This window comes from Hwangdonia sp. (genome assembly GCF_048381975.1).
Taxonomy (GTDB): Bacteria; Bacteroidota; Bacteroidia; order Flavobacteriales; family Flavobacteriaceae; genus Hwangdonia; species Hwangdonia seohaensis.
The window spans coordinates 1-57,671 of the sequence record NZ_JBLWYT010000001.1 but is presented as its reverse complement, the minus strand read 5'-3'; the positions used below and the strand labels follow the sequence as shown (position 1 = coordinate 57,671).

General features: G+C 35.5%; 41 protein-coding genes and 1 tRNA gene (1 of these 42 running past the window's edge). 21 read left to right on the top strand and 21 right to left on the bottom strand.

Going from position 1 to position 57,671, the window contains the following annotated elements; translation table 11 throughout:
* From recO to gdhA, 3 genes are all read right to left on the bottom strand, one after another.
* On the bottom strand, window positions 1-478 hold the 5' portion of the coding sequence (recO, locus tag ACN5J7_RS00210) for a DNA repair protein RecO (RefSeq protein WP_418602197.1). It extends 242 nt beyond the left edge of the window; the window shows 478 of its 720 coding nt (coding positions 1-478); its start codon is at window positions 476-478; its stop codon lies off the left edge, out of view.
* Window positions 478-2,817, bottom strand: a complete 2,340-nt coding sequence (locus tag ACN5J7_RS00205) for a two-component regulator propeller domain-containing protein (RefSeq protein WP_418602196.1) — start codon at window positions 2,815-2,817, stop codon at window positions 478-480. Before ACN5J7_RS00205 ends, recO begins: the two co-directional genes overlap by 1 nt.
* Window positions 2,818-2,942: 125 nt before the next feature.
* A complete protein-coding gene (gene gdhA, locus ACN5J7_RS00200; protein ID WP_418602194.1) occupies window positions 2,943-4,286 on the bottom strand; it encodes an NADP-specific glutamate dehydrogenase in 1,344 nt (447 codons plus the stop codon).
* A gap of 200 nt (window positions 4,287-4,486) precedes the next feature.
* On the opposite strand from gdhA, the gene ACN5J7_RS00195 reads away from it, so the two are divergent.
* Window positions 4,487-5,314 (top strand): THC0290_0291 family protein, encoded by an 828-nt coding sequence (locus ACN5J7_RS00195; protein ID WP_311936308.1) that lies wholly within the window; start codon window positions 4,487-4,489, stop codon window positions 5,312-5,314.
* Window positions 5,315-5,396: 82 nt separating this feature from the next.
* Here ACN5J7_RS00195 and ACN5J7_RS00190 read toward each other — a convergent pair whose 3' ends face one another.
* The gene (locus ACN5J7_RS00190) at window positions 5,397-6,587 is read right to left on the bottom strand and encodes a cystathionine gamma-synthase (RefSeq protein ID WP_418602816.1); all 1,191 of its coding nucleotides are present in this window, start codon (window positions 6,585-6,587) and stop codon (window positions 5,397-5,399) included.
* Window positions 6,588-6,732: 145 nt separating this feature from the next.
* Here ACN5J7_RS00190 and ACN5J7_RS00185 point away from each other — a divergent pair, with 145 nt between their 5' ends.
* Window positions 6,733-7,452: a DUF3298 domain-containing protein gene (locus ACN5J7_RS00185; RefSeq protein ID WP_418602192.1), complete on the top strand. Its 720-nt coding sequence runs from the start codon at window positions 6,733-6,735 to the stop codon at window positions 7,450-7,452.
* On the opposite strand, the gene ACN5J7_RS00180 is transcribed toward ACN5J7_RS00185, so the two are convergent.
* Window positions 7,432-7,896, bottom strand: coding sequence for a DinB family protein (locus ACN5J7_RS00180; RefSeq protein WP_418602190.1), 465 nt, complete (start codon window positions 7,894-7,896; stop codon window positions 7,432-7,434). The genes ACN5J7_RS00185 and ACN5J7_RS00180 overlap by 21 nt on opposite strands.
* 109 nt (window positions 7,897-8,005) lie before the next feature.
* Here ACN5J7_RS00180 and ACN5J7_RS00175 point away from each other — a divergent pair, with 109 nt between their 5' ends.
* From ACN5J7_RS00175 to ACN5J7_RS00160, 4 genes are all read left to right on the top strand, one after another.
* Complete coding sequence (locus tag ACN5J7_RS00175; RefSeq protein ID WP_311936302.1) at window positions 8,006-8,356, top strand: arsenate reductase family protein; 351 nt, start codon at window positions 8,006-8,008, stop codon at window positions 8,354-8,356.
* A 175-nt stretch (window positions 8,357-8,531) separates the two neighbouring features.
* Complete coding sequence (locus tag ACN5J7_RS00170) at window positions 8,532-8,864, top strand: YtxH domain-containing protein (protein ID WP_311936300.1); 333 nt, start codon at window positions 8,532-8,534, stop codon at window positions 8,862-8,864.
* A 3-nt stretch (window positions 8,865-8,867) separates the two neighbouring features.
* Window positions 8,868-9,215, top strand: coding sequence for a hypothetical protein (locus ACN5J7_RS00165; RefSeq protein WP_418602187.1), 348 nt, complete (start codon window positions 8,868-8,870; stop codon window positions 9,213-9,215).
* A gap of 2 nt (window positions 9,216-9,217) precedes the next feature.
* On the top strand, window positions 9,218-9,418 hold the full coding sequence (locus ACN5J7_RS00160) for a hypothetical protein (protein WP_311936294.1): 201 nt from the start codon (window positions 9,218-9,220) through the stop codon (window positions 9,416-9,418).
* A gap of 176 nt (window positions 9,419-9,594) precedes the next feature.
* On the opposite strand, the gene ACN5J7_RS00155 is transcribed toward ACN5J7_RS00160, so the two are convergent.
* Both ACN5J7_RS00155 and ACN5J7_RS00150 read right to left on the bottom strand, forming a co-directional pair.
* Complete coding sequence (locus ACN5J7_RS00155; protein ID WP_418602184.1) at window positions 9,595-11,541, bottom strand: RagB/SusD family nutrient uptake outer membrane protein; 1,947 nt, start codon at window positions 11,539-11,541, stop codon at window positions 9,595-9,597.
* A gap of 10 nt (window positions 11,542-11,551) precedes the next feature.
* A complete protein-coding gene (locus ACN5J7_RS00150) occupies window positions 11,552-14,722 on the bottom strand; it encodes a SusC/RagA family TonB-linked outer membrane protein (RefSeq protein WP_418602182.1) in 3,171 nt (1,056 codons plus the stop codon).
* Window positions 14,723-14,951: 229 nt separating this feature from the next.
* On the opposite strand from ACN5J7_RS00150, the gene ACN5J7_RS00145 reads away from it, so the two are divergent.
* Window positions 14,952-17,957 (top strand): ligand-binding sensor domain-containing protein, encoded by a 3,006-nt coding sequence (locus tag ACN5J7_RS00145; protein ID WP_418602180.1) that lies wholly within the window; start codon window positions 14,952-14,954, stop codon window positions 17,955-17,957.
* A 177-nt stretch (window positions 17,958-18,134) separates the two neighbouring features.
* On the opposite strand, the gene ACN5J7_RS00140 is transcribed toward ACN5J7_RS00145, so the two are convergent.
* Both ACN5J7_RS00140 and rseP read right to left on the bottom strand, forming a co-directional pair.
* Window positions 18,135-18,208 (bottom strand) — tRNA-Asn (locus ACN5J7_RS00140).
* A gap of 72 nt (window positions 18,209-18,280) precedes the next feature.
* Window positions 18,281-19,627, bottom strand: a complete 1,347-nt coding sequence (gene rseP / locus ACN5J7_RS00135) for an RIP metalloprotease RseP (protein WP_418602814.1) — start codon at window positions 19,625-19,627, stop codon at window positions 18,281-18,283.
* A 185-nt stretch (window positions 19,628-19,812) separates the two neighbouring features.
* Here rseP and ACN5J7_RS00130 point away from each other — a divergent pair, with 185 nt between their 5' ends.
* A complete protein-coding gene (locus tag ACN5J7_RS00130) occupies window positions 19,813-20,484 on the top strand; it encodes an SCO family protein (RefSeq protein ID WP_418602178.1) in 672 nt (223 codons plus the stop codon).
* A 249-nt stretch (window positions 20,485-20,733) separates the two neighbouring features.
* Here ACN5J7_RS00130 and ACN5J7_RS00125 read toward each other — a convergent pair whose 3' ends face one another.
* The gene (locus ACN5J7_RS00125) at window positions 20,734-21,342 is read right to left on the bottom strand and encodes a superoxide dismutase (RefSeq protein WP_311936282.1); all 609 of its coding nucleotides are present in this window, start codon (window positions 21,340-21,342) and stop codon (window positions 20,734-20,736) included.
* 289 nt (window positions 21,343-21,631) lie between these two features.
* On the opposite strand from ACN5J7_RS00125, the gene ACN5J7_RS00120 reads away from it, so the two are divergent.
* The 5 genes from ACN5J7_RS00120 to ACN5J7_RS00100 all read left to right on the top strand — a co-directional run bounded on the left by ACN5J7_RS00120 (window position 21,632) and on the right by ACN5J7_RS00100 (window position 31,173).
* Window positions 21,632-24,769, top strand: a complete 3,138-nt coding sequence (locus ACN5J7_RS00120; RefSeq protein WP_418602176.1) for a UvrD-helicase domain-containing protein — start codon at window positions 21,632-21,634, stop codon at window positions 24,767-24,769.
* Between the two features lie 22 nt (window positions 24,770-24,791).
* Entirely contained in the window at window positions 24,792-25,985 is a 1,194-nt protein-coding gene (kbl, locus tag ACN5J7_RS00115; protein ID WP_418602174.1) for a glycine C-acetyltransferase, read from the top strand.
* 123 nt (window positions 25,986-26,108) lie between these two features.
* Window positions 26,109-27,470 (top strand): OmpA family protein, encoded by a 1,362-nt coding sequence (locus ACN5J7_RS00110; RefSeq protein WP_418602172.1) that lies wholly within the window; start codon window positions 26,109-26,111, stop codon window positions 27,468-27,470.
* Window positions 27,471-27,564: 94 nt separating this feature from the next.
* A complete protein-coding gene (locus tag ACN5J7_RS00105; protein WP_418602170.1) occupies window positions 27,565-30,324 on the top strand; it encodes a PD-(D/E)XK nuclease family protein in 2,760 nt (919 codons plus the stop codon).
* Complete coding sequence (locus tag ACN5J7_RS00100; protein WP_418602168.1) at window positions 30,325-31,173, top strand: alpha/beta hydrolase family protein; 849 nt, start codon at window positions 30,325-30,327, stop codon at window positions 31,171-31,173.
* Between the two features lie 19 nt (window positions 31,174-31,192).
* Here the strand turns inward: ACN5J7_RS00100 and bglX are convergent, their stop codons facing one another.
* From bglX to ACN5J7_RS00055, 9 genes are all read right to left on the bottom strand, one after another.
* Window positions 31,193-33,511, bottom strand: a complete 2,319-nt coding sequence (bglX, locus tag ACN5J7_RS00095; protein WP_418602166.1) for a beta-glucosidase BglX — start codon at window positions 33,509-33,511, stop codon at window positions 31,193-31,195.
* 14 nt (window positions 33,512-33,525) lie between these two features.
* Window positions 33,526-34,380 (bottom strand): endonuclease/exonuclease/phosphatase family protein, encoded by an 855-nt coding sequence (locus ACN5J7_RS00090; RefSeq protein ID WP_311936268.1) that lies wholly within the window; start codon window positions 34,378-34,380, stop codon window positions 33,526-33,528.
* 6 nt (window positions 34,381-34,386) lie between these two features.
* Entirely contained in the window at window positions 34,387-35,979 is a 1,593-nt protein-coding gene (locus tag ACN5J7_RS00085) for a glycerophosphodiester phosphodiesterase family protein (RefSeq protein ID WP_418602164.1), read from the bottom strand.
* A 143-nt stretch (window positions 35,980-36,122) separates the two neighbouring features.
* Complete coding sequence (locus ACN5J7_RS00080; protein WP_311936265.1) at window positions 36,123-37,724, bottom strand: RagB/SusD family nutrient uptake outer membrane protein; 1,602 nt, start codon at window positions 37,722-37,724, stop codon at window positions 36,123-36,125.
* A 19-nt stretch (window positions 37,725-37,743) separates the two neighbouring features.
* Entirely contained in the window at window positions 37,744-40,827 is a 3,084-nt protein-coding gene (locus tag ACN5J7_RS00075) for a SusC/RagA family TonB-linked outer membrane protein (RefSeq protein WP_418602161.1), read from the bottom strand.
* Window positions 40,828-41,121: 294 nt separating this feature from the next.
* Window positions 41,122-43,890, bottom strand: coding sequence for a triple tyrosine motif-containing protein (locus tag ACN5J7_RS00070; protein WP_418602159.1), 2,769 nt, complete (start codon window positions 43,888-43,890; stop codon window positions 41,122-41,124).
* Window positions 43,891-44,014: 124 nt separating this feature from the next.
* Window positions 44,015-44,743, bottom strand: a complete 729-nt coding sequence (locus ACN5J7_RS00065) for an MIP/aquaporin family protein (protein ID WP_418602157.1) — start codon at window positions 44,741-44,743, stop codon at window positions 44,015-44,017.
* A 15-nt stretch (window positions 44,744-44,758) separates the two neighbouring features.
* Window positions 44,759-46,258: a glycerol kinase GlpK gene (gene glpK / locus ACN5J7_RS00060; protein WP_418602155.1), complete on the bottom strand. Its 1,500-nt coding sequence runs from the start codon at window positions 46,256-46,258 to the stop codon at window positions 44,759-44,761.
* 70 nt (window positions 46,259-46,328) lie between these two features.
* On the bottom strand, window positions 46,329-47,897 hold the full coding sequence (locus ACN5J7_RS00055; RefSeq protein WP_418602153.1) for an FAD-dependent oxidoreductase: 1,569 nt from the start codon (window positions 47,895-47,897) through the stop codon (window positions 46,329-46,331).
* Between the two features lie 152 nt (window positions 47,898-48,049).
* Between ACN5J7_RS00055 and ACN5J7_RS00050 the strand changes: the two genes are divergently transcribed.
* The gene (locus ACN5J7_RS00050; protein WP_418602151.1) at window positions 48,050-48,802 is read left to right on the top strand and encodes a DeoR/GlpR family DNA-binding transcription regulator; all 753 of its coding nucleotides are present in this window, start codon (window positions 48,050-48,052) and stop codon (window positions 48,800-48,802) included.
* Window positions 48,803-48,810: 8 nt separating this feature from the next.
* Here ACN5J7_RS00050 and ACN5J7_RS00045 read toward each other — a convergent pair whose 3' ends face one another.
* On the bottom strand, window positions 48,811-50,283 hold the full coding sequence (locus tag ACN5J7_RS00045) for a sulfatase (protein ID WP_418602150.1): 1,473 nt from the start codon (window positions 50,281-50,283) through the stop codon (window positions 48,811-48,813).
* Window positions 50,284-50,634: 351 nt separating this feature from the next.
* Here ACN5J7_RS00045 and ACN5J7_RS00040 point away from each other — a divergent pair, with 351 nt between their 5' ends.
* The gene (locus ACN5J7_RS00040) at window positions 50,635-51,852 is read left to right on the top strand and encodes a tyrosine-type recombinase/integrase (protein ID WP_418602148.1); all 1,218 of its coding nucleotides are present in this window, start codon (window positions 50,635-50,637) and stop codon (window positions 51,850-51,852) included.
* Between the two features lie 35 nt (window positions 51,853-51,887).
* Here the strand turns inward: ACN5J7_RS00040 and ACN5J7_RS00035 are convergent, their stop codons facing one another.
* The gene (locus ACN5J7_RS00035) at window positions 51,888-52,262 is read right to left on the bottom strand and encodes a hypothetical protein (RefSeq protein WP_418602146.1); all 375 of its coding nucleotides are present in this window, start codon (window positions 52,260-52,262) and stop codon (window positions 51,888-51,890) included.
* Between the two features lie 86 nt (window positions 52,263-52,348).
* Between ACN5J7_RS00035 and ACN5J7_RS00030 the strand changes: the two genes are divergently transcribed.
* The 6 genes from ACN5J7_RS00030 to ACN5J7_RS00005 all read left to right on the top strand — a co-directional run bounded on the left by ACN5J7_RS00030 (window position 52,349) and on the right by ACN5J7_RS00005 (window position 57,420).
* Entirely contained in the window at window positions 52,349-53,479 is a 1,131-nt protein-coding gene (locus ACN5J7_RS00030) for a tyrosine-type recombinase/integrase (protein WP_418602144.1), read from the top strand.
* 677 nt (window positions 53,480-54,156) lie between these two features.
* Window positions 54,157-54,831, top strand: a complete 675-nt coding sequence (locus ACN5J7_RS00025; protein ID WP_418602142.1) for a hypothetical protein — start codon at window positions 54,157-54,159, stop codon at window positions 54,829-54,831.
* 149 nt (window positions 54,832-54,980) lie between these two features.
* Window positions 54,981-56,024 carry a tetratricopeptide repeat protein gene (locus ACN5J7_RS00020; RefSeq protein ID WP_418602140.1) on the top strand — a complete coding sequence of 348 codons (1,044 nt, stop codon included), beginning with the start codon at window positions 54,981-54,983 and terminating at the stop codon, window positions 56,022-56,024.
* A 157-nt stretch (window positions 56,025-56,181) separates the two neighbouring features.
* Complete coding sequence (locus ACN5J7_RS00015; RefSeq protein WP_418602138.1) at window positions 56,182-56,688, top strand: hypothetical protein; 507 nt, start codon at window positions 56,182-56,184, stop codon at window positions 56,686-56,688.
* 148 nt (window positions 56,689-56,836) lie between these two features.
* Window positions 56,837-57,076: a hypothetical protein gene (locus ACN5J7_RS00010; RefSeq protein WP_418602136.1), complete on the top strand. Its 240-nt coding sequence runs from the start codon at window positions 56,837-56,839 to the stop codon at window positions 57,074-57,076.
* Window positions 57,076-57,420 carry a hypothetical protein gene (locus ACN5J7_RS00005; protein ID WP_418602134.1) on the top strand — a complete coding sequence of 115 codons (345 nt, stop codon included), beginning with the start codon at window positions 57,076-57,078 and terminating at the stop codon, window positions 57,418-57,420. The genes ACN5J7_RS00010 and ACN5J7_RS00005 overlap by 1 nt, the downstream gene beginning before the upstream one ends.
* The last annotated feature ends 251 nt before the right edge of the window (window positions 57,421-57,671 follow it).

The window sequence follows — 57,671 nt, the reverse complement described above, 5'->3', positions numbered from 1 at the left end:
AATTATACGAACTATGGATTTCTTCGGGGTAAAAGCCTAAATACTTGGTGAGGTTTAGTAAAAAAAGTAGATGAAAATTTGAGTATTCAGTCTGCGCATCCAACCACAATAGGGTGGTTTCGATATAACTAAATAAGTTGCTGTTTTGTTCTTCTTCTTTTAAAGTATTTGCCAATACTTCAGCCAAAAACAAAGCAATGGAACTTTTATAAACATTGGCGTGTAAACTGGTATACAAATGATGGAGCTTAACCTCTTTTATTCCTTGTAAAGAACGGTTTTCTTTATAATCGATTTGCATTTGCAGTTGTGACAATAGCTGAAAATATGCGATTTTTGAACTCCCCTTTTTGCTTTTAAATACACCTCGTAGCAGAAAACTAACCACACCCAATTGCTCGGTATAGCATTTTACGATTAAATCGTTATCGCGGTACTTTAATTTAGATAAAACAATAGCATTTGTGGAAAGTAGCATTATCTAACAACCATTAATTTTAACACTTTGGTTTCAAACGTATCCAAGTCTGATAGCATAACTAAATATACGCCTGAAGCTACGACGTTGTTGGCAAGGTTTTTTCCGTTCCAATACGCTGTTCCGCCGTCAATTTCGAGGTTGTAACCGCTGTATCGCAGATTGTTTCTTGATTGTGCTTCGGCTACCAAATTCCCTTCGATGTCTGTAATTTTTATATTTACGTTTTCTGAAATATCCTTGATTTTTACTTTTTCATCAACAATATTAAAGGTTGGCCTTACCGGATTTGGATACGCGTAGGCGCTTTCTAAATCGTTTAACGGACTTGAGCCACCCGATTGAAAAGACACCAAGCCTTTATTGGTTGCGATGTAAACAATGCCATTTGAAGGGTCTAATGAAATATCGTTTATGGTATTTGATGGCAATGGCGAATTGGATTTTGTAAAATGAAAAATGGTTTTTTGACCGTCTGCAGAAAAATAAAACAATCCGGAATCGGTAGTTCCAATCCATTTATTGTTGGAGCCATCAACTTCAATGTCAGTAATGTTTTGCTCAAACAACAACTCTTTGGCGATACCACCCTCTTCAATTATTATTTCCTCAGCTCGGATATTTTCTTCGGTAAAGAAATTTGAAGTGTTGTACAACACCCTTAATCCTCTAAAAGTACCAATCCAAAGTTGGTTTTTTTTATCTAATGCCAGCGTTGTAACATAAGGCGTAGGCATATTTTCTTCTTCTTTGCTAATGCTTTTCATTAATGGCGTACTTCCGTTTTCATTAAATCCAATTACACCGTACTGATAACTCGCTATCCATTTGGTGTTATCGTTGCCAATAGCAATATCGCCAAAACCCAAATTAACATCATTTATTACCTCTGAAAGGCTATAAGATTGCCATTGATTATTATTGGGATTAAATGATTTTAAAGCTTTATCAACCCTACTGGTAACCGTCCATAATAACCCATTATTATCAAACTTTGTGGGGCCTACCCTAATGTCTATATAATTGGGGTTGCCAGAAATAATTAACGATTCTAAACCGCTATTGGTTTGGTTGTACAATATTGTTGGTACTTCATCAGTAACTTCCAATAAGCCGCTAAAAAATGAACTTATAAAAACTTGGTTATTATTGTTTGGGTTTATGGTAATGGTATTTAAACATTTGGCATCTAAAACATCTAGATAAGGCGTGTTTATCCAACTATCATCTTTAAAATGACTGATGCCTCTGTTGTTTAATGGGTAAGGATTGTAAAAAACATTATACTCTCCAAAGGTAACCCACAATTCATTTTCACCAGATTGAATTGCAAAAGGGATGTTTAACAATGGGCCTTGGGGATGGATTTCTTCATATTCGGTTGGGTTTGCAACTGGTGTCTTTAAAACACCGAAATCCTTGGTGCCTATATAAATCGAATCCAAATGAAAAGTAGCCGATGTAAATGCGGTACTAAACGTACTATTTACATTAGCCTGAGCAATAGAATTAAAACTACTATCGTACATGTAAACACTGTTTTGTGTAGTAACCAATAGCCTGTCGTTAACTGTTTTTACTTCAACTGGCAAGTCTGGAAACTGAAATACCTCGGTTAAAACATCGTTTACCACACGATACATTCTTCTGTTGGTTCTAAGCGTATATAGGCTATTCTCTACAGATTGAACGGCTAGAAAATCACCATTAGTAACCGTTTGCCAATTTTGATAATCAATTAAATTTGGGCTGGATACCTGTGCTTTTTTCAATCCGTTGCCATCTAAACACGCCGCGTAAATGTAATCATCTAAAATAGCGGTTTGAGTAACTCGGGTTTGACTGCCCAAGGCCCCTATAAAATAGGTGTCGCCAAATTCTAAACGTTCAATATCAAATACCGAAATACCATAATTGGTAGAAACATAAACCACATTGTTGTAAGCGTTGAAATGATTGATCTTTTTGCTGGTTGGCGGAATAGTTGGTTTATCAATAATATCGACAACGGAGAGAATATCGTCATCGTCATCAAAAGCTATTTCTATTAAACCATTATCGTAACCAATAAGCAACAACTCATAAACATCGCTATAATATATGGTTGAAATGGTTTTGCCGGATAATCCGTTAACGGTAGTAAGCGTGCTTAATTCGTTAGTTTGTAAATCCAAACTAAAAATGGCGTTTTCTGAAGCTGCATAAATTTTGTTATTGCCTTTTACAACATCCTTAATGGTATTGTATGAAAAATGCCCTTGCCAGAGTGCCGAGAAATCTTGGGCAAAAAGCAAACATGGCAATACAAACAGTATAAATACAGCAAGTCTTTTAATCATAAAAAATTATAATAAGAGCTAAAGATATTTATAAGAAACGAATTTTACTTTAAAATAATATAATTAAAATTAAAAAAGCCTCCTAAAATCCAGGAAGCTTTTATAGTTTTTAAGAGGGTGCTTTATTAAACCACCCCTTGTGCCAACATAGCATCGGCTACTTTAACAAATCCAGCAATGTTAGCGCCTTTAACGTAATCGATATAGCCATCCTCCTCTTTACCGTATTTAATACAGGAATCGTGAATATTACACATTATTTCTTTTAACTTACTATCAACCTCTTCTCTTGTCCAATTAAATCGCAAAGAGTTTTGTGTCATTTCCAAACCAGAGGTTGCTACACCACCCGCGTTTGAAGCCTTTCCTGGAGCAAATAATATTTTGGCTTTATGAAACGCGGTTATAGCCTCTTTAGTAGATGGCATATTTGCACCTTCGCTAACACAGATACAACCATTGCTTAAAAGCGTGTTGGCATCATCCTCGTTAAGTTCGTTTTGGGTTGCGCAGGGCAATGCGATATCGCAACTTACGTCCCATGGGGTTCTTCCTTTTACAAATTCTGCATTGGGGTATTTTTCAACATATTCATGAATTCTACCTCGCTTTACATTTTTTAATTCCATAACAAAGGCCAACTTTTCAGAATCAATACCATCTGCATCGTAAATATAACCTGAAGAATCGGACATCGTTAACACCTTGGCGCCCAATTGTAAAGATTTTTCAACGGCAAACTGAGCCACATTTCCAGATCCGGAAACCACAACCTGTTTACCTTTAAAATCATCACCTTTGGTATTTAGCATTTTTTCGGCAAAATACACTGTACCGTAGCCTGTTGCTTCTGGTCGTATTAAAGAGCCTCCCCAAGACATCCCTTTACCTGTTAAAACACCTGTAAATTCGTTTCTTAGTTTTTTGTACATCCCAAATAGAAAGCCTATTTCCCTGCCTCCAACACCAATATCTCCAGCTGGGACATCCGTATTTGGGCCAATATGCCTAAATAATTCGCTCATAAAAGCGTGACAAAAACGCATAATTTCATTATCCGATTTTCCTTTAGGGTCAAAATCCGATCCTCCTTTTCCACCACCCATGGGTAGGGTTGTTAAAGAGTTTTTAAACACTTGCTCGAAAGCTAAAAACTTTAAAATACTGGCATTTACAGTTGGGTGAAAACGCAAGCCCCCTTTATAAGGGCCAATAGCAGAATTCATTTGTACGCGATAGCCTCGGTTAACTTTAATTACCCCTTGGTCGTCAACCCAAGACACCCTAAACGAAATTAATCGTTCTGGCTCTACCATTCTGGTAAGTATGTTTTTGTCACGGTATATATCGTGTTCCAGAATATAGGGGATTACTGTTTCGGCCACTTCTTCAACCGCTTGTAAAAATTCTGGTTCGTGGCCATTTCGCTCTTTAACCATGCTTAAAAATGCTTCAATATTGTTTTTCATATACATGAATTATATTACTTAATTGTGGAAAATGTAATTTTAGGGCACAAATATACGTTATCTCTAAAAATTATATCATCTTTTTTTATAATTCGTAATAACCTACTTATGTCGCATTCCACAAAACGCACAAATATTTGTTTGTTAACTGCATTTTTATATATTTGTCCATATAATGCCTCAAAAAACAAAACCTTATTATGCTTAACTTGAAACATTTAGCTTCAGCGTTTTGCTTGTTTGTTATTTCTCAAACTGCATATTCTCAATTAGGCTTTTCCCACGAAATAGGCGTTATTGCTGGTCCGGTAGAATTTAGATCGGATTTTGGCAGTCGTGATGACGTAAAAACAAACTTTGGTAATTCCGGATTTGGTATTGGCATTGTTCATTATATAAACTTTTCATACAGAGCAGATTGTAACTGCTATACAACCGATACGTATTGGAATGATCATTTTAAATTAAGAAATGAGATTTCGTGGAATAAAACCACTTTAAACCATCACGGAAAATGGGTAGACCCTAGCCGTACAACACCTAATGCCGATAAACTTAGAGCACATTCTGGTATTGCACAAAATTTGGATATTGGAACGCAACTTGAGTTTTTCCCACGAAGTATTCGAGATTTCCAAGCGTTTGCCTACAGATTTGCGCCTTTTGCCAGTTTAGGTGTTCATTACACATCTTTTAGCCCTAAAGCGAGTACAACCTATGGCAATACGACCGACCCTAACTATCGAGGGGTTTTTGATCAGGCAAACATCTATTCTAATTGGTTTGACAATTTTGACCCTGCTGTAGACCCATACCCTGTTAACGTAAACGGAGGTAGCACATGGTCTATAGTTAGTAGTGCCGGTGTGCGCTATAAACTTGATAAATTATCAGATTTAATGTTGGATTTTAGATTTCAATATTACTTTAGTGATTGGGTTGATGGTTTAAACCACAAGTTAGAATACAACAAACATAACGACTGGCTTTTATGGTTTAATATTGGTTATGTTTATTATTTAGATTAAAATAGATATTTATTGATATATAAAAACCCCATAATTGAAAGCTCAGTTATGGGGATTGTTTGTTAATCGGGTTCTATAATATTTATCCGAGCGCTTGTTTTAAATCGGCAATTAAATCATCAATATCTTCAATCCCCACACTTAATCGTATTAAAGAATCAACAACACCGGTTTTCTCTCTTTCTTCTTTTGGAATGCTGGCATGCGTCATACTTGCAGGATGCCCCGAAAGCGACTCCACACCACCTAAAGATTCGGCTAAAGTAAAAACCTTTAAATTTTCAACTATTTTTATAACTTCATCAAAATTATTCCCCTTTGAAGTAAACGAAATCATGCCTCCAAAATCTTTCATTTGCGATTTTGCTATGTGATGATTTGGATGGTTCTCAAACCCTGGCCAATACACCTTTTCAACTTTAGGGTGGTTTGCCAAATATTCTGCTACGGCTTTCCCGTTTTCGCAATGGCGCTGCATTCTTACATGTAATGTTTTTATACCTCTTAACACTAAAAAACTATCTTGAGGCCCGCAAATGGCACCACTTGCGTTTTGGATAAAATATAATCTATCTGCCAACTCTTTGTCCTTAACAACCAAAGCGCCCATTACCACATCGCTATGCCCACCAAGGTATTTGGTTGCCGAATGCATTACAATATCTGCACCCAAATCAAGCGGTTGTTGTAAATAAGGCGTGGCAAAAGTGTTGTCTACCGCTAAAAGAATGTTATGTTTTTTGGCTATTGTCGATACGGCTTTTATGTCTATAATAGTCATCATCGGATTGGTTGGTGTTTCAACCCAAATAAGCTTTGTATTGTTATTGATATAAGACTCTATATTTGCCGCATTTTCCATGCCTATAAAATGGAATGTAATGCCAAAATCCTGAAATATTTTAGTAAACAATCTAAACGAACCACCGTACAAATCGTTGGTAGAAACCACTTCGTCTCCAGGTTTTAAAAGTTTAATAACGGCATCAATGGCTGCCAAACCAGACCCAAATGCCAGACCATAATTTCCGTTTTCAATACTTGCAAAAGCATTTTCCAAAGCATTTCTGGTTGGGTTGTGCGATCTTGAATATTCGTAACCTTTATGCCCACCAGGTGTAGTTTGGGCATAGGTTGTTGTTTGGTATATTGGCGGCATTACAGCGCCATAAGCGGGGTCGTGTTCTTGACCGCCGTGAATTACTTTTGTGTTAAATTTCATGTTTGTTGTATTTGTTACAAATGTAAGTTTTAATTCGTTGAAGTAAAAAATATTATTAATTCTCTGTCTGAATTTTTACTTAGATTCCCGCTTTCGCAAGAATGACAATTTCAATTGATACCTCGATAATCTATCGAGGAATTCTTTTGCAATTCAAATGCAATAATTACCTTTAACACGAGTTTATACTATGCTTATGCTAAAAAATAAATACCTTTTAATTGCCTGTGTTTTTTATATGCTTTTCAGCTGTAAAACAGATGTGCCAATTAATTTCACAGAAACTAACTTCACCTCGGAAAACAACCAGATTGTTGAAATTAACATCCCGTTAGCCCATGCCGAAAGTGATGTTGCTAAATCTATAAATGCAGCTATAAAAAACTATGTGATTAAAGCATTACAAATTGGAGAACTAAACAATTCCACTGCAAAATCTGTTGAAGAAAGCATTGAAAACTTTAACCAAGAGTTCACCAATTTTATAAGCGATTTTCCCGAAAGCGCCCAAGAATGGGAAGCCCAAATTGATGGCGAAGTTATTTTTAAGGCACAAGATATTATAAGTGTTTCGTTAACAGCTTATACCAATACCGGCGGCGCTCATGGCAGTTTAAACATTTCATTTTTAAATTTTGATGCGGCAACAGGAAAATTGATTGATAACAACGCATTATTTTCAGACATTGAAGGCTTTAAAACCATTGCAAAAAAACATTTTGAGACCTCAATAAAAGACAAAGACCTGTTGTTAGACCGTGAAATTTTTCAGCTTCCCGAAAATATAGGGTACAGCGACGACGGTATTATTTTACTTTACAACACCTACGAAATTGCACCGTACGCAACTGGCATTATAGAATTTAACATTCCTTTTGATGACGCCAAACCTTACCTAGTTTTTAACCGCTTTTAAAAGTGCCAAAATATAGCCGTAATGAATGCCCTCATGGGTGAGTATAAATTGCAGCGCTTCATCAATATGGTTTAATGTGTTTCCCGTTGTAGAAACGGTATACACATTATAGGTTTTAAAAATACCATTTTTATAATCGGTTTTGGTATTTTCCAGTGCAGTGAACAACAAACCTTTTATCTGGTTTACCTCGTCTTGGGTTACCTCGCTTTCGGGTTTGGTATCTTTCCTGTATTTATCAATCATTTCATCTGAAAGTATCGATGGTAAACCCGATAACTTATACGCCAATAACTGCTCAGAAACCACAATATGGGCTATATTCCAGATAATATTGTTGTTAAAGCCTTTGGGTATTTTATTCAAATCCTTTAAAGAATTATCGTCGATTATTTTAGCTAAAATGGCTCGTGTATTATTTAGAACCTGAAATGTAAATTCCATATGATTTATTTTTTCGATAAATATAGTATTTATGCTATAATTGCCTTTATTTGTTATTGAAATTCTTTAGATTTCCTTTTCTCTACAAAACGAAAAAAATCAATTCATTATGAAAAAAGTATACTATTTAAAAACCTGCAGCACTTGTATTAGAATTTTAAAAGAGTTGAATTTACCCTCAGATTTTGTTTTACAGGATATTAAAACCGAAGACATAACGGTTAAGCAATTAGAGCAAATGAAAGCCCTTTCGGGAAGTTACGAAGCCCTTTTTAGCAAACGCGCTAAACTTTACAAGGAAATGGATTTAAAAAACCAACAGCTTGAAGAGCGCGATTACAAACACTATATTTTAGAGCATTACACCTTTTTAAGCAGGCCGGTAATTATTATTGATGATGCTATTTTTATTGGCAATTCCAAAAAAGTAGTTGAAGCAGCAAAAGCTAAGTTGCTTTAAAAAAACTCTACAAAACGAAAATCGAGCTCCACGTAAAAAATCCTTGAGCAAAAAAACGGATGATTTGGCTTTTTAAACAAGTCAACATTTAAACCTTTTGCGTTAACACAATTGCTTATAATTGCTTATATTTAGTGTAATAACAAGTTAAAGTTTAATTAAAACACAAAATATTATGAGTAATAACGGAAATACAGTATTAGGTATATTAGCAGGAACAGCCATAGGCGCCGTATTAGGCATTCTGTTTGCGCCCGATAAAGGCAGCAATACCAGACAAAGAATAAGCGACGAAGCACAATTGGCCAAACAAAAATTAGCCGATAAAGCGACCGAGCTTAAAGAGCAAGTGGTTTCATCTGCTTCGGCAAAAAAAGCCACAATAGATGAGCAAGTAGATTCTATAATCACAAATGCAAGTTATAAGGCAGACGATGTTATTTCATCTTTAGAGCGCAAATTAAAAGATTTAAAAGAGAAAAATAAGCGGTTACAAAAAACATCATAATACATGAGTTTAAGTGAATCTATAGGCAAAACAAATGCAAAGGCATCTGAAATTGGCGAGAAGTATTTAAAGACTTCTTACGATTACTACAAGCTTAAAATCTTTCAGCAATTATCCATATCCATCAGTATGGTTTTTAAAGCCATTATTATAGGCGGATTATTGCTTATGGGGTTGTGCTTTTTAGGCATTGCCTTGGCATTTTCCATTGGAAAAGCTATGGATAGCTACATGCTAGGTTTTGTTATTGTTGGTGGTGTATTTATCTTGCTATCGGTAATCGCACTGATTACAAGAAAGCACATAAATAATATTACAGTAAAAGCCTTGTCAGAAAAATTTTTCGATTAAAAATGAAAACATATCAAAATATAGAAAGTGTAGAACGCGATTTAAAAATTTTAAACTTAGAACGCCAAATTGCTTTTGAAGAAATTAAAGCTTTAAGAGAAGAATACAAACAAGATTTGAAGCCATTAAATTGGATTCAAAGTGGCCTTAAAATTTTTGGTAAACTTGGAGGCATGATTTTATTGAAAAAGATAATTAAATAACCGCCTTTAAGTTAAAAGAAACTACTTTTATAGTACAAAATAAAAACCATCTAACGTTAGATGGTTTTTTTGGTTGATGCCTAGGCTTAAAGCATTAATGGCTCTCTGAATACAAAAAACCCCGCCATTTATTGAAAAATGACGGGGTTTAAAAACTAAATTCAAAAAAAAACTAATTATTGTGCTGCTGTTCCGGCTTCAATTAACCATCCCGGGTTTTGGTAGATAACCGAATTATTGGCATCACCACCTTCACTTGTAATTAAAAAATGATTAAAGGCAATCGGACTTAAGTAATGCGCAGGATTCCAATTATAACCATTATAGAAATTGTTATTGGCTTGAACTATTTGATAAGGCCTAATATACATGCTATTTGATTCTGGCGATACGTTAGGGCTTGCGTCTGGCTCAGCTCTTAATTGCGAACTGCCATCTGGATTCTCGTACCATGCTTCCATTGGTCCCCAAACTTTGAATCCTTCTATAACATAGTTAGACACTTGGTCCAGAGCTCTCCATCGCTTTAAATCGTCCAAACGCATACCTTCTGCAATAAATTCCGATCTTCGTTCTCTTCTAATATTATAAAGCGTTGGATCTACAAGGCTACCTTGCGAATATTTAGCCCAATCGTTTTCTTGCGATAAATCGGTTGCTGCAACGGTCATGCTATAATCTGCTGGCAGTCCCGCTCTTGTTCTTAATTGACCCCAGTAACTAGCTGAGTTGCCATCTAAACTTCCATTTTTCACGTAATCTGCTTCAATATAGTTTAGGTAAGCTTCAGAGGCTCTAAATACTATTGACCCAGTAACCGTTGGAGTTGAGCCTGCCAACATGTTGGCATCAGGGTAAATTCCTTTTCTAACTGAATAACCGGTAACCGCTCTAATCTCCGAAATTTCAAACAAACCAGGAATTTCTTCAAAGGTTTCGCCATTAATGTACGTGATAACATCACCAGGTTCTTTGGTGAATAAACGCAATCTATCATCTCTATCGTCAAGTACGTCAGCAATATAATCATCGCCATTGTAACCAGATCCGCTAGCATAAATTGGTAAGCCGTTTTTCATTAAATAGCTATCTACATAACCTTTGGTGTACCCCGTATTGGCACCGTTATTTAAATAGTGCATAGTATGGTGCGATATTAGGTCTTCATCATAATCTCTCCACAATAACACTTCGGAATAACCAGACATATCCAAATCACCAAACATGGCATAATACGGATTATCAAACACATCTCTTGCTTCTGTATTGCCGTTGCTTGGCGTTAAATTAACATTGCTTGCAACAGCCGCTGCGGCAGTCATGGCTTCTGTTAAAAAGAAATCTATCTCGCCGTCAATGTTGATACTAAAACCAGACAAATAGTCTTTATTTGCCCCAGGCCAATCTGGGCCACCAGGTACATGAGCAGTTCCTTTATGATAGTTTAACCAAGTACCTTCATACAATGCTACACGCGATTTAAAAAGCTGTGCCACCATAGGGTTTATTCTATTTTTGTTAGGGTCTATGTTTGTTAACATATCAATAGCTTTATCCAAATCGGATAAAATAAAACGGGCTACCTCGTTTCTTGGGCGTCTTTGTGAAGCAATAATCAACTCTTCCTCTACATCAGGTAAAAGGGTTGTAACTATTGGAAAATCGCCAACACTCTTCAATCTATTAAAGTACTCATAAGCTCTTAGAAAGTATATCTCTCCAATATAATGCTTGATGTAGGTTTCGTTTCCACTAATTTCTCCGGCTTCAAATCTTGGGAGAACCACATCCAAAAAGTAATTTAGTGTACGGATTCGATCAAAATTCCAAGCACCGCCACTTGTACCTACTCTGTACTGTCCGGGAACCCATAGATTACTAGCACCAGTACTCGCTTGATTATCGGTATGGTTATCGTACGTAAACGTACCGGCATTCCAACCAGCATGCGAAGGGAAAGAATAATTGGAAATTGCGTATGCTGCTAAATCTGCCTCCGATGTTAAATAGAATTCGGGGGTTACGTCAGATAGGGGAGCACGCTCTAAGAAGTCTTCACTACAGGCGGTAAAACCGACCAAAATTAGACCTAAAATAAAAATCTGTTTATATAATTTTTTCATTTTTTAAAATTTAAAAAGTTAAACTAAGACCAACTGAAAATACTTTGGATAAAGGATAGATTTTACCATTACCCCAATCACCCCCAGTAGTTTCAGGATCAAAAATATCACTCATTTTTGTGAACGTTACCAAGTTCTCTCCCGATAAGTAAATTCTCATTTTTGAAACTTTTACTTTCTCTGTAACGTTTGATGGTATGGTATAACCTAATTGAATGTTTTTTAGTCTTAAATATGCACCGTTTTGTAAAAATCGTGTTTGGGTAGCAAAGTTTTTCCATCCAGAATCAAAAAGCGGTCTTGGATAGTAAGCATCTGTATTTGCTCCAAATGGACTTGTAGTATCTTCGGGCCTAAAATAATCCAAGTGCTGTGTAAAACCTGCAGATTGCCACATGTTTGAATTGGCACCTGAAAAGTAAGGACCTCCAACAGCTACATCGCGTTTACCTACACCTTGGAAAAATGCTCTAAAATCGAAGCCTTTATAGTTTGCATCTAAATCGATACTATAACTATATCTGGCTTGACTATTACCGATTATAGACAAATCGCCATGGTCGTCTAAAGTATTAGAACCATTGTTAATGGCAGGATCATCGTCTAAGTTTTGATACATGATATCGCCAGCAGCCCAGTTAGAGCCCATTCTGTCTTGGTTATGCATGGCCAACCAATCGTTCATTTCGGTATCCGATTTAGCAATGCCGTGTGTGGTGTATCCCCAAATCTCACCAAATTCCCTACCGGTATACCATTGTCCTAAACTACCCGTTTCATTAGGGTAAGAGGTTACAAATTGTCTTGTGTCCGATAAGATAAATTTAGCACCGTATGAGAAGTCGTTAAAAGTATCTCTCCAGCTTATTTCTAAATCGAAACCTTTAGACTCCATGTCGGTATTGTTGATTCTTGGTGGATTAGCGCCTAAAACCTCAGGAAGTTCTGGTGCAGGCCCCACCATATCAAAAGTTGTTCTGTTATAAATTTCAAAAGTCACACCCAATCTGCTATTAAAAGCACGAAGGTCTACAGCTGCGTTCCAAGATGTAACTCTTTCCCAAGTTAATAAAGTACTTACAAGTCCTGGAGGGTATGCTGTGTTTGGTCTTGAACCATTTACTAACCAACCGCCATTGTTTACACCAATGCCCATGCTAGGATAAAATGGGTACCAGTTATTTGTGTTTTGATTTCCTAGTTCACCGTAAGACCCTCTAAGTTTTAAAAAGTTAACATGTTCCGACAACTTACTGTCTTTGTAGAAATTCTCGTTAGAAACATTCCAACCTGCAGAAAAAGAAGGGAAAAATTGCCATCTTTTATCATCTAAGAAACGTGAAGATCCATCATATCTGCCATTAACCTCTAATAAATACCTATCCTTATATGTGTAATTTAATCGACCAAAATAACCTTGTATGGCCCAATGTTGGTATGCACCATATCCTCTGGTATCTCCAGTAGCAGTGTTAATGGTAGGCAAGCTTGGTGTTATTACATCATCTCTATTTACCCCAAGGTTACGTGTTTTAGTTAATTCTGACTGATAACCTGCCATTACCTTAAATTCGTGGTCTTCATTTATAGTTAAGGTATAGTCTGTATAAACGTTAGGGCTGAAATAGTTGGTCTTGTATGCACTTTCGTAAATTCTTGAAGCACCTGGTGACCATAATACATGTTGTAATGCAGCAGCATGCGCAACACCATCTTCATCGTACCTGTAGATTGGTAAAAACTCGTTATGATTAAAAGAATTACTTATTTTATAATTCAGATTAGCATAGATGTTCCAATTTTCTAATGGTGTAAATTGAAGGTTTAATTGCTGAACGAATTCATCATTTTGGTCTTTGTTTCTACCATTTTCCAAATGTGCAATTTCGTTACCATATACATAGTTTCCATTTGGATCTTTTAATGGCACTGTAGGCCATCTTCTAGCGATATTATGAAAAAACAACCCACTTTGGTAAGACGATCTTTCGTAATCTACTCTTGTTAATCTGCTTAAATACGTTAGCTTTATTTTATCAGATATTTTAGAACTTATTTTAGAATTTATGGAATAACGATCATATTGGTCGTTACCATAATTAAGTAGGCCTTCCTGATCTAAAAAATTAGCAGAAAAATAATAATTTACTTTTTCTGTACCGCCATTTAAGCTTAAGTTATGCTCTTGAGAGGCTGCTGCATCTTTATAAAAAATATCGAACCAATTGTTATTAGCAAAACCACCGGTATATGAATTCCAGCTGTTGCCAGCACTATTCCAGTCTGTTTCAGGAATTAAAGTTCCTGCCTGATGATCTCTTATTTTTTGCAATACTTCATCAGAGAATTTTGGAGATTGACCCGCATTAGCAGCGGCTTCATTCCAGTAGGTTGCAAATGATTCTGAATCCAACATGTCTGGTTGTAACAGTGGACTCGTCAATCTGAAGTTATTGTTATAATTAATGGTAATCTTTCCATCTTTTCCAGATTTAGTGGTAATAAGAATAACCCCAAAAGGTGCTCTAGAACCATAAATAGATGAGGAAGCCGCATCCTTTAACACTGATATGCTTTCGATATCTTGTGGGTTTAAGGTATTCATATTTCCTTCCATGCCATCAATTAATATTAATGGAGAACCAGAAGATCCCGAACCGATGGTACCAGAACCTCTAATATTAAAGCTAACCGAGTTGTCAAGTGCACCACCGGCATTGTTTACTGAGAAGTTCATACCTGCTACGGTTCCTTGTAAAGCCGCAGCTACGTTTGTAACCGGCCTGTTTTCCAAGGCATCGCCATCTACGACCGATACCGATCCTGTGAGGTTAACTTTTTTCTTGGTCCCAAATCCTATTACTACAACTTCATCCAGCAAAGCGGCATCCTCCACAAGTACCATTGAAATTTTAGAGTCGTTTGCGGTTACCGTGTGTTCTCTAGTCCTCATACCTATATAAGAAAATACAAGCACATCGCCTGTTTTAACTGTTAAGGTAAAATTTCCATCAAAATCTGTTTGCGCTCCTGTAGTTGTACCTTTAACAACAACGTTTGCCCCAGGAAGAGGCGCATTGTTTTCATCGGTAACAGTCCCACTAATTACTTTTTCTTGTGCCATTAAGCTCATAGTGCTCAATAACAAGAAGAAACTAATAAAAAAGTTGATTTTCTTCATACTTAATAATTGTTTAGTTAATTGTTTTGGTTTGTTCTAATCTTTAGTTTGTCCTACAAACAAAATTTGTTCACAAAATTAAATATGTATAACATTAAAACATGAAAAAATAGGTTACATTTGGGTTACATATCGTTACATTTTGGTTACATAAAAAACCGTATACCCTATATAAACAGTTATTTAAGTATTTTTTACTCAAATTAATTAACAAAATATTAAGTTAACAATGCGCTTATCATTACTCCTATATTTTTTCATCTGTTTTATTTTTAATTCTTTGGTATTAACAGCTCAAAATGTAAGTATACAATTTCAGAGTATTACTTTTGAAGATGGGATTTCTGACAGTAGAATAAACCATGTCATGCAGGATAAAGAAGGGTTTTTATGGTTTGCGACAAGGTTAGGGATAGATAGGTATAATGGTCAAACCATGAAGACCTATCAGTTTTTGCAAGAAAAACAGGCAGAGATTAACACCATGTTACAAAGCCAAAAAGGACATATTATAGTCGCTACAACCAAGGGGTTGTATTTTTTGAATATCGAAAATGACCGTTTTGAGCTATTGAAATCTCAAAACGCCGAGCTCGACACCCATTTGGATACTAATATACACAGCATCATTCAATTAAAAGATGGTCGGTTTTTATGCAGTTCTGCTACTGGAACCATCTTTAGCCTTTCTTTAGAAGAAAGCAAAACCGAATATCACATATTTAATTTCGATAAGGGCTCTAACAATAATTATGCTTCGGCTTTATTTCAAGACGTAAATGGTGTTATTTGGATGGGTACAAGCCAAGGGGCTTTGTGGTTTTATAACGAATCTGAATTCGTGCCTTCTGGTTTTTCCAAATTTAATAACACCACTTATATAAATGAAATTACTGCGGATGCAGACGGAAATCTTTGGATTGCCACCAACGGCAATGGACTCTTTAATTTTAATGCTGATTTAGAACAAGCCAAACATTATAAAAAGACCAATAACAACCATTCTGAAACCATTAACAACAATATGGTCTTAAGTCTTTATGCCGATAAAAATGATAATATATGGATTGGCACCGACGGTGGCGGCCTTAATCTTTACAAAAAAGCAAAAAGCAAGTTCCACCATTTTCAAAGTGATGGTTACAATGAGTTTTCAATTTCAGATAATGCCATTTTAGACATAAGTCCAGGCGAAGATAATGTAATTTGGACAGGTACGGTTCACGGCGGGGTAAGCTATTTTAAAAACAATATTAGTTTGTACAATATTCCACCGTCTAAATTGGGCATGGACCATAAAGACAAACAAGACTCACGGATTTTAGAGGCTAAAAATGGAGAATTTTGGCTTACAGCCGGAAGAAATGGCTTAAGACGATTTAATCCAAAAACGGGTAAGACAACGATTTTTAAAGACGACCCAAGTGACAAAAACGATTTAAGCGGAAATAATATATTGTCGTTATACGAAGATAGCCTGGGTCGCATTTGGATAGGCACCTTGTACGGTGGCTTAAATATTCTAAACCCAAAAACCAACCAGTTTTTAAAGGCTGAAAATTGGTCTGGTTTAAAGGCCATTTTTGCAATAGAAAAAGATGGAAAGGGTAATATATGGGTGGGCAGCAATTCAGGAATTACCGTGTACGATACGCAATTAAACATATTGAATACTTATTCGGTAAATTCCAATATAGGCCTTAGCAGCAATGTTATTACCTGTCTCTATAAAGATGTAAAAGACGATATGTGGGCAGGTACCGCCACTGGACTTAATGTATTTAAGCAAGATAAGTTCACATCCTATTTGCCCATAAAAGAAGACAAGACCTCGCTAAGCGGAAGCCGAATCCTTTCAATCGCCGAGGACGACGACCTCTCTATTCTCGTGGGCACTTACGGTTACGGTTTAAACCGCTATGTTAGAAGCAGTGACAACTTTATAAGGATAGGTAAAGATAATGGTCTGGAAGCAACTTTTATCAGAGGTATTTTTTTAGATGATGAAAAAAATATATGGTGCAGCACCAATTTAGGATTGAGCAAAATCTCCCCCGAGGGAATCGTTCAAAACTTTGATGGTCATGATGGAATTGAACCCTTTAACAATAATAAAGCCGAATTTGGACGTGACGGATATATATATATGGCAGGCACCTTTGGGATTACTTATTTTAAAGCCAAAGAATTAAAAAACAACTATTCAAAAAATCCAAACGTTTTTTTTACAAGCATATCGCTTATTAATGAAAATGGAATAGAGCAAGTGCCTTTTGAAAACCATTTAAAAACCAATCGGCTTACGTTACCTCAAGATAATGTCGTGTTTAACATAGGTTTTGCCACTTCAAATTATTGGGATCCGGAAAAAATTATATTTGCTTACAAATTAGAAGGATTGCACGAACAATGGCAAACCGTTGGTAGCCAACAAACACTCTATTTTTCCAATTTAGATCCAGGTGATTATACCCTTAAAGTAAAAGCCATTAACAATGCTGGTAACGAAAGTTCGCATATCGCGTCTTTAAAAATTACTGCAATGCCTTCTTTTTGGGAAAAAATCTGGGTAAAAATACTGATGTTCTTATTTTTTATAGCCACAGTAATTGGATTCCTCAAATGGCGGATATCGGCCATAAAGAGACAAAAACTTGAACTTGAACTTCGTGTAAATCAAAAAACGAAATTGGTAGAAGAACAAAACAAAAAAATCTATAAGAACAACCTAGATTTACTTAACGCAGAAAAGGCGAATCAGGAATTAAAGCGAAAACAGCTTGAAAACGAACTCAACTTTAAAACCGACGAGCTTACCAACCGTACTTTAAGGGAAATTCATAAAAATAATTTGCTCGATAAAATTAAAAACGATATTTCAAAAGTTGCAAAGCGCAATGAGGATAGCGAAAGGTTAAAATCCATTGTAAACCTTATAGACGATACTTTAAACCTGGACAAAGATTGGGATGATTTTTACAATTTATTTCAGCAAGTACAACCCGCGTTTATATCCAACTTAAAAAAGATGTGCCCAAACATAACAGATAGAGATGTTAAGCTCTGTGCATTAATTCGCTTAAATTTCTCGTCGCAGCATATTGCAACGCTTTTCGGTATTTCAGAGAGCTCGATTAAAGTCGCTAGACACCGATTGAGGAAAAAACTTAAAATTGAAGAAAACCAGAGTTTTCAGGAATTTTTTGAAAGTTTACGACCAAAAACCGCAACATAACATTTAAATAATCTAAAAATTAAAAGAACAGTTACAGCATCATTGTCTTTATAAAACCATCTTATTGCTCATGCCTTTAGTAAAAACATTCAGATGCACTGAACAAGCCAGCGATAAAAAACCTTAAACCTAGTTTTTAAGCACAAAAAAACCACCCAATTTCTTAGGTGGTTTTTGCTCCTCTTCTTGGGCTCGAACCAAGGACCCTCTGATTAACAGTCAGATGCTCTAACCAACTGAGCTAAAGAGGAAGGCTATTTTCGCTTAAGCGAGCGCAAATATATATATATTTTTATTTACTACAAATTTAATAATTAAAAAATTTAATTAAAAATGGCTTTATAAATATCGTTTCCGTTGGCGAATAATACCAAGGCGATTAATATAAAGAAACCAACCACTTGTGCATACTCCAAAAACTTGTCTCCCGGTTTTCTTCCAGAAACCATTTCATACAGTAAAAACACAACATGGCCGCCATCTAAAGCCGGGATTGGCAGTAAATTTAAAACCCCAAGCATTATGGATAAAAAGGCTGTTATGCCCCAAAATGCTTGCCAACTCCAAACGTTGGGGAATATGTCGAATATGGCCTTAAACCCTCCTACGCCCTTGTAAGCGCCCGTGCTAGGTGTAAAAATAGCTCCTAATTGATCCCAATACGACAGCATTCTATCTTTGGTTTTCTTTAATCCTACGGGAAACGACTCGAAAAATCCATACTTTTTGGTATCGTACTTGTAATACCCTAAAGCTTCTAATGTTTTTGGAGTAGAACGGGAGGCATAGACCAACCCAAGTTTACTTTCATCACTTATTTTTAATGGTAAAGTTATTTTTTCATTTTCCCTTATAACCGTAGCCTGAACATCTTCTCCTTTAAATTTTTCTAAACCTAATCTTACTTCGTCTGCATATTTGGTTTTAAAATCGTTTAACGCAATTATAATATCACCTTTTATTAAGCCCGCATTTTTATTAAACGATGTGTCCGGAACCTCAACTACAATAAATGGTTCTCTTAAATCTATAAATCGTTTTTCTTTCGAATCTATAAGTTGCGCTAAAAAGTCTTCCGGTAAGGTTACCGTTGACGTGTTTCCGTTTCTTTCAATAGTAATTTCTTTTCCAAATAGCACTTTCTCAGAAACTTGAGAAAAGTTTTCGATTTTCTCCCCATCAACTGCTAAAATTTTATCTCCGGTTAAAAGCCCCGCATTGTTAGCTACCGTACTTTCAATTAAAAGCCCGTCTTTAATATTGTCGTTTGGCAAAAACTTATCGCCATAAAAATAGCTCATTCCTATGTAGATGAGGATGGCCAGTAAAAAATTTACCGTAACACCGCCCAACATGATAATTAAACGTTGCCATGCCGGTTTAGAGCGAAACTCCCATGGTTGCGGTTCTTTTGCCATTTGTTCGGTATCCATGCTTTCGTCAATCATACCAGCAATTTTAACGTAACCGCCCAAGGGCAACCAACCTATACCGTAAACGGTATCGCCAATTTTCTTTTTAAACAATGAAAATTTTACATCAAAAAACAAGTAAAATTTTTCTACTCTGGTTTTAAATGCTTTTGCAGGAATAAAATGCCCCAATTCGTGCAAAACAATCAATAATGAAAGACTCAATAAAAATTGAGATATTTTAATAACAAACTCCATATATCTTCTGTCAGATTTTAATAATCGCACAAAAGTAAGCTTTTAAACCAACTTTAAAAAGACAATTATTTAATGCGCATTTTTTTAACACGATTTTAAGTTTCGCTTAAATCTTAAGACTTTAAATTTTTAGTCGTGCTGCTTTCATTGTATTTTTGCATTTGTTAAATTTTCAATTTCTATCAATGTTTTCGTTTTTTAAAGAATACAAAGGGTTTGCAATTGTTTTTGCAGGTATTTCACTCGTTATTGTGCTTATTATTTACAATACTTTAAATGTTTACAAACCGTTGCCCATTTACCAACCCGCCATGGTTAGCACCGAGTTAGTAGACAGCACCATTCAGCACAAAAAAAAATACCATAAAATAGCCGATTTTAAGCTTATAAACCAAAACGGAAAAACCATTACCCAAAACGATTACAAAGACAAGATTTATGTCGCCGATTTCTTTTTTACCACTTGCCAGACGATTTGCCCGATTATGACCGACCACATGGCTCAAATTCAAAAAGAAATTATGAATGACAACGATATTATGTTGCTTTCGCATACGGTAACACCCGATATTGATACGGTGGCGCAACTAAAACGCTATGCTGAAAAAAAAGGGGTTAACGACACGAAATGGAATTTGGTTACCGGCGATAAAAAGCAAATTTACAGGCTTGCCAGAAAAAGTTATTTGGCTGTTAAAGATAATGGCAATGGCGATGCTTTTGATATGATACACACCGAAAACTTTATGCTTATTGATAAAAAGCGACAGATTCGCGGGTTTTACGATGGTACAAATCCTGAGGATATCGAAAGGCTTCTTAACGATATTGTGGTTTTGAAAGCCGAAAAAAAATAGTGTTTCATTTTAAGCTTTTAAGTGTAGCAAATTGAACTGCTTTTTTGTTTTTACCCGTTATTTGGCGGACAGGTACGCTAGGGATAGCAGCCCTTCGACAAGCTCGTGATAAACTCATCCTTTTTTGAGGTATGAGAAAAAGATACAACGTCCCGATAACTATCGGACAGCCCGACCGCTTGGTAGTGTCATAAAAAAAAGCAAACCCATTACTGAGTTTGCTTTTGTATTGATATTATGTAATAATTCCTATTTCGCTTCTGCGTAACGTCTTTCAACCTCATTCCAGTTAATTACCTTGAAAAAAGCACTGATATAATCTGGACGACGGTTTTGGTAGTTTAAATAATAGGCGTGTTCCCAAACATCCAATCCTAAAATTGGTGTGCCACCGCAACCAACACCTGGCATTAATGGGTTGTCTTGGTTTGGCGACGAGCAGATTTCCACTTTACCGCCTTTATGTACACATAACCACGCCCAGCCTGAGCCAAAACGTGTGGCTGCAGCTTTACTAAAAGCAGCAATAAATTCATCCTTTGAGCCATAAGCAGCCTCAATAGCATCCTTTAAATCGCCCGACAAGTAACCCCTATCTTCAGGGTTCATAACCTCCCAGAATAAGCTGTGGTTGTAAAATCCGCCACCGTTATTTCTAACGGCACCGTTGTTCATATCTAAATTCGTTAGAATATCTTCAATGGATTTACCGTCTAAATCTGTACCGGCAATAGCGTTATTTAAGTTGTTTGTATAGCCTTGGTGGTGTTTTGTATGGTGTATTTCCATTGTGCGTGCATCAATATGAGGCTCTAAAGCGTCATAAGCATATCCTAATTTCGGTAATTCGAAAGCCATAATTTTCTGTTTTTAAAATATTAGTATTTATTTTCATTCAAATTTACGCATAAAACACATCAATTAAAAATAATAAATTGTTATCCACGCATTGATAGTTTCTATATTGTCCTCTTTTAAACATTTTGAGTTTAAACGAAAATTAGAAGTTTTTAGTTCTGTTGAAGTCTTTTTTGAGTTGCATAGCATCGCTACGGAAGAAGAAAAAGACAAAAAGAGGGCTGAAAACAGCAATTTTTTAGCATATTGAAAATGTTTAAATGAGTACATTGTCTCTAAATTTGTTTTTATGCAGCCTAATCACCCTTTTACTATTTACAATGCTTCTGCCGGTAGCGGAAAAACCTACACCTTGGTAAAGGCGTATTTAAAAATCCTTTTCAAATCAAGCAACCTGTATCTTTTTAATCGCATTTTAGCCATTACGTTTACCAATAAAGCGGTTGCTGAAATGAAAGACCGGATAATCGAAACCTTAAAGACGTTTTCTGATGAGGCGGTATTAAAAGCTTCAAATAGTATGTTTGATGCAATTTGTGAAGAACTTGACATGGAACCTAAACAGCTCCACGAAAAAGCTGAAAAACTACTCAATACCATAATACATAATTATGCGGCCTTCGATATTTCGACTATTGATGGTTTTACGCATAGATTGATACGCACTTTTGCTCACGATTTAAAATTACCATTGAATTTTGAAGTTGAACTGGACCAAGGCGCGCTTTTAAGTGAAGCGGTTGATAGCTTAATAGCCAAAGCTGGAACTGATGATGCCCAGACCAAAATTTTGGTGGATTTTGCCATTGAAAAGGCCGATGATGATAAAAGTTGGGATGTGTCTTTTGATTTTAACAAGATTGCAAAATTGTTGGTTAACGAAAACGATATGCCGTTTATTGAAACCTTAAAACACAAAACTTTAAACGATTTTAAAGGACTAAAATCTCATTTGAAGAAAGAGATTTTAGATTTTGAATCCTCTATTGTTGAAGAAGCTCAAGGTGTTTTAACTTTAATTGACGAGGCTGGTTTAGAGCAGAACGATTTTTCGAGAGCTTCGTTGCCCAAGCATTTTCAAAATCTAAACAATAAAAAGTTTGATATTAAATTTGATTTGAATTGGCAAGCCGATTTAACGGAAAACAACCCGCTTTACCCAAAACGCGTTACTGAAGATGTGGCATCAATAATCAATCAAATCCAACCGCAATTGGCAGCGGCCTTTAGCCATACCAAACAAGCGGCTTATCATCTTAAATTTTTAAAGGCCTTTTACAAAAACGTTACGCCACTATCGGTTTTAAACGCCATAAATAATGAGTTAAGTGTTTTAAAAACGGAGCAGAACAAAATGCTGATTTCAGAATTTAATGCCATTATTAGCAAGGAAATAAAAAACCAACCTACACCTTTTATTTACGAACGTATTGGCGAAAAATTCAAGCATTATTTTATTGATGAGTTTCAGGATACATCGGTTATGCAATGGGAAAACTTAATTCCGTTATTAGAAAATTCACTATCTGCCGAAAACGGTACTACCATGTTGGTGGGCGATGCCAAACAAGCCATTTACCGCTGGCGCGGTGGTAAAGCCGAACAATTTATTGATTTGTTTAATAAAACCAAACAACCTTTTCATATTAAACAAAAAGTAGAAACACTTGATGAAAATTACCGGAGTTTTAAAGAAATCGTCAATTTTAACAATGGCTTTTTTAAATTTTTGGCAAACCAGGTTTTTTCGGCTAATGACTATAAAATACTTTACGAAAATGCACAGCAAAACATCACCAAAACCGAAAAAGGCTATGTGAGTTTTTCGTTTTTAGAAATTGAAAAAGAAGACGATAGAGACGAACTGTTTTCAGAACACACCTTAAACACCATTAATAACTGTTTAGAAGATGGTTTTGATTTGGAGGATATTTGCATTTTGGTTCGCAAGAAAAAAGAAGGCGTTGCGGTGGCCAATTATTTGAGCCAAAACAACATACCTATCGTATCCTCGGAAACCTTATTGCTAAGTAATTCCGACGAGGTTAATTTTATAAACAATGTGCTGGCACTTTTAAATCAGCCTAAAAACAACGAAATAAAAATTGCTGTTTTAAATTATTTAACGACGCTTTTCAGCATTGAAAACAAACACGAATTTTTTACCAATCATATTAATCTAACACTGCCTCAACTTTTTAAAAGTTTTGAAAAATTCAATATTCAAATAAGTAGCAGCGATTTACTGCAACTGCCGCTTTACGATTTGGCCGAAACCATTGTGCGCAGCTTCAATTTAGTAAAAGCATCAAACGCTTACATTCAGTTTTATTTAGATGTGGTTTTAGATTTTTCACAAAAAAAAGGATCGGATATTTCTGGGTTTTTACAGTATTTTGACAAGAAAAAAGAAAGCTTGAGTATTGTATCGCCCAAGGGACAAAATGCGGTTCAAATTATGACTATCCATAAATCGAAAGGTTTGGAGTTTCCGGTGGTGATTTTTCCGTTTGCCGATTTGGATATTTACAGAGAGTTGGAACCCAAAGAATGGTTTGCTTTAAACAAAGAAACATACAACGGTTTTTCGCATACTTTGTTAAATTTCAATAAAGATTTCGAGTTTTATGGCGATGAAGGTTTGCGTATTTTTAACAAACATCAATCTGAACAGGAATTAGATAATATTAACCTGCTTTATGTAACGTTAACACGAGCTGTGGAGCAATTGCATGTTATTACAACTAAAGATATTTCATCAAAAGGCGAGGTAAATACCAAAAGATATTCGGGTTTGTTTATGGCGTATTTAAAACATATCAATGAATGGGAAGATTCTAAATTATCGTACAGCTTTGGAGACTCAAAAAGAAGTATTGAAAAAGAAACTCCGAAAAAAGAAACACAAATTCAACACGAATTTATTTCAACAGCAAAAGAAACGCATAATATAAAGGTAGTGACCAAGTCCGGTTTACTTTGGGACACCGCTCAAAAAGAAGCCATTGAAAAAGGGAATCTTGTCCACAATATCATGTCTAAAATCAATACCAAAGACGATATCGATTCAGCTATAAACGATTTTATCAATACGGCTTCAATAAATCAAGAGCAAGCCGCCATTTTAAATGCAACTGTAAACGAAATTGTTAATCATTCAAAGCTTCAAGAGTATTACACGCTAAAATATATCATTTATAATGAGCGCGATATTATTACAAAAGAAGGTATCATTTTACGTCCGGATCGCGTGGTTGTAAATGCAAACAACGAAGCTGTTATAATAGATTACAAAACAGGTTTTGAAGATAAAAAGCACTCCCAACAATTACAATTGTATCAGGATGTTTTAGAAAATATGCATTTAAAAGTGACCAAAAAAATTCTCATTTACATAAATGATGACATTGAAATAAAAGAAATATAACTTTATAAAAAATTATAAAACTATGTACGGCAATATAAAACAGCATTTACAGAAAGAGATTCAGGATATTAAAGACCAAGGTTTATATAAAGAAGAACGCATTATAACCTCGGTACAGGGCGCCGAAATAACCTTAAACACAGGCGAAACGGTTTTAAATTTTTGTGCCAATAACTATTTGGGCTTGTCGTCGCATCCCGAGGTAATTCAAGCAGCAAAAGACACCATGGATACGCATGGATTTGGCATGAGTTCAGTGCGCTTTATTTGCGGCACTCAAGATATCCATAAGGAACTGGAACAGAAGATAGCCGATTTCTATCAAACCGAAGACACGATATTGTACGCTGCCGCTTTTGACGCTAATGGTGGCGTTTTCGAACCCTTATTGGGGAAAGAAGATGCCATTATTTCAGATTCGTTAAATCACGCTTCCATAATTGATGGTGTTCGTTTGTGTAAAGCAGCACGGTATCGTTATCAAAACAGTGATATGACCGATTTAGAAAACCAACTTATTGAAGCCAATAAAAACGGAGCGCGTTTTAAAATTATAGTAACCGATGGCGTGTTTTCAATGGATGGCTTGGTAGCGCCTCTTGATAAAATATGTGATTTAGCCGATAAATACGATGCTGTGGTTATGATTGACGAGTGCCATGCCACAGGTTTTATTGGTAAAACAGGCCGCGGAACGCTTGAAGAAAAAAACGTCATGGACCGTATAGATATTATTACAGGAACTTTAGGCAAAGCACTAGGTGGCGCTATGGGCGGATACACTACTGGAAAAAAAGAAATTGTCGACATGCTGCGCCAACGCTCCAGACCCTATTTATTTTCAAACTCCTTGGCACCGGCCATAGTTGGCGCGTCCATTAAGGTTTTTGATATGCTTGCAAATAACACAGAACTTAGAGATAAATTAGAATGGAACACCAATTACTTTAAAAAAGGCATGAAAGCTGCCGGTTTAGATATTATTGATGGTGATTCTGCCATTGTTCCCGTTATGCTCTATGATGCAAAATTGTCGCAAACCATGGCAAATATGCTTTTAAAAGAAGGCATTTACGTTATTGGGTTCTTTTTTCCCGTTGTACCGAAAGGCAAAGCAAGAATTCGCGTACAATTATCTGCAGCTCATACAAAACCACAACTAGACAAGGCTATAAGTGCGTTCGCCAAAGTTGGTAAGGCGCTAAATATTATCTAAAATCATTCTGAAATATTTATTAATCAAAGGAATCACCAATATTTTTATATATTTGTCTTTGTTAATAACATTTAACAACTTACTTTTGCTTACAATTAACACTTAAAAATTAAACTTTTGAATATGAAAAATCTTAGCAGATTATTGTTCGCTATGTTGCTTGTACTTGGTTATAGCAACGCTAATGCGCAAGACGAAAACAACCCATGGCAAATTACCATAGGGGCAAACGCGGTAGACTTCTATCCGACAGGTGAAAACGCGCCACTTGGTGATACTTTTGATGAGTTCTTTAATGTTGAAGACCATTGGAATATCTTACCTTCTTTATCAACGATCTCTGTATCTAAATATTTAGGTGACGGTTTCTCATTTGGAGTTGCTGGTTCTTTAAATAAAATCGATAAGTGGGGAGATGCTTCAGTTGATGATTTGTCTTACTACGGTTTAGATGGTACTATTAAGTACAGCCTTGGTAATTTACTTAACTCAAACACGCTTGAGCCTTATTTAGGTGCAGGAGGTGGATACTCTTGGGTTGACGAAGTTGGTGCTGGTACTGTAAATGGTACTTTAGGCTTAAATGTTTGGTTTAACGAAAACATTGGCTTAACACTACAGTCTGCATACAAACATGCATTTGAAGACTATTTACAAACACATTTCCAACACACTGTTGGTATTTCTATCAAATTTGGTGGGACTGATACTGACGGCGATGGCATTTACGACAAAGATGATGCTTGTCCAGATGTTGCTGGTTTACCTGAGTTTAACGGTTGCCCAGATTCTGATGGTGATGGTATTGAAGATTCTAAAGACGATTGTCCTAACGAACCTGGTTTAGCTGAGTTTAACGGTTGTCCTGATTCTGATGGTGATGGTGTTCCAGATCATTTAGATGAATGTCCTACTGTAGCTGGTTTAAAAGCTTTAGCTGGATGTCCTGATGCTGATGGTGACGGTGTTGCTGATAAAGATGACAAATGTCCTAACGAAGCTGGTCCTGCTGCTAACAACGGTTGTCCTTGGCCAGATAGAGACGGTGATGGTGTTTTAGACAAAGACGATAACTGTCCAGACGTTAAAGGTACTGTAGCTAACAACGGTTGCCCAGAAGTATCTGAAGCGGTTCAAAAAACGCTTAACGAATATGCTAAAACCATCTTGTTTGATACAGGTAAATCTTCTATCAAAAGTGAATCGGCTAAAGTATTATCTGATATTACAGCCATCTTAAAAGAATACACAAATTCTAAATTTACCATAGAAGGTCATACTGATAGTACTGGTAGTGCAAAATTAAATCAGTCATTATCTGAAGCTAGAGCGCTTTCTGTAAAAGAATATTTAGTTAAGAATGGTATCGATGAGTTTAGATTATCTGCACTTGGTTACGGAAAAGACAGACCAATTGACACCAACAAAACTAGAAAAGGTAGAGCTAACAACAGACGTGTTGAAATTAACTTAGTTAAAGAATAATACTCTATTTTTAGTTAAAAAATAAGTTTTTAAAAACGCTTCGGTTATCCGAAGCGTTTTTTTATTTTTATATGGTAGTAACAACTAAGCTTTAATGACAACTTTTATTTTTGATGTTTTAAAAGATTTAAAGGATTCCGAAATAAATCTTTCAAAACTAACCTTTATTTTACCCAGTAAAAGGGCTGGTTTGTTTTTAAAGCATCAACTTTATAAAGTTGCCGACGAAACCATTTTTTCCCCTGAAATTATTAGTATAGAGGAATTTGTAGAAAACACGTCCCAACTTAAGCCCATCTCGAATACAGAGCTTTTATTTGAATTCTATAACAGCTATGTAACGCTTACCAAAAAAGAAAACCAAGATACTTTTGAGGTCTTTTCAAAATGGGCACAAATTTTACTTCAGGATTTTAACGAGATTGATCGCTACCTTATTCCGCAAGAAAATATATTTAATTATTTAAGTGATATTCAAGAACTAAAACATTGGTCTTTAGAACAAAACAAAACCGATTTTGTTAAAAATTACTTATCGTTTTGGAACAAACTGTATACGTACTACACCCATTTTACCCAGCAACTTTTAAATAAAAATAGCGGCTACCAAGGGCTGATTTACAGAGAAGCGGTTAAAAACTTAGAATCTTATATTCAAAGCAACACCGAAAAAAAACATGTTTTTTTAGGTTTCAATGCGTTAAATACCGCTGAGGAAACCATCATTCAAAAACTACTTGAACATGATGTGGCAAAAATTTATTGGGACATCGACCAAGTTTTTTTTAACAACCAAAAACACGATGCCGCATTATTTACAAGGCAGCATCAAACCCGTTGGAAATATTTCGAAAACAATCCGTTTCATTGGATTACCAACAATTATTCAAAAGAAAAAAACATTTCAATTTATGGTGTTCCAAAAAACATTGGGCAATCTAAATATATCGGAACCCTTTTAAATAATTTAAGCCAAAGCAACCCGTCGTTACAAAATACAGCGGTTGTTTTGGGTGATGAAAACTTATTGATTCCCGTATTAAATTCGCTGCCTTCAACTATCGAAGCCCTTAATATTACCATGGGGTTTCCGCTGAAATCCATTCCACTTGCCTCCCTTTTCGAAAGCTTGTTCAAACTTCATAAAAACCCATCAAAATCATTTTACTATAAAGATGTAATCAACATTATAGCACATCAATTTATAAGACCTTTATTTTATTTTGACGACACTGATTACGCTTCAAAAATAATTGAAACCATTGAAGCCAATAACATCATTTATTTAACTTCCTATAGATTAAAGCAAATTGCCGCAAAGGCTGAAACAATTATTGACATACTCTTTACCAATTGGGAAAAAACTATTGATGACGCCTTAAAAAACTGTTCGCAATTAATCTTAATTATTAAAAATGATTTAATTGAAAACAAAGCTTCAAACCTATTGTCCTTAGAATATTTATTCCGATTCAATGAATTGTTTAACGAGTTATCGCGACTAAATTCAGAATACCACCACATCAAAGACATTTCAGCCTTATTTAGCATTTACAAAGAATTGTTAAGCACCGAAACACTCGATTTTCAAGGCGAACCCTTACAAGGTTTACAAATTATGGGTATGTTGGAATCTCGGGTTCTGGATTTTGAAACCGTTATTATTTCCTCGGTAAACGAAGGCATATTGCCCTCTGGAAAAAGCAACAATTCCTTTATTCCGTTTGATGTTAAATTAGAAAACAACCTGCCCACGTATAAAGAAAAAGATGCGGTTTACACTTATCACTTTTACAGGCTTTTGCAACGCGCCAAAAACATCCATATTATATACAATACCGAAGCCGATGTGTTGACCGGTGGCGAAAAAAGCAGGTTTATTACGCAGTTGCAATTAGAAAATATTCATAAAATTAACCATCAAATTATAGCGCCCCATGTGCCAGTAATACAACCGAAATTAAACCAAATAAACAAAACGCCCCAGTTATTAAATCAAATTATTGAGGTGGCAAAACAAGGGTTTTCACCTTCCTCACTTAGCAACTATATCAGGAATCCTATTGATTTTTATTATCAGAAAATATTAAAAATAAAAGAGCACGATGATGCCGAAGAAACCGTTGCGGCAAACACCTTGGGAACCGTTGTACACAACACGCTTGAAGATTTTTACAAACCATTTATTGGTGAGTTTTTAACGGTTGAAAATATTAAAAATTTAAAGCCTAAAATTAATGAAACGGTAAGTCATCATTTTAAAAATGAATATAAAGAAGGTGATATTACCAAAGGTAAAAATCTTATTGTTTTTGAAATAGCAAAACGTTACGTATCTAACTTTTTGGATTTGGAAATTCAAGATTTAAAAGCTGGAAACCAAATAAAAATGATTGCCGTTGAAGCCGAAAACAACGTGTTTATCGATATTCCCGAACTTAATTTTCCTATAAACTTAACAGGAAAAGTAGATCGGGTTGATGAGTATAATGGTGTAACTAGAATTATTGATTACAAAACGGGACAGGTTAACCAAAGCAGTGTAGAAATTGTAGATTGGGAAGCCATTACTACAGATTACAACAAATACAGCAAGAGTTTCCAAGTACTCACTTATGCGCTCATGATGCATCAATCCAATCAAATTCAACTTCCCGTTGAAGCTGGTATTGTCTCTTTTAAAAATTTACGTCATGGGTTTTTAAAATTTGCTCAAAAAGACAAAGCGGGACCCTATGCCAAAAAAAATGCGTTGATTACTGAAGACACAATTGATAAATTTAGTATTGAATTAAAAAAGCTCGTTTTAGAAATTTGTAATTTAGATATACCTTTCACTGAAAAAGAAATATAAATGATTATTGAAAAAAACATAGTTGTTGAAGGCAAGCACGAAAAACCCATTTTAACCGATTTGTTTTTTAAAGACGATAACACTAAAAAACCTATACTAATATTTTGCCATGGTTACAAAGGTTTTAAGGATTGGGGCGCTTGGGATTTAATGGCTAAAGCATTTGCCGAGGCTGGTTTTTACTTTGTGAAATTCAATTTTTCGCACAATGGAGGCACTTTAAAACAACCTATCGATTTTCCTGATTTGGAAGCTTTTGGAAATAATAATTACACCAAGGAATTAGACGATTTAGAATCTGTTATCGATTGGGTGTGTTCGAATTCTAAGTTAAAAAAGAACGCCAACGCAAATCATATAACTTTAATTGGGCACAGTAGAGCTGGCGGGATTGTGACTATAAAAGCCGAAGAAGATAATAGGATAAAAAACGTAATTAGTATAGCTGGCGTATGCGATTTTGGAAAAAGAACAGCAACAATTGGCGATTTAGAAAAATGGAAAAAAGACGGTGTAAAATATGTTTTAAACGGACGAACAAAACAACAAATGCCACACTACTATCAATTCTATGAAGATTTTATTGCCAATGAAAACAGACTCACTATTACACGCGCTGTTTCTAATTTAAAAATACCGTATTTAATTATTCATGGCGATGATGATACCAGTGTCTTTTTAAACGAAGCAAAACAACTTCATAGTTGGAATCCGAACAGTCAACTTGAAATTATTGAAGGTGCCAATCATGTTTTTGGAGCACAACATCCTTGGGAAAAACCAACGCTTCCCAAGCATTTAAAAGCTGTTATAACTAAGATTACAGATTCTCTATCGCAACAAAACTAATTATTGATGGATTGTTTGCTTATTCAATGACAGTGAAACTTTTCTTTAAAGTGGTTGTAGAATCGCCTCCAACCCAAACATTAAATTCACCGGGTTCTACTTCCCATGTATTGTTTGCCGTATAAAATTGAAGTGTTTTTTCGTTTATAGTAAAACTGACCGTTTTGGTTTCCCCAGGGTTTAGCATTATTTTTTCAAATCCTTTTAACTCTTTTACTGGTCTCACAAAACTACCAACCAAATCCCGAATATAAAGTTGCACGACTTCTTCTCCTGCTCTATCACCGGTATTGGTTACATTAACAGATGCTTTTATGTCGCCGCCAGCTTTTATTTCATTTTTATCCAATTGCAAATCATCGTAACTAAAAGTGGTATAGCTCAAGCCAAAACCAAAGGGGTATAATGCCTTTTTCGGAGCATCTCTGTAACCTGAAAATGTAACGTGTTTATTGCTGTATGGTCGTCCGGTATTTTTTTGGTTGTAATACAAAGGCTCCTGACCAACGTTATGCGGAAATGATACCGGTAATTTTCCCGACGGATTATAATCTCCAAAAACAACATCGGCAATGGCATTTCCAGATTCAGAACCCAAATGCCAACACTCTAAAATGGTTGGTGCAATTTCAGAAGCGCGGCTTAAATCCATGGGTCTGCCGTTCATTAAAACAATTACAATGTTTTTATTCACTTTATAAACGGCTTCCAATAATTCATTTTGAAGTCCTAAAAACCCAATATTGGTTTGACTGCGGCCTTCGCCTGTTTGATACGCATTTTCGCCTATTACCAATAAAACAACATCTGATTTTTTAGCAACCTCAACAGCTTTTGCAATTCCGGAGTCGTCTGTGGTATTAAATTTTAAAGGCAGTAAAAACTGATTCGCACCAGGTGCAATAGTCGGTATGGTTAAATCAACGCCTTTTGCATAATGTATTTTAGTGTTCTCGCCAACGGCGTTTTTAACACCTTCCAATAATGAAACTGCCGAATTATATTCCCCTTTGGCACGCCAGTTTCCCAACGGCGAATCTTTATCATCGGCCAAGGGTCCAATAACCGCGATGCTTTTAAGTTGTTTTGACAGCGGCAATAAACTATTTTCATTCTTAAGCAGGACTATGGATTTTCTTGCAACATCGCGAGCTACGGCTAAATTTTCTTTGGAGTAAACGTTATCTTTTTCACGTTGCTCGTTGCAGTATTTATAGGGGTCATCAAAAAGTCCCAATTCAAATTTCAGCCTTAAAACCCGTCTTACAGCATCATCAATTTGATGGATTGAAATCTTTTTTTCGTTAAGCAACGTTTCCAAATGCGCTTCATAAGCATACGATTCCATATCCATATCGCTCCCCGCATTTAATGCTATTTCGGCTGCGTGTTTTTTGTCTTCAGCATAACCGTGCGCCCTCATTTCACCAATAGAACCCCAATCTGAAACCACTAATCCACTCCAGTTCCATTCCCCTTTCAAAATATCGCGTTGTAAAATTTTATGTCCTGTCGCCGGAATACCATCAATATCGTTAAAGGCATTCATAAAAGTTGCCGCGCCAGCTTCGGCGGCAGCCTTAAAAGGTGGTAAAATGGTGTTGTGCAGTTCGTTTGCACCAACATTAACGGTGTTATAATCCCGACCGGCCTCACCAAAGCCATAGCCCGCAAAGTGCTTAGCGCAGGCTGCAATGGTATTAATATCGGACAAATCATCGCCTTGAAATCCTTCAATACGCGCCACACCAACAACAGCGTTTAAATACGGGTCTTCGCCAGCGCCTTCCATAACGCGCCCCCAACGGGCATCTCTGGACACATCAATCATGGGAGCAAAGGTCCAATTTAAACCTGAAGCTGCGCTTTCTTTGGCTGCAATTGACGCCGATTGTTTCATAATATTTAAATCCCAACTCGCCGTTTCCCCTAACGGAATGGGAAAAATGGTTTTATACCCGTGAATCACATCATAAGCGAAAATCAAAGGGATTTTAAGTCTTGAATGCTCCATAACTATTTTTTGGGTTTCCCGAATACTTGCCACAGAAGTGATATTTAACATCGAGCCCACCTCGCCCTTTTTAAGCTTTTCAAGTTTATGTTGATCGCCTTTTGTTGATGAAGGCCCGGTAGCATTCCACTTCCCGCTATATTGCACTAACTGTCCGATTTTTTCATTAATCTGCATGAGTGCCAAAACCGAATCTACCTTTTTTTCAATACTTTCATTTAAAGTTGAATGCTTGGGATTTGTTGTTTCGTTTTTACAGCTAAGCACGGTAAAAATTAGACTTGAAATAATGATAAGCTTTAAAGGAAGGATTGCTATTTTCATGTTTAAATACGGTTCTATTTTAATGTTAATTCTACAAATACGGGAAAATGGTCTGATGGATATTTTAAATCTATGGAACTGGATAAAACACCGTATTTTTCGACTTCAATTTTTGTGGATTTTGACAACATAATATAATCTATACGTCGTGTAACAGGCTCGTTGAACTTAAATCCATTGAATGTTCCGTTTGACCCAAAAACAAGTTTTGCTTTATCTTTTGAATCGTTAAGGGTTTGCTTAAGATTTGCAATAAGTTCGCTTTGGGGTTCTACATTAAAATCGCCCATTACAATTACCGGAAAATCATCGGTATTTAAAGTCTCTATTTTTTTAAGAATAAGTTGCATGCCTTGTAACTGTGCTCCTTTTCCAACATGGTCTAAATGCGTATTGAACACCCATATTTTTTGATTGTTTTCGAGTACAGTGAAAAGTCCGTAAGTACAAATTCTTGGATAGGCGGCATCCCAACCCATTGAAATTTCACTTGGAGTTTCCGACAACCAAAAGGTATTTTCTTCTTCAACTTTTAGTTTTTTTGCATTGTAGAATATGGCTGAAAACTCACCTTTATTATCGCCATCGCGACCAATTCCAATGGTTTTGTAATCTTTTAGAGCCTCTTTTAAATCGGTCATTTGATTGGGTCGCGCCTCTTGCACGCCCAAAATATCGGGGCTGTAAAACAGAACTTGCGAACTTAAAAACCCTTTCCGGTTTGCCCAGGCGTTTTCACCATCGGAAGCGACATCCAAACGGATGTTGTAAGTCATTACATTTAGGCTTTGGTTTTCTTGTTGTTTTTCATTTTTACAACTTAAAAAACTCATGACCAAAACCAATACTAGTAGCGTATAATGCTTCATTGTTTATTATTCTTTTTGTTGAAAAACCCTAACATAATCGATTACCATTTGCTGCGGAAAAACGGAATCGTCAATCCCCTTTTGTCCCCCAAGCATCCCACCAACGGACACATTCATTATCAAATAGAACTCTTGATCAAACGGCCATTCCGCAATCGTTTTATGCTCGTTTTTTATATGATTGTAAACGGTATCGTTTAAAATAAAGTCCATTTTTTCGGGTGTCCATTCTACAGCAAACACATGGAACGTATCGTAAGGTTTTTCAATAAAAATCTTTTTTCCTTTTTCTGTGCCTTTCATGTGGTTAAAGGCTTTTGTATGAATGGTTCCAAAAATAGAGTCTGGGTTAAAACCAACATGTTCCATAATATCTATCTCGCCGCATTCTGGCCAGCCAACTTCTTTTCTGTTTTCACCCAGCATCCATATTGCCGGCCACAAACCAACACCCCTTGGTAACTTTGCCTTTACTTCAATGCGCCCATATTTCCAGGATGCCAAGCCATCGGTTTTTAATCTTGCCGATGTGTATTGCGCAGTGTCAATTTCAGCGATATACTGTACCCAACTTTTGTTTTTAAACTCGTCGCTTTTGTATTTTGCGTTTGCAATTTTTTCTTTATGTGCTTCAATTATTAAAGACCCATTCTCGACCCTAACATTTTTTAAGCTATCGGTGTAATATTGCTCTTCGCGGTTACTTAAAAAACCGTAATCGTAAGCCCATTTGGTAGAATCTGGTTTTCCTTGGTAGTTAAACTCGTCGCTCCAAACCAATTTATAACCTCTTTTTGTTGGGCTTTTTTCGCTTCTTTCAAAAACAAGTTCCGGTTCATCTGTAGTAATGTAATCAAAATCGTTTGCTAAAAACCAATCGATATCTTCAATTGAATTGGCTGTCCAAACGTTTAATATTAAACCTTTTTCTTTGGCACTTGTTATCCATTCTGGCTTCACTTTGTATTTATAAACCAAGTAGTCTAATCCTGTTATACCATCTTCTATTAATCGTTTTGGTGGTTTTGAGCCATCTAAATATTGTGTTCTGGCATTGGCATCCAGTTCCTTTATTCTTTGTAAAATGGCATAACTAAAACTGATGTAAGACAATATATAATTTTCGGCTCTAAGTTCTTTTACCAATTTCAGCACGTTTTCGGCCATTAAGGTATTTCGGCCTTCGGTTTTTGATGGTTTTATTTCGCAGACCAAACCCGTGGAATCGTTATTTTGCATTCCGGCAATTATATAATCTCTTAACGTGGGTAAGGTTTCGCCGTTTGAAAGTTTAAATTTTGATAATTGGGCATAGGTGGATTTTTCTATAATTAAATCGTGATAATCGGCATCGTGGGTAACAATCAATACGTTATCGGCCGTCATTCTTACATCAAATTCTGAACCCGTACACCCTAAGTTTATGGCGTGTTTTAATGCCGCTATTGAATTATGTGGTAGGTTTTTTTGTTTCCAAGCGCCACGGTGTGCCACCACAACATTATCGGCAAAAGTGATTGTTTTATGCGAACCGGATTGGCACCCATAAAGACTTATAAATACGACCAATAAAAACAAATGAAGTGTGCTTTTTAGCATAAGAATACAATTACTTTTTAAAACGAAATTTACGAAGTTACTAAAAGTGTTGAAATCTAAGGGCAAAAGACTTAGTTGCCCTTAGATTGAAAACCAACACATCTAAACTAAACGAAAAAAAATGCTATTAATTTGTTCTTTAGTTAATAACCGTCATTCTGTGGATAATCTGGACCCAATAAATCCAAATCTATTTGTGCTATAGGAAAATTAATAAAGTAAGGTTGCCAATTGGTTCTAGGATCTTTCGCTCCTAAATTTGGTGGAAAAAACTCCCCATCACCTGCATAACTTGTAATTTGTCTGTCTATAACATTCTGTCCCATTCTTTTTAATGTGAACCATCTTTGACCTTCAAAAGCAAGTTCCCTTGCACGCTCGTCTAAAATAGCTTGCTCATCGACACTGGTTAAAGGTGCTGCACCTGCTCTTGTTCTAATCGCGTTGATATAGGGTAAAGGATCGCCAGAAGACCTCATTATGGCCTCGGCGGCAATTAAATAAGTTTCTGCCAATCTATAAACTAAAATGTTACTTCTATTTCTATAGTTTTTAGGGTCGTCATCCTCTTGGGCAAACTTGATACAAGAAGGGTGCAATCTTTGATAATATCTTGCTAGTTGAACACCATTGGGGTTTTCATCCGAAATAGGTTTATAAATATCAATTTCTTGACCTATTTTATCTCCAGAAGTATAGAAGTATTTCAATCTAAAATAGGTATTATCGTCGCGCGTATCGTTAGCATCTTCAGCTATGAGCCCCAATAGATAACGGTTGGGCAATACTCTTGAAAACCCTCGGCCGCCTTGATTTATGTCCTCTTCAATTCCTGGTATTTGGAAATATTGCGTTATATAGTTGGCATTAATCATTGTAACGTCTCCACCGCCTAAAGCATCATCTTTGGATTGAATAACAAACAATTGTTCTGAATGGTCTCTATTTCCTTTAAAAACATCTGCAGTACTTGAAACTAAACTATGTGGCCCTTCATTTATTAACGAAACGGCCTGCGATTTGGCTTCTTCCCAATTACCTTGCCACATCGCCACTTTTGCCTTTACATGCTTTGCCGTGCCTTTTGATATACGTCCAAATGTAACATCCCAATTTAAATGTGCTACAGCAAAATCTAAATCATTATTTAATAGTGCGAATATTTCTTCTTCGGATGATTTATTATTAATCACATCAAATGCATTATCAACCGTAACAGATTCTGTGGTTACATAAATATTATTAAACATTCTGTACAGATAGAAATAAGAGTGTGCTCTGAAAAACTTCGCCTCTGCAATAATTTCATTTCTAACATCTTCATCTACGTCTTGTACAACCTCAGCGGCATTAATAATGTCTGTTGCTTTACTGGCAATATTGTAGTAATGTTTCCAGAATAGCGCAGATACAAATCTAGCACCCAGGTCTTCTGGAGAAATGCCTCTTTGGTATCTACCCATTAAGCCTGTATATCCGGTTCTGCTAAACGCCAAATCACTTCTAGACGACATTAAAACTGCGCCCATATAATCTTCTGTACTTCTGTCATAACGATCCCTCTCGAACTTATATAAACTAACTACGCCAGATTTTAAACCTTCTTCTGTTGTGTATATATAGTTTGAATCTATGACGGTACTTGGTTGCTCTTCCAAAAATTCTTCACAAGACACTATGAATAAAAGTGCCATTATCAAGAGCAAACTACTTTTTGTTGTAATCAAATATTTTTTTGTCTTCATAATTTATTTTTTTTGAAAATTATAATTTAACTTTTACTCCAAACGTAAAACTTGTTGCATCTGGATAACCCGTATCTGCATTAGAGAATGTGTTTCTAATATTTACCTCGGGACTATAGCCTATGTAATCTGTATCTGTAAATAAATTGGTTCCTGTTACATATAACTTAACCTCATTGATATTAAGTTTTGAGAATACGGATTCTGGTAATGTATAACCTAAGCTTAAAGTTCTTAACCTAATATACGACGCATCTTTAACCGCCAATGAATTTAGGTACAGCGGCGCAGAATCAAAGTTAGGCCTTGGATATGTGGTTGATGGATTTTCGGGCGTATAGTAGGGCACTTTTACACCGTTTAGTTTACTGGAAAGCGTGCCTCCGTTATTAAAATCTGATAAAAACGGATTTACTTTGGTTGCCCCTTCTACAGCGTAAAAGTCAATAAATAATTCGAACCCTTTGTAAGATAACGTTGAAGATATCGACCCAAACCAATCTGGGTTACTATCGGTAAATACGCGATCTTCAGGTGTTATTTTTCCGTCTGGAACCCCTGTTACATTACCTTCATCATCCACACCATTGGTATCTTTAATCTTTATATCTCCTGGTGCTAAATTATCTTGAGGGATTGATGAATCTGGATTTGCCTGTGGTGCATTTGCAAAGTCATCTCCTTCTTGCCAAATTCCATCGAACGCATATTGTCTGATAACGCTTGTAGATTGACCTACAAAATAACCATAGGTATCATCATCTAAAATAGGATTACCCTCTCCATCATTATATAGCTCAATCAGTTTGTTTTTATTATTTGACCAATTTGTAGATACCGACCATTTAAAATCGTCGGTATTAATAAGATTTGCGGTTATGCTTAATTCTATACCCGTATTCTGTAGTTCACCGGCATTAAAGAATGTATATTGATAACCGGTTATTGAAGGCACCCCGCGTCTTAATAATAAGTTTTTAGTTCTGGCATCATAATAATTGATGTCACCAGTTAAAAATCTTTTAAATAATGAAAAATCCAGACCCACATTTAAAGTGGTTATTTTTTCATGCTCTAAACCAGGGTTTGGTAATATTACAGATGGAGCATACCCTGAAGCTGTTATTCCATCATCAAATATGTAATTTTGTCCTTCTGCTGTAAACAGTGATGCGTATGGGACTTTAAGGGCATTAGCCAACGACCCATAACTCAATCTTAACTTTAATTCTTGAATGGCATCGACATTTTCTAAAAAACTTTCTTTATGCATTTTCCATGCAAAAGCACCTGCCGGATTATCAGTCCATTTAAAGTCCTTTGCATTTACTGATGCTCCGTCTCTCCTAAATGTACCAGTAAATAAATATTTATCAAATAGATTATAACGTAATCTACCCATAAAAGAAGCAGTTCTGATAGTCGATTTATTACGCTCTGCCGTAATATTTCCTATCGCATTAGTAATGCCATCATACCCTAAGCTTTCATTTGGAAACCCAGTACCCACAGTAAATGTTTGTGTAAATTTATTTTCATCTACCGCTTGCACCAGTGTTAGGTTAAATTTGTGGTCGGCATTGAATTCTTTATCATAAGTTAATATGTTTTCAATAAAAAAGGCTTCCCTTAATTGATTATTAATACTTGCGATACCTCTATCTGTTTGTCCGCTAGAGTGTAATGAAGATAAATATCGGCCTCTTTCAGAATTTTTTCTGGTAACTGATGTTGTTAATTGATATTTTAAATTTTTTGTTATTTGATATGATGGTATAAAATTCACCACAAAATCGTTGCCTCTTTCATCATCATCAGATTCTCTTAAATTCCACAATGGATTAATGGCCGTACCGTCTTCTCCACTTGGATATTGTGTTAAGTTACCCTCGTCATCGTAAGCTCTACCTAATGGCGAAAAAGTAATGACATTGATATTTGCCGCACGTTCAGTTTTATCGTTAACTAAGTTAATATCAAATCGAGCTGAAATTTTATCGCTTATCTTTTGATCTACGTTTAACCGTAAATTCTTTCTAACATAGCTTGATGTTGGAATGATTCCATCTTGCCTAAAATAATTAATACTACCAAATACTTGTGTTGATTCGGTACCTCCATTCACACTAATAGATTGGCTGTTTATTGTTCCGTTTTTTTGCAATTCATCTTCCCAATCTGTAAACTCATTGTTTTCAATGGATTCCAATTCAATTGCTGAAAAGATATCCTCATCATCAAGATACTCTGTACCATCTCCATTGTTTGTTCTTCTGGCTTCCCTTCTTAATTGAGCAAATTCCTGACCACTGTATACATCAAAATTCCTTTCAATGGATTGTGTTGTAACATAGCCGTGATAAGCCACGTTAACTTTATCGGTTTTTCCTCTTTTAGTAGTGATTAAAACCACCCCATTAACCGCTCTAGAACCGTAAATAGCCTGTGCTGAGGCATCTTTAAGAAACTCAACCGATTCTATGTCGTCTGGATTAATATCTTCAATACCGCCATCTCTAACAACACCATCTACAACGTAAATACCACTTACATTACCTTCTATTGAACCACGACCTCTAAATATAATTTCGGAAGTACCTCCTGGTCTCAAACTACCACCGCCTACATCTACTTGTAAACCGGAAATCCTACCTCTAAGCATTTCGTTTACGTCGGATGTTGGTGTTTGTGTCGCCTTACTTAAGTCTGTTGTCGCAACCGCACTAACCAAATCGCTTTTCTTTTGTGTACCGTAACCCACCACGACAACTTCGTCCAGCACATTTTGATCGATATTCAATAAAATGGTTAACGCTCCAGTGGTTATGGCAACCTCTTTTGTTTGGTAGCCTAAGTAAGAAACCATTAGTATGGTCGCATTATTACTTACAGAAAACGAGAATTTACCATCAAAATCCGTCGATGTCCCGTTTGTGGTTCCTTTAACAATTACCGATGCTCCTGGCAACGGCATATTATCTTCTGCTGAAAGTACTGTACCTGTAATTGTCTTTTCAGATTGTGCCCACGCAACTGCTGTGGCAAACAAAAATAATGACAAGAACAGCACTTTATTTTTTTGATTAAAAAGTTTCAATTTCATTCGAGTGTAGTTTAATGTTAGTTTCAAAAAAATAGTTTATGCTGATTTTAAGATCAGTTCAAAAAATCAATTAATGTAAACTTAACCTCAAATGCTGAGAAATCCGCAATATAAATGCCGATAAAAAACGAACACCGCAATAAAAATAACTAAAACCCATTATTTTATTAGCGTAAAACCCTATAAACACTGAATAATCAGAATTTCATATTTTTTATACAAAAGCTTAAAAAACAGGTAGTTTTAGTTGCTTGTCGTGGTAATGTCGTGGTAAAATAGCAACTTGTCGTGTTGCTAAAATTTTAAGATGTAATCAACAAGGCCATCATCGTGCTCTAAACCTAGTTTTTTTCTTAATCTGTAACGTTTGGTTTCAACACTTTTTATAGATATATTAAGCAATGGCGCCATTTCTTTTGAGGATAAATTCAACCGTAAATAGGCGCAAAAACGCAGGTCGTTTGGAGTTAAATCGGGATGGGAATTCTTGATCTTTTCTAAAAAATCTTTGTCGGCATTGTTAAAAGCCTGTTCGAAAAAAGACCAATCTTTTGTGTCATTCAAATTACTATTTATAAGTTCTATGGCCGTATTATTATCAATGTGTTTGGTTTTTTTAAGCTCCTTTTTAATCTTGTTTAAAACCCTGTTTTTTTTAATAATACTCATGGTAGATATGGCCAACTCCCTGTTTTTATTGTCTATATCCTGATTTAGTTTTTCGTTTTTAATCTGCATTATCATTTGTTCATTCTCCATTTGCTCGTGCTTAAATTTTTCTGAATAATAACGTTTATATGCTTTATGCGTAATTAAAATAATGATTAAAAGCAACAGAAAATATAGCGACAAAGCCGTGTTTGACAGGTACCACGGCCTGTTAACCTTAAAGCTGTAGAACACCGTGTTTTTAGACAGTGTATTCCCAACTTTAGCACGAACCATAAAGGTGTAATCGCCAAACGAGAGGTTTTCGAATGTTACTTGGGCATTTTCGGTCCACTTGCTCCATTTATTCGAATGCCCTTCAAGCATATATTGGTATTTAACATTTAAATATTTTTGGTACTCGGGCACTGAATACTTAAAAGACAACAAACCCTGCTTATAATTAAACTCTCCATTGGCATGTAGCGCATAAACGCTATTGTTATCATCAACATCTTGTATGGAAATTGAATTGAGATGAATTTGATAATCTACGTCGTCATTAAATTTAGACAAGTCCAATGTCATGTAACCATTTGCCGTACCCAAAACATAAGTGCTGCGATTGATGAGCGAAATATTCTCGTAACCCAAAACGCCTTTTCTTAGTTTTGAAGGAATAGGAATATTATTGATAACGGGTTTGTTTGTAACATCATCATTTTCAATAAAGCTTATGTTATCTTTTGAAAACGCCCAAAGTTTTTCGTTTTTATCGACCACTAATTTGCCCGAAATATAGTCGTCATTTTTAATGATTTTACTTAAAATTGAATCTCTTTGAAATGCATTTTCGGTTTTATTATAAATAAAAAGCCCTTCTTCGGATGCGTAATGAATCTCGTTTTTATATTTAATTAAACTTGAATTTTTTCCTAATGGCAAACTTGTTTCCATGTCCAGTTTTTGCACCTTGGTCAAACTGTCGTTCAGTTTTAATTTAAACACACCTTTGTATTCATGGCTTACCCAAATTTGATTGGCATCATCGATTTCTAAATACCTCGATGAGTTTTTAAAGCCTTCAACCTTATTTTTTATGTGCCAAAGATTATCTGTTTTTTCAAGAATAAACAAACCATTATAATTTCCCTGAAGCAAAAGGTTGTCATGCCCAGGAATGCGTTTAAAAGTCCAGGCACCCAATTCGTTGCTTATTTTGTTTGCCTTGTTTTCTTCAATTAAAAACGTGCCTAAATGATGTCCGCAAAACAAGTATTCATCATTGTAATTAAACAAATCCCAAACCTGTCCCGCAGTTCCTTCAATAAATTTAAAGGTATCGTTATCAGATTTTAAACGCCTGTAAAACAAACCTTGGTTAGAGCCAATATACAACGCACCATTAAACACTTGCGTGGTATACACGGTACCTAAAACCCCATCGTAATCAAAAAAGGTTTTTACGGCCGATTTTACATTTATGCAGTTAATGCCGTTATCCAAACCCGCCCAAACGTTGTTTGCATTATCTTCAAATAGCGATAAAACGGTGTTGTTGCTCAGGCCTTTTTTTTGGGTGATTTGGTAATCGATAATACCATTTTCAGAAATATGCAACACGCCATCAGAGATGGTGCCTATCATAAAACTTCCGTCTTTTAACTGAATACTACTAAAAACACTCATGGTATTTAAAACGGTATCGGCTTTTATGTTCCACGGTATTAATTGGTTATTTTGAATTTTATAAAACCCTGCATTTCGCGTAATAATGATTAAACTTTCTTTAGCGCTGAACATATTGATTACACGTCCCGATTTTACAACTTCATCGTTAATAATAAGTTTCGGTTTACCTTCTTCAATAGTAAAAATACCTTCATTAGCTACGTGATAATAGATTTGGTTTTTGACCTTGAAAATTTTGTAAATGATGTTAGTTGCCTTAACAATTTTAAAGGTTTCGGTTTGTGAATTATAAAAATAAATTTTGGCGTTAGACTGAAAAACCACCCATTCGTTGTGCTCAATAATATTCCAAATCTGTTCGTCTTCCAACATCTGCTTATCGAGTTTAGAAGACAGCGACACATAGTTTAGGGCACCAAATTCGTTTTTTTCCCAATAGCCAAACTCGGCATAACAACCTGTGTATATTTTATTTTCAACAACATTCACAGCTCTTATTATGGTATTGTTTGGAGACGTGTACGTTGTCCATTCCGCGCCATTATATTCCAACAACCCTTTGTTATTTGCCACATAGATGAAATTGTTTGGCGCTTGGGAAAGCATCCAGTTTTGATTGTCTCCCAAATAATTTTCAGTCGTAAATTTTTCAATAGGAGGTAATTCCTGACTAAAAGACATCAGGCTTAGCAAGATTAAAAAAACGCTGTTTAAAATTTTCATTTTTTAATTAGAATTGAAACCAATGAACGATTTGCACGTTCTTTTGAATAAAGATAGTTTTAGAAAACGATTAAACAAAATAACCCGCTCAAGTTCTGATATGGGCCGGATTCAATTGAAGATTTTAAGCCAAGGCCAACATCAATAAAGATGCTAAACATGCGCCAATAATAGGGCCTAAAATAGGAATCCAAGCATAGCTCCAATCGCTTGCTGCCTTGTTTTTTATAGGAAGTAAGGCATGCATAATTCGTGGCCCTAAATCACGTGCCGGATTAATGGCATAACCAGTTGTGCCGCCTAACGACAACCCTATAGACCAAACCAAAAAGGCCACCGGCAACGCCCCCAAAGAGCCTAAACCAATTACGGTTTCCGTCTCGTTTATAGTAGCATTGGTAAAATACAAAATGGTAAATATGAGTACAAAAGTGCCCAAGGCTTCACTAAAAAAATTGGAAAACGTATGCCTAATGGCTGGAGCTGTACAGAACACTGCTTTTTTGGAATCGGCATCTTCGGTTTCATCAAAATGATTTTTATAAAACACCCAAACGGCAGAAGACCCCAACATAGCACCAAGCATTTGTGCCAAAATATATAGAGGCACATCGTTCCAAGGAAATTTTCCTGCGACTGCCAAACTAATACTCACAGCCGGATTAATATGCGCACCACTATAAGGCCCTGCTATAACCACGGCAACGTAAACCGCCAAAGCCCAACCCGTAGTTATCACTATCCAACCGCTATTATTGCCAATGGTTTTGTTTAATACCACGTTAGCCACAACGCCACCGCCCAATAAAATAAGTATGGCTGTTCCTATAATTTCTGAGATAAATGGTGTCATAGATTTTTATTTTAGTTATAATTTATCTTTTGTCCAATATTCCAAAGCATCAATAGCTTTGTACCACCCTTTTATGTTTTCATCAATAGCCGATCTTTTATAGGTAGGTTTAAAATGGGTATCGGTTTGCCAAATCTCTTGAATTTCTTCAGGATTATCCCAATAGCCGACAGCTAATCCCGCTAAAAAAGCAGCACCCATTGCCGTAGTCTCTACTATTTTAGGGCGTACCGTTTCGGTATTCAACACATCGGCCTGAAATTGCATAAGTGTATTATTTACCGTAGCACCGCCATCAACTCTTAATTCTTGTATCGAAATTCCGGAATCGGCTTCCATGGCTTTTAACACATCCATGGTTTGATAGGCGATGGATTCCAATGCTGCCCTAGCAATATGCGCATCGGTACTGCCTCGCGTCAATCCGAAAATGGTGCCTTGAGCTTGCTGATTCCAATGCGGTGCTCCCAAACCTGCGAAAGCGGGCACAAAATATACGCCTTCTGAACTCGACACCGAACTTGCCAGTGTTTCAACCTCTGATGAATTTCTAATAATTTTCAAACTATCCCTTAGCCATTGCACCACGGCGCCAGCAATAAAGATACTGCCTTCTAGAGCATAGGTTGTTTTTCCGTCTATTTTCCATGCTACCGTAGTGAGTAAGTTGTTTTTAGAAACGGTTGGTTTGTCGCCGATATTCATCAACATAAAACAGCCCGTTCCGTAAGTGTTTTTTACCATACCCGGTTTAGTGCACATTTGCCCAAACAGGGCCGCTTGTTGATCGCCAGCAATTCCAGAAATGGGAATATTTGCATCGTAAAACGTAGATTTTGTATGCCCATAAACCTCGCTAGATTGTTTTACTTCCGGAAGCATGCTTTTAGGAATGGTTAATAACTCTAATAAATCATCATCCCAATCCATGGTATTTATATTGAACAACAAGGTCCGTGAGGCATTGGTAACGTCGGTAATATGCTGATTGCCTTTTGTGAAATTCCATATCAACCAGGTATCAATAGTGCCCAAAAGAAGTTCGCCGTCTTCGGCTTTTTTTCTTGCACCTTTAACGTTATCTAAAATCCATTTTACTTTTGTTCCCGAAAAATACGAATCGATAACCAATCCTGTTTTTTCCCTTATCGTTTTTTCGTGCCCCTGTTTTTTAAGTTCATCGCAATAATTAGAGGTTCTTTTATCTTGCCAAACTATAGCATTGTAGATAGGTTTCCCTGTGTTTTTATCCCAAACAACCACGGTTTCGCGTTGATTGGTAATACCAATTGCGGCAATGTTTTCTACATTCAATCCCTGTTTGGCAATTGCTTCGGCCGCAACACCAGCTTGCGATGACCAGATTTCCAATGGGTCGTGCTCTACCCAACCCGGTTTAGGAAAGTATTGGGTAAACTCTTTTTGAGCTAACGAAATGATGCTTCCTTTTCTATCAAAAACTATGGCTCTGGAACTTGTTGTTCCCTGGTCTAATGCTAGTATGTATTTTTCCATAATAGGCCCCCTCTAGCTCCCCCATTGGGGGGGAGAAACTCACTCGGGTGGAGTTTTTATTGGTTATAATTTAATTCTTAATAACGTAGCTTTCAGCAATTTCAATAAAATCAGAAATTTGTTGCTGTCTCCATTCATCGTTTTTATGTAATTCTTTTGACAAAATAGTGGCAACCATTGGAGCAATTTCAATGGCGGCTTTGGCGTCTAAAAATAGAATCCTTACACGTCTTGCCAAAACATCTTCAATAGTTCTGGCCATTTCATTTCGTATCGCCCAAACAACCTCTGCCTTTGTAAACTCCAATCTTTGATGCAGCTTTTCGCCTAATTCAGGATGCTCACCAATGAGTTTCTTGATTTCCCTTTGGTCGCTTCCGTAAATATATAAATGCTGTGATTTATTCACGGTACCATCCGCGCCATGGATTAATAAATTTTTGGTTTGGCATTTGGCGTTTGGCAGTTTCCCTAAGGCTATGGCTTTATTTAAAACATCTTGTGCCATACGTCTGTAGGTCGTCCATTTACCTCCTGTTATGGTAATCAGCTCTGAATCTGATACTATAATTTTATGGCTTCGTGAGATTTCCTTTGTTTTTTCAGATTTATCTTTTGGTGCTGCTAACGGTCGTAATCCAGCAAATATGCTCAACACATCTTTTTTGGTGACCTTTTTTGTTAAATACCTGTTGGCGGTTTGCAAAATGAAATCGATTTCCTTGTCGAGTGCTTTGGGCTCCAAACTGTGGCTATCCAATAAAGTATCGGTGGTACCAACCACCACACGATTATGCCATGGCACTAAAAACAACACGCGTCCGTCATCCGTTTTAGGAATCATAATCGCATCGTTTCCGGGTAAATAGGATTGATCTAAAACCAAGTGAATACCTTGACTTGGGCGAATGCTGTTTTTAGCCAACGCATTATCCATTTTTAAAACTTCATCTGTAAAAACACCCGTGGCATTAATAACCACTTTAGCGTTTAAAGCATATGTTAAGTTGGTTTCTGCATCTGTGGCTTCAACACCATTAACCAGACCATCATTGTTTTTCAACAGTTTTTCAACCTTAAAATGATTAAGTAGGGTTGCCCCTTTTTCAATGGCCGTTTGCGCTATGTTTATGGCAAGTCTAGCGTCGTCAAATTGCCCATCGTGATAAACAACACTGCCTTTTAATTTATCGGATTTTAAGGTTGATAATCTTAAAATAGTTTTCCTTTTATTAATGCCGATAGATTTTCCAAAACTCAATTTACCTGCTAAAAAATCATATAATTTTAATCCGATTGTATATTTCAACATGTCCCAATGTGTATAATTAGGAATGATAAAGGACTGATTACTTACTAAATGCGATGCGTTTTTAAGCATTAAACCTCTTTCGTACAGCGCTTCTTTAACCAAATCGATGTTCCCTTGCGCCAAATACCTTACGCCGCCGTGAACCAATTTCGTGCTTCGGCTTGAAGTGCCTTTTGCAAAATCAACCTGTTCTAAAAGCAAGGTTTTAAATCCGCGTGTTGCACTATCTAAAGCAATGCCTAAGCCCGTTGCACCACCGCCAATAATGATGACATCCCAATGGGAAGATGTTTGTAGTTGACGAATTAAGGTTGGTCTATCAAACAAATTGATTTATTTTTGTTTTGATTGTTTATATTTAATTTCAAATGTATCAAAATTAATTTTAAAACGAAAGAAAACGAAAGTAAATTGTAAAAATAATTAACAAAATGTAAAATATTCACTTCGTTTATCTTCATTTACTTATATTTGATTATATGCAACGACACGAAACCATATTAAACCTTTTAGCTAAAGAAAAACACGTTGAAGTTTTAGATTTATGCAAGCAGCTAAATGTTTCTGCGGTTACTATTAGAAAAGATTTAAAGCTATTGGAGGAAAAAGGCTTGTTGTTTAGAACCCATGGCGGTGCATCTTTGGAAAACCCATACATTAAAGAGAAAGCCGTAATTGAAAAAGAAAAAATTTCGGTTGAAGAAAAAAACGGTATTGCACAAGCCGCGGCAGCACAAATTGACGAAAACGACTCGATAATGATTGCTTCGGGAACCACTGTTCAAGCACTTTCAAAATTCATAAAACCTAAAAACAAGCTTACCGTAATCACCTCATCCTTATATGCTGTTTTGCATTTAATCCACGATAAAAACATAGAGATTTTACAACTTGGTGGCTACATTCGGCATAGTTCCGCTTCGGTAATTGGCACTTATGCGTCCCAAATTTTAGATAGCATTTCGTGCAGTAAACTTTTTTTAGGTGTTGATGGCATTGATTTTGACTATGGCTTATCTACCACGAGTTTAGAAGAAGCGCAACTCAACCAGAAAATGTTGGCATCGGCCCAAAAGACCATTGTTTTAGCAGACTCTTCAAAATTTGGAAAAAAGAGTTTCGCAAAGATTTGCAATTTGAACGCCATTGATGAAATTATTACAGACAGCGGTATTTCATCAACAATCAAAAAGAAATTAGAAGAAAAAGGCGTTAAAGTAACGGTTGTTTAGTGGCTGTTTTATTTTCTAACATTTAAATCAATCCAGTTTTTATAAGCCGCTTCCAAAGCTTTTACTTTTTCTGGATGTTGTGCCGCTAAATCCATACGCTCTCCCGGATCCTTAGCGATATTGAATAATTTCAACTCCATATTATCGACTATAGGCGCAATGTATTGCGCCGAAGGCTCACTTTTCCAATGGTTCTCTTTAGCATTGGTAAGTTTCCAATCGCCCTTGCGCACCGCCCAGGTTTTTTGCCATTTCCACACTAATAGTCGGTTGGCTTCCGGCTTTAAAAGATTGATGCCATCAATTGCATTATCGGTAAGCGCAATGCCAGCAATATTAGTTAAGGTTGGCAAAATATCGGTTGCCGAAACATAATTGGTTTCCACTCTTCCAGCATCAATTTCATTGGGCCAACTAATTGCCAAAGGCACGCGAATACCACCTTCCCAAAGTGAGTACTTCCCTCCTGTTAACGGTGTGTTATTGGCACCCGTAAGTGGCGAGCCACCATTATCCGAAATAAACACAACCACAGTATTTTCAACAAGTTTTTGTGTTTTCAAAGCATCTAAAACACGCCCGATATTATCATCTAAACAATTGAGATTAGCCAAATAATACTTGCGTAAATCTTCATGCTGAATGGCCCCAACTCGCGAATATTTATCGTAGTAAGCCGAATAAGACCCGGGCTTGTGTTTTTTGAATGCCACCAAACTATCTGGATCGTAATTTGGTATTTCTTTTACATTGTATTTATCCAAATACTTTTTGGGCACCTGGTGAATTAAATGATGCACCGCATTGTAAGACAAGGTTAAAAAGAAAGGTTTGTCCCGTTTTCGTTTAATATAATCAACAGATTCATCTGTCAAAATATCCGTAAGGTAGCCTTGGTCATAACTTTTTTCGCCCATGTTGTGCATTAATGGCCCTAAAAGCGCGCTTGTACCGTAAGGATCTGGCGTGCGGTCTTTAATCTCTTGGGAATTCAACCAATAATCGTGCGCATGTGCACTAAAACCTAGAAACTCATCGTAACCGTGATTTAAAGGGTATTCGCGTACATTGTTTTTATGAAAATTGCGCCCCAAATCATTCTTGCCAATACGTGCCGTTTCGTAGCCAGCATCCTTTAAATACTCTGCAATGGTTTTTACATTATCTGGCAAACCCGGGCCCCAACTCGCCGGTTTATCCCATCTGAATTGATTTTTCCCTGTTAATATCCCTGCTCTCGACGGACTGCAAACCGGCGCCGTAACATAAGCTTGTGTAAAAACCGTACCGGAATTCCCAAGGCGCGTTATGTTTGGTGTTGAAATGCTTTTGTCGTGATTTTTAAAAGGCGAAAAATCTGCATAGCCTTGATCGTCTACAACAATTAAAAGAATATTGGGTTTTTTGTTTTCTTCTTTTTTAGATTTTGTTTGGCACGAAACCATACAAATCAACAGAAATAACGCGACGATATTCTTCATGATTGGTTTTATTAGATTTTGTTTAGTTTCAAATTTACTAAAAAATATTTAAAACGAAACAAAGTGAAACCGATTTTGTTGTTTGCTGTTGCCAAATCTTGAATTGTGCACAAATAAGAAAGCTTCAAAAGTTAAACCTTTTGAAGCTTTTCTGTTACCGTGGAGAAGATCGGATTCGAACCGACGACCTCTTGACTGCCAGAATTGATAATGGTACATCATACAACACCAAACATAAGCATAAAATATTGATAATCAGTATTTTAATATTATTTGATATTAATTGATATCATATAAAATCAATAGATTGCGTGCAAATTGCGTGCAAATTTTTTTATATCTTTGAGTATCATGAGCACAAATATAAAGCTGTCTTTAGATACTCGCAGAAAGAAAAATGATGATTCTTTTCCTGTTATTTTAAGGTTAAGTCATTTCCGGAAAACCACGTCTTTACGACTAGGGGTGTCTGTGCAATTAAATTTCTGGGATGAAAGAAGCGAAAAAATAAAAAAATCCTATGGTGATTCCGCAACCGTAAAAAAATTAAACAATAAACTATTAAAGGCAAAAGTGCGTGCAATAAATATTATTGACAAATTGAATGAGTCGGAAGAACTTAACTATTTATCTATATTACAATTAAAAAATAAAATTACTAAAAAGGTTGCTGTCAATTCATTTTTTGAGTACAGCAACCTCATTATAGAAGAACTAAAAAAGGTAGAGCGTTATGGAAACGCAAATTCGTACTATGCCATCACCAAAATATTAAAAAAATTCAATAAGGGTAAGGACTTAAAGTTTAATGAGATTAATTATGAGTTTCTTAAAAAGTTCGAGCAATTTCATTATTCCAGAGGAAATTCTACTAATGGATTAGCCGTTTATATGAAAACTATTAGGGCCATTTATAACAAAGCCATTAAGGCGGGTGTAATACCGAAAGAAGCCTATCCGTTCACAAATTATAAAATAAAAACGACACCTACGGAAAAAAGGGCTCTTGACATTGACGGTATCAAATCAATAATGCTCTTGCATTTAGAAAAAAACGACAGCTTATTTCATTACAGAAACTATTTTTTAACTTCCTACATGCTTTATGGTATTTCATTTATAGATATGGCATTTTTGAAACTTGAAAACATTATTGATAACCGGGTAAAATTTTTCAGAAGTAAAACATCCAAACCTTATGACATAAAAATTACGCCTCAGTTAAAAGAGATACTTACCATTTATATTAAAAATAAAGACAAATCAGATTTTATATTTCCAATTATTAAAAGAGACACCTATGAGCTTCAGTACAAAGACGTGTTATGGGCTCGTAAAGATTATAATCAGGGGCTAAAACTAATTGCAAAAAAGTGTAATATTGAACAGCGTGTAACATCTTATGTATCCCGACACAGCTTTGCAACTCAAGCAATGCTGCACGATGTGCCCTTACAAGCCATTTCCGCTATGCTTGGTCATAATCGTTTAACTACTACTCAAATTTATCTTAAATCCTTACCCAGTGAAGTATTGGATGATTATAATGAAAAATTAGTTAAGCTTTAAGAACCATCTTTGATATTAAGAATCACTTAGTAGTTTTACGACATATAATCCTGCCATTGGATTAAAATATATTTTTCGATGTTGTTTTCTTTTTTTCTTAAAAAACCATATTCATAAACAAAAAGATAAACATCGCCTTTGTGGTTCTTCCAATAGTGGGTAAAAAATTTAGAATTAAAACCTTGTTCTTGCAAAACTTGGGCGCGAACTGTTGCTTTTCCTGCTTTATTGAAAGATTTTAAAATACGCCTATTGCGTTTTAACTGATTGTCTACCTTGTTGTAAAAGCGTGGTGCTTCTTCTAGAGCACGTCTGTAATGGTAAGTGCTTTTACAGTGTACATCGCAGAACTTTTTATCAGACCTCCCTTTAATTTCCTTACCACAGAATATGCATTTTAATATTTCCATGTACGAATTAATCGAATATTACACGTATAGTATTCGTGTAATATACTTATAAATTAAATATTAAAAGTATTTTTAAGAAAAAACTTATGACCATTATAACACTAAAACCTATTTGGAAGAAGGACATACAATACATTTTAATTAACTTTAAGGATAATCAACAAGTCGCGAACTGTGTGAAATCTTTTCCCAATGTAAATTATAGCAAAACCCATAATACGTATTACCTGCCTTACCATAAAAAAGCCATTTCAGAATTGTTCAACTATTTTAGAACACAAAAGTGGTTTGTTGACTATAGCGCCTTTAAGTCGAGGACAAAATCTATAGAAAAGACGAGTCAAAAAAAGACAACTATTATTTCCAAACTGCCTGTTTTAAACTTTGAGCAAAAAACAGAAATGGACAAATTTAAAAGGTGGTTGGAGCAAAAACGCTTTAGTCTAAACACAGTTAACACCTATGTTGAAGTAACGGTATTATTTATACGGTACATGAATTTAAAGCAAATAAGTAGTCTTTCCACTAGAAGTATCGAACAATTTAATTATGATTTTATCTTCAAATCGAGAAAATCTGTTTCTTATCAAAATCAATGTATTAGCGGCATTAAACATTTTTTTTCTTTTAAAAATATTGATGTAGAATCACTGGATATACAACGCCCTGATAAGGACAAAAAGTTGCCAACCGTATTTAGTAAGAACGAAATAAAAAGTTTACTTGACAATACCAAAAACATTAAACATAAAACACTTTTAAGTCTCATATATTCGGCAGGTCTTAGAATTGGAGAGGCACTTTCGTTAAAACCAGAAGACATAAATTATCAACGAAATTTAATACACATTAAAGCTGCAAAAGGCAGAAAGGACCGATATACATTACTCTCGAACTCTTTAATACCATTACTTACCACATACACCAATCACTATAAACCCAAAGTTTATTTATTTGAAGGACGCGATGGAGCGCCTTATACCCAAGTCAGTGCGCGACAGGTTTTAAAAAAATCCCTACTAAAAGCTCAGTTACAAAAACATGCAACATTACATACCTTACGACATAGTTTTGCCACACATTTATTGGAAAGTGGAACGGATATAAGGTATATTCAGGAACTATTGGGTCATAACAGTCCAAAAACCACAATGATCTATACCCATGTTACCACAACCAATTTAAAAGACATTAAGAACCCCCTCGATACATTATAAGAATTTTATTATATTGCAATGAAAAACTTAAAATAATAACAATGGAAATTTTATTAAAAATACATCGTTATCCCGCCTTAATCGAATATTATGATGCATTTAATAATCCATATAAATAAGTTATGCACAAGTTGACAAACCAAGAAAAACCGTGCTTAATTTAAAGTTTTTTGATTTTTAAAAACAAAAAAGCTGAAAGTGGAATCGTGAAAAAGATTTCGGAAAATCACGCTGAATTTCGGCTCGCCAAAAACCTGTTTTTGAATCGAAAATTTAGCAAACCGAAAAGTTTTGGCTGAATAGCAGAAACGCAAAACTTTACGGCTGAACTTTATGAAAAAAGGATTTTCCAAAGTTCATTTTTTAACAACGAAAATTTGGAAATCCAAAGGTTCGATCTTAATATTGAAATGGCAAAACGTTCGGAAAAATAAAACGGAATGAAAAACGGATTTTTTTGGAGTTTTAAGAAAAAAAATGAAAACATAAAAAGTGCGTCGGATTTAACTCTTGCGGACAAAAAAAAAGAAAAAACCAGTGCATAACACCGTATAAAAATAATTGCGGTTTAGTGCTAAAACAAAGGTAGTTGCGTGTTTGCTACATCTGATTTTCCTGCGGAAAATCCTCGCATACAAACCCGCAACTATTCTTATACATAAACGTTACCTACAATTATGAAAAACATTCAGTTTCTAATTTTAATTTTGGTTTTAACATCAAGTTGCAACTTCAATGCAAAGATTGAATTACCAAAAGCAGAAACTGTTGAATTAAAACCTTTTCCGAAAGTTGAGGCTTCAATATTTGAAAATATATTTATAGTTGACGAGAATAAATGCAAAAAGTGGAATTTACCAATCACACGTTTCAAAATTGAATTTCCGAATAATGTGAAAGTTGATTCTGCGAAAATCGGAATTGAAAACTTTGACTATATAAGTTTTCAAATAATAGAAAATGATATTGTAATTGAGGAATTTTCAATTGGATATTCTGACCGAAATAGATTATTTGAAAAAGAATTTGGAGAAAAATCCGCTGAACAAACCCTGACCAATTTAAAAAAGCGATTTCCGAAAGCTAAAGAACTTTATAAAGGAATGGCGGAATTTTATGGTCAAACGAATTACCAATTAAATGCTGAAATTGAAATAAAAGAAAAAACGCCACAAAACTTTATCGGAATTTATAAAATGTTTAGAACTAATTATTATCCAAAAACGACTGACTTTAATCCTATCAATTTAGGTTGGACTGCAAACCAAAACTCTGAAATTATGAACAAAGCGGATTTTGGAACAAAAGGTTTGAGCGGAGAAATTTGGAAAACATTTGAATTTATAGAATAAATAACTGTAGGTAACAACGTGTATAATTAATTGCTTTTTATGTGCTTACTTGCGAAAATTCCTGCGGAATTTTCACGGGTTCGTAAAAGTTTGCTAACTTAGTTGCATAACCACGCAACTAACCATACACAAACACGTTGTAAACAATTATGACAAAAATTCTGCTTCAAATAATATTTCTAACTGTATTTTGTGTTTCAGGCTATTCTCAAAAGTCTGAAATGAGTATTGCTTTTAAAAATAAAGAGTTTGAAAAAGTTATTAAATTAGGTAAACAACTAATTGAATCTGAACCTAATGATTTTGATGGACTTTTAGGAATTGGAAAAGCATACAATATCTTAAATGAATTTAATAACGCTATTCCATATCTAGAAAAGGCAATTAATTGTTCCGAAAAAGATTGGCAATTTGCTTGGTCTAATATTGAATTAATGGAATCTAATTTTGCAATTGGAAATTTAGATAAAGCGAAAGAGTACTATAACAAATCTTTAGAATATAAAGGAACAAAAAACTCAACAAAAAAGTTAAAAGGTTTAGCTTTATTGTATGGATTTGACGAAGTTTACGAAAATTGGAAAATATTAGAAACTGATAATATTATTTTTCATTTTCAAAATGGAACATCAATTATCGACAAAGAAAATTACATAAAAGAAAGAGAAAATGCATTCTTAAATATCAATACATTTTTCTCATCTGATTTACCTAAAAAAATTGATTTTTTTGTTTGGAAATCTAACGAAGAAGCAATGAAAGTACTTAACACATCATTGGGTTTTTCAAAACCAAAATACTGTATATCACATAATAGAGATAATCAAACCAAAGGACACGAAATTGCTCATAACATTTCCTTTTGGTTAGACAAAGCAAACACCAGAAACCGATTAATAAACGAGGGAATTGGAGTATATTTTGACCAAACGAATACGAACAGATTAGAAAAAGCAAAAAAAGTAATTCAAAACCAAAAAATTGACATCAAAGAACTGTGGATTAATGGAAAAGATTATCCTGAAAACATTTTATATCCTATCGCTGGAGCTTTTATAAAATGTTTGGTGCTAAACGACAAAGAAAAATTTCTTGAATTATGTAAAAAACAATCCTATGAGAATGCTGAATTGATTTATGGAACGGAATTGGAAAAAATAATATCTGAATTTAATGAGAACCTGAATAAATAACTGTTTACAACACCGTGTATAATTAATTGCTAGGTCACTGCCGACTTACGAAAATTCCGCTGGAATTTTCTATCTGTGATTAGTTTGCTAACTTAGTTGCTTAACCACGCAACTAACCATACACAAACACGTTGTGTTTAATTTAAAACAACCGAACATGACAGAAATTGGATTACATAAAAGAAACTTGTTTGAGTTTGTGGAGTGTAAAGTTGTAATTGAATATGGTAAATTACAACGAGTATGGTTTGACTCTAAAGACTTGGTTCATGGTTTTCTGCCGACAAGCAAAACAGACTTTGAATTCGAGAAATACTCAACGGCTCGTGCTGAATTTTATCCCGATGGATATAACTACTTGCTAACCTATGATTCGGAAAACGGAACAGAGCAAGTGTTCTTGAAATTGAATTGGTTTAAAGTTTGGGAAATGAGACTTGCTTCACGAAGAACTTTGTTGCAATCTAAAGAGTTAAAATTATCAGTTGTTAAATATCTTGTAATTGGTTCATTAGGAATATTTGGAATAAATCAATGTAAAAGCGTTTACCAATATATAAGATACCCTAATACACAACCAATAGCTAATGACAGTACAGAAAGAAAAGCATCAAGTAAAATAAAAGACAGCGTGTTTTTAACAGATTCCTTACGAGTAGAATGACATTTACAATCGCACATCGGGATAAAAAAACTAAACACAACACCGTATAAAATTAATGCGCTGTTGCAAATTAACGATTAGCGACCTTATTTTTTGGTTGGCGCACTAATCTTATACCAACCGTTACCCAACATTAAAAAAACAAACTTTGAGTACTAAATTAAAAATTTCAGCATTTTTCCTTTTAGGCTTTTTCTTTTTTAGAATAACAGGCCCAATACTGACTGAAAAAATGAAAGATTTCCACATAAAAAACAATCCGAAATTGGTTGAAAAAGCACCTTGGATTTTTACAATTTTCGATTTTTTCTACAAAGGTGCAGCAATTATGTGTTTAGTTTTCATCGTAATGATTTGGATTGGATTTATTGCTTTACCGACTGAATAATGTTTTGGAATAAAAAGAAAAAACAAATTGAAAAAATTGAACTGACCAAAAACGGATTTCAAGTTAATTACGATGGAGAAATTACTCAATTTCAATGGTCAGAGATTGACAAACTGACTGGTTTTAAAGTTGACCGATTTACAACAGATAATATTTGCTTAAAAATAGAATCTAACAAAAAAACATCCTATGCGACTGAGGAATTCAATGGTTGGCGGATTTTTATGAATAAAATGCTAATTGAATTTCCAGAAATTGACAAAAACTGGGAAGGAATTATAGCAAAACCTGCATTTGAAAGAAAGGAAACTGAATTATATAACCGAAATAAAAACGTTGGGTAACATTGTATAAAAATAATGCGTAAGTTTATTCCTAAATCAAAAGTTAGTGCTTGTTTGCTTGCATCTGATTTTCCTTCGGAAAATCCTCGCACTCAAACTACGCACTATTCTTATACGTAACCGTTGCTAGCAATTTGCCCAGCTTAGTTTTAAAAACGACAATGAATTTATTGGCTTGCTTGGTGGGTTTCTGTTGTAAAAGCCTTTTTCATGTAAGCCCCCAAGTCTTGCGATTGGCATCGTTGAAAGCG

Coding starts and splice junctions, on each gene's coding strand:
- ACN5J7_RS00205 (WP_418602196.1), bottom strand. CDS start 2,817: ATGATTAAAAGACTTGCTGTATTTATACTGTTTGTATTGCCATGTTTG.
- gdhA (WP_418602194.1), bottom strand. CDS start 4,286: ATGAAAAACAATATTGAAGCATTTTTAAGCATGGTTAAAGAGCGAAAT.
- ACN5J7_RS00195 (WP_311936308.1), top strand. CDS start 4,487: ATGCTTAACTTGAAACATTTAGCTTCAGCGTTTTGCTTGTTTGTTATT.
- ACN5J7_RS00185 (WP_418602192.1), top strand. CDS start 6,733: ATGCTAAAAAATAAATACCTTTTAATTGCCTGTGTTTTTTATATGCTT.
- ACN5J7_RS00180 (WP_418602190.1), bottom strand. CDS start 7,896: ATGGAATTTACATTTCAGGTTCTAAATAATACACGAGCCATTTTAGCT.
- ACN5J7_RS00175 (WP_311936302.1), top strand. CDS start 8,006: ATGAAAAAAGTATACTATTTAAAAACCTGCAGCACTTGTATTAGAATT.
- ACN5J7_RS00170 (WP_311936300.1), top strand. CDS start 8,532: ATGAGTAATAACGGAAATACAGTATTAGGTATATTAGCAGGAACAGCC.
- ACN5J7_RS00165 (WP_418602187.1), top strand. CDS start 8,868: ATGAGTTTAAGTGAATCTATAGGCAAAACAAATGCAAAGGCATCTGAA.
- ACN5J7_RS00160 (WP_311936294.1), top strand. CDS start 9,218: ATGAAAACATATCAAAATATAGAAAGTGTAGAACGCGATTTAAAAATT.
- ACN5J7_RS00155 (WP_418602184.1), bottom strand. CDS start 11,541: ATGAAAAAATTATATAAACAGATTTTTATTTTAGGTCTAATTTTGGTC.
- ACN5J7_RS00150 (WP_418602182.1), bottom strand. CDS start 14,722: ATGAAGAAAATCAACTTTTTTATTAGTTTCTTCTTGTTATTGAGCACT.
- ACN5J7_RS00145 (WP_418602180.1), top strand. CDS start 14,952: ATGCGCTTATCATTACTCCTATATTTTTTCATCTGTTTTATTTTTAAT.
- rseP (WP_418602814.1), bottom strand. CDS start 19,627: ATGGAGTTTGTTATTAAAATATCTCAATTTTTATTGAGTCTTTCATTA.
- ACN5J7_RS00130 (WP_418602178.1), top strand. CDS start 19,813: ATGTTTTCGTTTTTTAAAGAATACAAAGGGTTTGCAATTGTTTTTGCA.
- ACN5J7_RS00125 (WP_311936282.1), bottom strand. CDS start 21,342: ATGGCTTTCGAATTACCGAAATTAGGATATGCTTATGACGCTTTAGAG.
- ACN5J7_RS00120 (WP_418602176.1), top strand. CDS start 21,632: ATGCAGCCTAATCACCCTTTTACTATTTACAATGCTTCTGCCGGTAGC.
- kbl (WP_418602174.1), top strand. CDS start 24,792: ATGTACGGCAATATAAAACAGCATTTACAGAAAGAGATTCAGGATATT.
- ACN5J7_RS00110 (WP_418602172.1), top strand. CDS start 26,109: ATGAAAAATCTTAGCAGATTATTGTTCGCTATGTTGCTTGTACTTGGT.
- ACN5J7_RS00105 (WP_418602170.1), top strand. CDS start 27,565: ATGACAACTTTTATTTTTGATGTTTTAAAAGATTTAAAGGATTCCGAA.
- ACN5J7_RS00100 (WP_418602168.1), top strand. CDS start 30,325: ATGATTATTGAAAAAAACATAGTTGTTGAAGGCAAGCACGAAAAACCC.
- bglX (WP_418602166.1), bottom strand. CDS start 33,511: ATGAAAATAGCAATCCTTCCTTTAAAGCTTATCATTATTTCAAGTCTA.
- ACN5J7_RS00090 (WP_311936268.1), bottom strand. CDS start 34,380: ATGAAGCATTATACGCTACTAGTATTGGTTTTGGTCATGAGTTTTTTA.
- ACN5J7_RS00085 (WP_418602164.1), bottom strand. CDS start 35,979: ATGCTAAAAAGCACACTTCATTTGTTTTTATTGGTCGTATTTATAAGT.
- ACN5J7_RS00080 (WP_311936265.1), bottom strand. CDS start 37,724: ATGAAGACAAAAAAATATTTGATTACAACAAAAAGTAGTTTGCTCTTG.
- ACN5J7_RS00075 (WP_418602161.1), bottom strand. CDS start 40,827: ATGAAATTGAAACTTTTTAATCAAAAAAATAAAGTGCTGTTCTTGTCA.
- ACN5J7_RS00070 (WP_418602159.1), bottom strand. CDS start 43,890: ATGAAAATTTTAAACAGCGTTTTTTTAATCTTGCTAAGCCTGATGTCT.
- ACN5J7_RS00065 (WP_418602157.1), bottom strand. CDS start 44,743: ATGACACCATTTATCTCAGAAATTATAGGAACAGCCATACTTATTTTA.
- glpK (WP_418602155.1), bottom strand. CDS start 46,258: ATGGAAAAATACATACTAGCATTAGACCAGGGAACAACAAGTTCCAGA.
- ACN5J7_RS00050 (WP_418602151.1), top strand. CDS start 48,050: ATGCAACGACACGAAACCATATTAAACCTTTTAGCTAAAGAAAAACAC.
- ACN5J7_RS00045 (WP_418602150.1), bottom strand. CDS start 50,283: ATGAAGAATATCGTCGCGTTATTTCTGTTGATTTGTATGGTTTCGTGC.
- ACN5J7_RS00040 (WP_418602148.1), top strand. CDS start 50,635: ATGAGCACAAATATAAAGCTGTCTTTAGATACTCGCAGAAAGAAAAAT.
- ACN5J7_RS00035 (WP_418602146.1), bottom strand. CDS start 52,262: ATGGAAATATTAAAATGCATATTCTGTGGTAAGGAAATTAAAGGGAGG.
- ACN5J7_RS00030 (WP_418602144.1), top strand. CDS start 52,349: ATGACCATTATAACACTAAAACCTATTTGGAAGAAGGACATACAATAC.
- ACN5J7_RS00025 (WP_418602142.1), top strand. CDS start 54,157: ATGAAAAACATTCAGTTTCTAATTTTAATTTTGGTTTTAACATCAAGT.
- ACN5J7_RS00020 (WP_418602140.1), top strand. CDS start 54,981: ATGACAAAAATTCTGCTTCAAATAATATTTCTAACTGTATTTTGTGTT.
- ACN5J7_RS00015 (WP_418602138.1), top strand. CDS start 56,182: ATGACAGAAATTGGATTACATAAAAGAAACTTGTTTGAGTTTGTGGAG.
- ACN5J7_RS00005 (WP_418602134.1), top strand. CDS start 57,076: ATGTTTTGGAATAAAAAGAAAAAACAAATTGAAAAAATTGAACTGACC.